This window comes from Bradyrhizobium sp. 179 (genome assembly GCF_023073535.1).
Lineage (GTDB): Bacteria > Pseudomonadota > Alphaproteobacteria > Rhizobiales > Xanthobacteraceae > Bradyrhizobium.
The window spans coordinates 1-57671 of record NZ_JADPJR010000116.1 but is presented as its reverse complement, the minus strand read 5'-3'; the positions used below and the strand labels follow the sequence as shown (position 1 = coordinate 57671).

The 57671-nt window shown below is 64.1% G+C and carries 46 protein-coding genes and 1 pseudogene (1 of these 47 running past the window's edge); 17 read left to right on the top strand and 30 right to left on the bottom strand.

Features of this window, described 5'->3' with window-relative positions; translation table 11 throughout:
• A protein-coding gene (locus IVB12_RS27040; RefSeq protein ID WP_247303645.1) for an NAD(P)/FAD-dependent oxidoreductase crosses the window boundary here: on the top strand, positions 1–984 show its 3' portion. It extends 519 nt beyond the left edge of the window; only the last 984 of its 1503 coding nucleotides appear in the window; its start codon lies off the left edge, out of view; the stop codon is at positions 982–984.
• A 276-nt stretch (positions 985–1260) separates the two neighbouring features.
• Here IVB12_RS27040 and IVB12_RS27035 read toward each other — a convergent pair whose 3' ends face one another.
• The 4 genes from IVB12_RS27035 to IVB12_RS27020 form a co-directional block, all read right to left on the bottom strand.
• Entirely contained in the window at positions 1261–2082 is an 822-nt protein-coding gene (locus tag IVB12_RS27035; protein ID WP_247303644.1) for an MlaD family protein, read from the bottom strand.
• Between the two features lie 109 nt (positions 2083–2191).
• Positions 2192–4411 (bottom strand): acetate--CoA ligase family protein, encoded by a 2220-nt coding sequence (locus tag IVB12_RS27030; protein ID WP_247303643.1) that lies wholly within the window; start codon positions 4409–4411, stop codon positions 2192–2194.
• A gap of 220 nt (positions 4412–4631) precedes the next feature.
• The gene (locus IVB12_RS27025) at positions 4632–5855 is read right to left on the bottom strand and encodes an ABC transporter substrate-binding protein (RefSeq protein WP_247303642.1); all 1224 of its coding nucleotides are present in this window, start codon (positions 5853–5855) and stop codon (positions 4632–4634) included.
• A 77-nt stretch (positions 5856–5932) separates the two neighbouring features.
• Positions 5933–7483, bottom strand: a complete 1551-nt coding sequence (locus tag IVB12_RS27020; RefSeq protein WP_247303641.1) for a long-chain fatty acid--CoA ligase — start codon at positions 7481–7483, stop codon at positions 5933–5935.
• Between the two features lie 262 nt (positions 7484–7745).
• Between IVB12_RS27020 and IVB12_RS27015 the strand changes: the two genes are divergently transcribed.
• The 7 genes from IVB12_RS27015 (at position 7746) to IVB12_RS26985 (ending at position 16623) form a co-directional block, all read left to right on the top strand.
• Positions 7746–8882 (top strand): acyl-CoA dehydrogenase family protein, encoded by a 1137-nt coding sequence (locus IVB12_RS27015; protein WP_247303640.1) that lies wholly within the window; start codon positions 7746–7748, stop codon positions 8880–8882.
• A 129-nt stretch (positions 8883–9011) separates the two neighbouring features.
• Positions 9012–10178: an acyl-CoA dehydrogenase family protein gene (locus tag IVB12_RS27010; RefSeq protein ID WP_247303639.1), complete on the top strand. Its 1167-nt coding sequence runs from the start codon at positions 9012–9014 to the stop codon at positions 10176–10178.
• Positions 10175–10831, top strand: a complete 657-nt coding sequence (locus IVB12_RS27005; RefSeq protein ID WP_247303638.1) for a glutathione S-transferase family protein — start codon at positions 10175–10177, stop codon at positions 10829–10831. Before IVB12_RS27010 ends, IVB12_RS27005 begins: the two co-directional genes overlap by 4 nt.
• A 214-nt stretch (positions 10832–11045) precedes the next feature.
• Positions 11046–11846: an AraC family transcriptional regulator gene (locus tag IVB12_RS27000; protein ID WP_247303636.1), complete on the top strand. Its 801-nt coding sequence runs from the start codon at positions 11046–11048 to the stop codon at positions 11844–11846.
• A 209-nt stretch (positions 11847–12055) separates the two neighbouring features.
• Complete coding sequence (locus IVB12_RS26995; protein ID WP_247303635.1) at positions 12056–12922, top strand: 3-keto-5-aminohexanoate cleavage protein; 867 nt, start codon at positions 12056–12058, stop codon at positions 12920–12922.
• A 111-nt stretch (positions 12923–13033) separates the two neighbouring features.
• A complete protein-coding gene (locus IVB12_RS26990) occupies positions 13034–14650 on the top strand; it encodes an acyl-CoA carboxylase subunit beta (protein WP_247303633.1) in 1617 nt (538 codons plus the stop codon).
• Positions 14647–16623: an acetyl-CoA carboxylase biotin carboxylase subunit gene (locus tag IVB12_RS26985; RefSeq protein WP_247303631.1), complete on the top strand. Its 1977-nt coding sequence runs from the start codon at positions 14647–14649 to the stop codon at positions 16621–16623. Before IVB12_RS26990 ends, IVB12_RS26985 begins: the two co-directional genes overlap by 4 nt.
• A gap of 46 nt (positions 16624–16669) precedes the next feature.
• On the opposite strand, the gene IVB12_RS26980 is transcribed toward IVB12_RS26985, so the two are convergent.
• The 7 genes from IVB12_RS26980 to IVB12_RS26950 all read right to left on the bottom strand — a co-directional run bounded on the left by IVB12_RS26980 (position 16670) and on the right by IVB12_RS26950 (position 25158).
• Positions 16670–17656: a dipeptide ABC transporter ATP-binding protein gene (locus IVB12_RS26980; protein ID WP_247303628.1), complete on the bottom strand. Its 987-nt coding sequence runs from the start codon at positions 17654–17656 to the stop codon at positions 16670–16672.
• A complete protein-coding gene (locus tag IVB12_RS26975; RefSeq protein WP_247303626.1) occupies positions 17653–18660 on the bottom strand; it encodes an ABC transporter ATP-binding protein in 1008 nt (335 codons plus the stop codon). Before IVB12_RS26975 ends, IVB12_RS26980 begins: the two co-directional genes overlap by 4 nt.
• A complete protein-coding gene (locus IVB12_RS26970) occupies positions 18660–19553 on the bottom strand; it encodes an ABC transporter permease (protein WP_247303624.1) in 894 nt (297 codons plus the stop codon). The genes IVB12_RS26975 and IVB12_RS26970 overlap by 1 nt, the downstream gene beginning before the upstream one ends.
• Positions 19554–19562: 9 nt before the next feature.
• Positions 19563–20510, bottom strand: a complete 948-nt coding sequence (locus IVB12_RS26965; protein ID WP_247303622.1) for an ABC transporter permease — start codon at positions 20508–20510, stop codon at positions 19563–19565.
• Between the two features lie 35 nt (positions 20511–20545).
• Positions 20546–22144, bottom strand: coding sequence for an ABC transporter substrate-binding protein (locus IVB12_RS26960; RefSeq protein ID WP_247303619.1), 1599 nt, complete (start codon positions 22142–22144; stop codon positions 20546–20548).
• 290 nt (positions 22145–22434) lie between these two features.
• Positions 22435–23985, bottom strand: a complete 1551-nt coding sequence (locus tag IVB12_RS26955; RefSeq protein WP_247303617.1) for an AMP-binding protein — start codon at positions 23983–23985, stop codon at positions 22435–22437.
• Between the two features lie 18 nt (positions 23986–24003).
• Positions 24004–25158 (bottom strand): iron-containing alcohol dehydrogenase, encoded by a 1155-nt coding sequence (locus IVB12_RS26950; RefSeq protein ID WP_247303616.1) that lies wholly within the window; start codon positions 25156–25158, stop codon positions 24004–24006.
• A 311-nt stretch (positions 25159–25469) separates the two neighbouring features.
• Between IVB12_RS26950 and IVB12_RS26945 the strand changes: the two genes are divergently transcribed.
• From IVB12_RS26945 to IVB12_RS26935, 3 genes are all read left to right on the top strand, one after another.
• Positions 25470–26669 (top strand): efflux RND transporter periplasmic adaptor subunit, encoded by a 1200-nt coding sequence (locus tag IVB12_RS26945; RefSeq protein WP_247303614.1) that lies wholly within the window; start codon positions 25470–25472, stop codon positions 26667–26669.
• Positions 26666–29824 (top strand): multidrug efflux RND transporter permease subunit, encoded by a 3159-nt coding sequence (locus tag IVB12_RS26940; protein WP_247303612.1) that lies wholly within the window; start codon positions 26666–26668, stop codon positions 29822–29824. Before IVB12_RS26945 ends, IVB12_RS26940 begins: the two co-directional genes overlap by 4 nt.
• Positions 29825–30064: 240 nt before the next feature.
• The gene (locus tag IVB12_RS26935; RefSeq protein WP_247303609.1) at positions 30065–31255 is read left to right on the top strand and encodes an ABC transporter substrate-binding protein; all 1191 of its coding nucleotides are present in this window, start codon (positions 30065–30067) and stop codon (positions 31253–31255) included.
• Positions 31256–31393: 138 nt separating this feature from the next.
• Here the strand turns inward: IVB12_RS26935 and IVB12_RS26930 are convergent, their stop codons facing one another.
• From IVB12_RS26930 to IVB12_RS26915, 4 genes are read right to left on the bottom strand one after another with little or no spacing between them, the layout of a single operon-like run.
• Positions 31394–31780: an MAPEG family protein gene (locus IVB12_RS26930; protein WP_247303607.1), complete on the bottom strand. Its 387-nt coding sequence runs from the start codon at positions 31778–31780 to the stop codon at positions 31394–31396.
• A 27-nt stretch (positions 31781–31807) separates the two neighbouring features.
• Positions 31808–32890: a lipocalin-like domain-containing protein gene (locus IVB12_RS26925; protein ID WP_247303604.1), complete on the bottom strand. Its 1083-nt coding sequence runs from the start codon at positions 32888–32890 to the stop codon at positions 31808–31810.
• The gene (locus IVB12_RS26920; protein ID WP_247303602.1) at positions 32880–35342 is read right to left on the bottom strand and encodes an FtsX-like permease family protein; all 2463 of its coding nucleotides are present in this window, start codon (positions 35340–35342) and stop codon (positions 32880–32882) included. The genes IVB12_RS26925 and IVB12_RS26920 overlap by 11 nt, the downstream gene beginning before the upstream one ends.
• The gene (locus tag IVB12_RS26915) at positions 35339–35992 is read right to left on the bottom strand and encodes an ABC transporter ATP-binding protein (protein ID WP_247303600.1); all 654 of its coding nucleotides are present in this window, start codon (positions 35990–35992) and stop codon (positions 35339–35341) included. Before IVB12_RS26915 ends, IVB12_RS26920 begins: the two co-directional genes overlap by 4 nt.
• Positions 35993–36141: 149 nt before the next feature.
• Here IVB12_RS26915 and IVB12_RS26910 point away from each other — a divergent pair, with 149 nt between their 5' ends.
• A complete protein-coding gene (locus tag IVB12_RS26910; RefSeq protein ID WP_247303598.1) occupies positions 36142–37467 on the top strand; it encodes an MFS transporter in 1326 nt (441 codons plus the stop codon).
• A gap of 112 nt (positions 37468–37579) precedes the next feature.
• Here IVB12_RS26910 and IVB12_RS26905 read toward each other — a convergent pair whose 3' ends face one another.
• The 10 genes and pseudogenes from IVB12_RS26905 to soxX form a co-directional block, all read right to left on the bottom strand.
• Positions 37580–38788 (bottom strand): MFS transporter, encoded by a 1209-nt coding sequence (locus IVB12_RS26905; protein ID WP_247303596.1) that lies wholly within the window; start codon positions 38786–38788, stop codon positions 37580–37582.
• Between the two features lie 184 nt (positions 38789–38972).
• Positions 38973–39161, bottom strand: a complete 189-nt coding sequence (locus tag IVB12_RS26900; protein ID WP_247281912.1) for a hypothetical protein — start codon at positions 39159–39161, stop codon at positions 38973–38975.
• A gap of 86 nt (positions 39162–39247) precedes the next feature.
• Positions 39248–40285 (bottom strand): MBL fold metallo-hydrolase, encoded by a 1038-nt coding sequence (locus IVB12_RS26895; protein WP_247303595.1) that lies wholly within the window; start codon positions 40283–40285, stop codon positions 39248–39250.
• A 269-nt stretch (positions 40286–40554) separates the two neighbouring features.
• A pseudogene (locus IVB12_RS26890) lies at positions 40555–41012 on the bottom strand (hypothetical protein).
• Complete coding sequence (soxB, locus tag IVB12_RS26885; RefSeq protein WP_247303593.1) at positions 41009–42760, bottom strand: thiosulfohydrolase SoxB; 1752 nt, start codon at positions 42758–42760, stop codon at positions 41009–41011. The pseudogene IVB12_RS26890 and the gene soxB overlap by 4 nt, the downstream one beginning before the upstream one ends.
• Before the next feature lie 155 nt (positions 42761–42915).
• Entirely contained in the window at positions 42916–43224 is a 309-nt protein-coding gene (locus tag IVB12_RS26880; protein ID WP_247303591.1) for a hypothetical protein, read from the bottom strand.
• A complete protein-coding gene (gene soxA, locus IVB12_RS26875) occupies positions 43221–44084 on the bottom strand; it encodes a sulfur oxidation c-type cytochrome SoxA (RefSeq protein ID WP_247303590.1) in 864 nt (287 codons plus the stop codon). Before soxA ends, IVB12_RS26880 begins: the two co-directional genes overlap by 4 nt.
• A complete protein-coding gene (gene soxZ, locus IVB12_RS26870) occupies positions 44084–44395 on the bottom strand; it encodes a thiosulfate oxidation carrier complex protein SoxZ (RefSeq protein WP_247303589.1) in 312 nt (103 codons plus the stop codon). The genes soxA and soxZ overlap by 1 nt, the downstream gene beginning before the upstream one ends.
• A 13-nt stretch (positions 44396–44408) precedes the next feature.
• The gene (soxY, locus tag IVB12_RS26865; RefSeq protein WP_247303588.1) at positions 44409–44900 is read right to left on the bottom strand and encodes a thiosulfate oxidation carrier protein SoxY; all 492 of its coding nucleotides are present in this window, start codon (positions 44898–44900) and stop codon (positions 44409–44411) included.
• A 26-nt stretch (positions 44901–44926) separates the two neighbouring features.
• A complete protein-coding gene (soxX, locus tag IVB12_RS26860; protein WP_247303587.1) occupies positions 44927–45280 on the bottom strand; it encodes a sulfur oxidation c-type cytochrome SoxX in 354 nt (117 codons plus the stop codon).
• Between the two features lie 271 nt (positions 45281–45551).
• Here soxX and IVB12_RS26855 point away from each other — a divergent pair, with 271 nt between their 5' ends.
• Positions 45552–46223: a DUF938 domain-containing protein gene (locus IVB12_RS26855; RefSeq protein WP_247303586.1), complete on the top strand. Its 672-nt coding sequence runs from the start codon at positions 45552–45554 to the stop codon at positions 46221–46223.
• A 323-nt stretch (positions 46224–46546) separates the two neighbouring features.
• On the opposite strand, the gene IVB12_RS26850 is transcribed toward IVB12_RS26855, so the two are convergent.
• Complete coding sequence (locus tag IVB12_RS26850; protein WP_247303585.1) at positions 46547–48619, bottom strand: prolyl oligopeptidase family serine peptidase; 2073 nt, start codon at positions 48617–48619, stop codon at positions 46547–46549.
• A 198-nt stretch (positions 48620–48817) separates the two neighbouring features.
• On the opposite strand from IVB12_RS26850, the gene IVB12_RS26845 reads away from it, so the two are divergent.
• Positions 48818–50065, top strand: coding sequence for an MFS transporter (locus tag IVB12_RS26845; protein WP_247303584.1), 1248 nt, complete (start codon positions 48818–48820; stop codon positions 50063–50065).
• Positions 50066–50254: 189 nt separating this feature from the next.
• Positions 50255–51487, top strand: a complete 1233-nt coding sequence (locus IVB12_RS26840) for an MFS transporter (protein WP_247303583.1) — start codon at positions 50255–50257, stop codon at positions 51485–51487.
• 166 nt (positions 51488–51653) lie between these two features.
• Here the strand turns inward: IVB12_RS26840 and IVB12_RS26835 are convergent, their stop codons facing one another.
• Both IVB12_RS26835 and IVB12_RS26830 read right to left on the bottom strand, forming a co-directional pair.
• On the bottom strand, positions 51654–52148 hold the full coding sequence (locus IVB12_RS26835; protein WP_247303581.1) for a VOC family protein: 495 nt from the start codon (positions 52146–52148) through the stop codon (positions 51654–51656).
• 90 nt (positions 52149–52238) lie between these two features.
• On the bottom strand, positions 52239–52784 hold the full coding sequence (locus IVB12_RS26830; RefSeq protein ID WP_247303579.1) for a carboxymuconolactone decarboxylase family protein: 546 nt from the start codon (positions 52782–52784) through the stop codon (positions 52239–52241).
• Between the two features lie 148 nt (positions 52785–52932).
• On the opposite strand from IVB12_RS26830, the gene IVB12_RS26825 reads away from it, so the two are divergent.
• Together IVB12_RS26825 and IVB12_RS26820 are read left to right on the top strand one after the other, a co-directional pair.
• On the top strand, positions 52933–54147 hold the full coding sequence (locus tag IVB12_RS26825; RefSeq protein ID WP_247303577.1) for an acyl-CoA dehydrogenase family protein: 1215 nt from the start codon (positions 52933–52935) through the stop codon (positions 54145–54147).
• A 146-nt stretch (positions 54148–54293) separates the two neighbouring features.
• Positions 54294–55433, top strand: coding sequence for an acyl-CoA dehydrogenase family protein (locus IVB12_RS26820; protein WP_247303575.1), 1140 nt, complete (start codon positions 54294–54296; stop codon positions 55431–55433).
• A 186-nt stretch (positions 55434–55619) separates the two neighbouring features.
• On the opposite strand, the gene IVB12_RS26815 is transcribed toward IVB12_RS26820, so the two are convergent.
• Together IVB12_RS26815 and IVB12_RS26810 are read right to left on the bottom strand one after the other, a co-directional pair.
• Positions 55620–56657 carry an amino acid ABC transporter substrate-binding protein gene (locus tag IVB12_RS26815; protein WP_247303951.1) on the bottom strand — a complete coding sequence of 346 codons (1038 nt, stop codon included), beginning with the start codon at positions 56655–56657 and terminating at the stop codon, positions 55620–55622.
• A 54-nt stretch (positions 56658–56711) separates the two neighbouring features.
• Positions 56712–57305 carry a L,D-transpeptidase gene (locus IVB12_RS26810; RefSeq protein ID WP_247303573.1) on the bottom strand — a complete coding sequence of 198 codons (594 nt, stop codon included), beginning with the start codon at positions 57303–57305 and terminating at the stop codon, positions 56712–56714.
• Between the last annotated feature and the right edge of the window lie 366 nt (positions 57306–57671).

Here is a 57671-nt window from a genome sequence, read left to right as displayed (position 1 = left end):
CGCATCGTCCATCCGCAGACATGGCCCGACGACGTCGATCTCACGGGCAAGAAGGTGATCGTGATCGGCTCCGGCGCGACCGCGGCAACACTCGTTCCGAACATCGCGGACAAGTGCGCGCATGTCACGATGCTGCAGCGCTCGCCGACCTATTTCCGGCTCGGTCGCAACGCCATCGAGATTGCGGAGGAGCTGCGCAGGCTTCAAGTCGACGAGGAGTGGATTCATGAGATCGTCCGGCGCAAGATCCTGTTCGAGCAGGATGCATTCACCAAGCTTTGCGTCTCCAAGCCGGAGCAGGTGAAGAAGGAGCTGATCGGTCAAATCAGCGCGGTCCTCGGCCCCGACTACGACGTCGAGACCCATTTCACGCCAAAGTACCGGCCGTGGCGGCAGCGCATCGCCTTCGTGCCGGATGCCGATCTGTTCAAGGGGATTGCCAGCGGCAAGGCCTCGGTCGTTACCGACGAGATCGAGTGCTTCGTCGAGAACGGCATCCAGCTCAAATCCGGCAAGCTGCTCGAAGCCGACGTCATCGTCACCGCGACCGGCTTCAACCTCGCCGCCCTGGGCGACATCGCCTTCGAGATCGACGGCAAGCCGCTCGCCTTCGGCGACACCGTCACCTATCGCGGCATGATGTTCACGGGCGTGCCGAACATGGTCTGGGTGTTCGGCTATTTCCGCGCGAGCTGGACGCTGCGCGTCGACCTGGTCGCCGATTTCGTCTGTCGGCTGCTCAGCCATATGAAGGGCAAGGGCGCAAAGAAGGTCGAGGTGAGATTGCGCCCCGAAGACCACAACATGCCGATCCTGCCCTGGATCGATCCGGAAAACTTCAACCCCGGATACATGATACGCAATATGGACCTGTTGCCGAAGCGCGGCGACAAGCCAGAATGGCAGCACAGTCAGGACTACTGGACCGAGAAGGACGAGATTCCGAAGACGGACCTGGACGATGCGGCGTTTGTGTATGGGTGAGGAGATTGCGGGAGCAACGGCAACGCCACAATCGTAAAGCCGTATAGGCGCGCCGGGCATCGGCGGTCACAGACGCACGTCACACGATCGGCCATGAATGTAAGCGGCCTTCCATCGGGCGTGCCGCGGCTAAGTGGAAGGGTCTGGCTTGGTGGCCAACGAGCGAGCCAGTTGCTCGCGCCGGAGCGTCACGGCAACTCGCCGGGCATTCTGGCCGAGATTAGTCTTAGTCGGAGCAGCCGCGGCGACCTTCCTTCAGGAAGGATAACGAAGAGATCACCGCTTCTGCTGCTCAGGCTTGCGCGGCGGTCGCGGCGCCACGGGCGTTCCCGCCATCTTGCTGGCGGTCTCGCTGACGTCGAGCAGCGAACGGCGGATGTCCTCGAGGTAGCTTGCCGACTTCTTCTTCATGGTGTCGGCCAGCTCGTGCAGTCCCTGTATCTTCTCGAACAGCTCGTCGGCCTTGCCGTCGACGAAGCCGGGCACCACGCCCTCGATCTTCGTGACCGCCTTGTCGAAGCCCGCGAAGGCGCTGTCGACCTTCGCCATGACGGAGTCGATCTCGCCGCCCTTGCCCCTGAGATCGGCGGTGTAGTTCTCGAATGTGCGCAGGCCCTCCTTGATCGCAGGGGCGTTGCTCACGATCGTACGGTCGACGCTGTGCAGGGCATCGACGATGGACTCGGCGTCACTGAGATCGGCGGTCAGTATGGGAATGCCGTCCACGTCCAGGGGCACCGGCGGCGCGGAGGGGGCACCCCCGATCAGCGAGATCGCGGCAACGCCCGTGAGACCCTGGAACTCGATGCCTGCGACGGTGTCCTTGCGGATCGGTGCGGTGTTGTCGAGCATCACCAGCGCCACGATCCTGCCGGGACTGTCCAGCTTGATCGACAGGATCTGGCCCGCAGGCACACCGTCGAAATTGACCGGCCCGCCGCGACGCAGTCCGCTGGCGGAGCCGCCTTCGAACACCACGCGCAACTGGCTGCGACTTTGGATGGTGCGCCATTTCTGCACGCCGAGCAGGCCGCCGAACGCCACGGCGATCGCCGCCAGCGTCGCCGTTCCGATCACGAGATTGCTCGCGCGTGCCATGCAGGGACGATTTTACGGCCAAAGCGGAGAAGTTGGAAGCAGCCCGGATGCACTTTGGCCGCATGTTACGTAGGGCAGGTTAGCGAAGCGTAACCCGCTCCACCTCATCTCAATGCCCGGCCGCGCGCTTTGCCGCAGCGTTGTTCAGGACGATCAGGGCATCGACGGCCACGCCCGTCTTGGTGTTGATCAGGAACGGGTTGATGTCGATCGAGGCGATTCGGTCGCCGGCGTCTGCGATCAGGTTGGATAGGCCGACGAGCGCCTTCACTGCGGAGGTCTCGTGCAGCGTCGGCCTGCCGCGATAACCGCGCATCTTGCTTCCGGCCTTGGTGCGACCGATCAGGAGCCGCGCCTCGGCCTCGTCCAGCGGCGCGCCGGCGAGTGCGACGTCCTTCATCAGCTCAATGTCGATGCCGCCAGTGCCGAACAGCACGACCGGCCCCATCTCGGCATCGAGCGAGGCGCCGACAACCAGTTCGAGTTCGGCCCTGACCTGCTGCGCGATCAGGATGCCGTCGAGCTTGGGCTTGCCCTTCAGCTTCTTCACCCGAGCCGTGATGTCGGCGAACGCCTTTTTCACCTCGGCGGCACTGTTGAGGTTCAGCACCACGCCACCGATGTCGGATTTGTGCAGGATCTCGGCGCTAACGACTTTAGCGACAACCGGGAAACCGATCTGCTTGGCGATCTTCACGGCTTCTGCCGCCGTCTGCGCAATTGCCTCCTTCGAGATCGGGATGCCGTATGCTTTCAGGAGCTTCTTGGAGGCAACCTCATCGAGCGCGGCGCCGCTCGCCGATTTCAGCATCTTCTCGAGCACGGCACGTGCGGCCGGCTTCGAGCGTGAGACGATGTCCGGCACTTCCTTGCGCAGCTTTGCGTAATCGAGCAGCGACTTGATCGCGGTCACCGCGCGGTCCATGCCCTGCATCACCGCCAGATGCGGCAGCGATTTGCGCAGCGCCTTGGTGAATTCGGTGAAGCCGATCGACATCGCGCTGATATAGATCACGGGCTTTGCGGCCCTGCTCGCCATCTCATTGACGATGCGAAGATTGCGCTCGCGCAGCTCGTGCGGCGCCTTCGGCAGCTCAGCGTCGATGATGACGACGTCGATATCGGGATCGTCGATCATCAGCTTAATCGACCTCATGTAGACGGAGGGATCGACCACGGCGGCAAACCCTGCATCGAGTGGATTGCCGACGATCGAGCCCGGGCCGAGCATCTTTGCCAGCTCCGAGCTGACATGGGGGCTCAGCGGCGCGAAATTCAAGCCCACGGCATAGAAAGCGTCGATCAACATACCGCGCTTGCCGCCGGACAAGGTGACAGCGGCGAGCCGGTCGCCTCTGGGCGCCACGGCGTGGACGAAGCACTCGGTGGTCTCGATCAACTCGTCGAGCCCACCGACCCGAATCACGCCTTCGCGGGTTGCAATGGCATCGAATGTCTCGATCGATCCGGCGAGTGCACCGGTATGCGCCATCGCCGCAGCGCGGCCACCCTCCGACGCGCCGAGCTTGAGCGCGATCACGGGCTTGCTCGCGGCGCGCGCCGCCTTGCAGGCGTCGCGGAACGCCTTGGTATTGCGCACGCCTTCGAGATAGACGACGATCACCTTGATGCTCGGGTCCTCGGCGAAATAGCGCATCAGATCCGGCGTCTCGAGCCCGGCCTCATTGCCGGTCGTCACCATGTAGCCGACGCCGACACCCCGGTCCTCCAGCGCCTGGCGGATCGCCATGACGATGGCGCCGGATTGTCCGGCGATCGCCACCGGCCCCTGCTCCATGGTGACGATACGATCGTCGATATTGGTGAAGAGCTTTTCGCCGGCACTCAAATTGCCGAGACAGTTTGGTCCCGTGACCGCAAGTCCCGTCTCGCGTACGGCTGCTTGCAATTCGGCGGCAAGCTTCTGACTCTCGTCGTCCTGCAACTCGCTGAAGCCTGAGGTGACGATGGTGGCCGAACGCGCGCCGGCCGCGGCGGCATCGCGGATCACCTGCACCGCAGAGCGTGCCGGCACCAGCACCAGGACGTGATCGGGCTGCTCGGGAAGACTGGCAAAGTCCTTGTAACAGGGGACATCCCAGATGGTGTCGCGCCTGGCGTTGACCGGATAGAGCCCGCCCTCGTAGCCGTACTTGACCAGATTGTTCCAGATGCGCTCGGCATAGTTGCCGGGCTTGTCGGTCGCGCCCACCAGCACGATGTTGCGCGGGTGCAGCATGGCATGGATGCCCTTGACCACGTCGCTGGCGTCGGGTGGGGGAGACCATCGACGGAGACAAACCGACGCAGCGGGCACCTGAGCTTCCATGGCGTGACCTCATCTGTTCTTGTTCTTGGTGGCGCGTCACGCTTTTCTATGGCGAGTTCGCCGCAGTGGCAACCATCAGAAAGGTATGCCGTATGACGGAATGGCAATCCGTCGCGGCATCGAACGGCCAACATGTGGTACCACGCTTTGAATGCATTCGCGCGAAAGATAGCGGCCCTTTCGGCCGCTATCTTGCTTGGGCATGTTGAGCTGATGCGGATTAGCCGCCCGTTTCCGCGCTGATGATATCCCCGAACAATTCCCACTGACCAGCCTTGAAGCGGATCATCTTGAGCTGCTCGATCGGCGCGAAATCGTTGGGGCCTGTGTTGACCTTGATACCCGGGATCAGCGTGTCCGGCGCAAAGCCCTTCAGGCTGGCAGCCTGCTTCATCACGTTCTCCCGGGTCAGCTCGTCCCCGCACTGCTTCAGCGTCTGGACCAGGGTCTGCGCGGCGGCGTAGCCGTAGACGAGATTGGTATCGGAGACGTTGGCGCCCGGCATGTACTTGTCGATAAAGGCCATGAACTTCTTCATGCCCTCGTCGTCCTTCCATTGCGGGTCGGACGCGTCCTTCAAATAGGTCGCAGACAGCACGCCTTCCGAAGCATCGAGGCCGGCGGGCTTCATCACCGCGCCGATCGAGATCGACACGTCCGTCATCACATGCATCGGTTTCCATTCAAGCTCGGCGATCTTCTTGATCGCCTGCGCTGCGAATTTCGGCGTCGAGATATTGACGAGGACATTGGCGCCGGTGCCCTTCAGCTTGACGATGTGGGAATCGATCGACGGCTCGGTGGTCTCGTAGCTCTCCTCCGCCACGATCAGCGAAGAGGCTTTCTCGCCGAAGATCTCCTTGATGCCGGCGACGTAGTCTTTGCCGAAATCGTCATTGGCATAGAAGATCGCGACCTTGGCATCTGGCTTCGCCTGCAAGATGTACTTAGCGAAGATCCGGGCCTCGACCCGGTAGCTCGGCTGAAAGCCCATGGTCCAGGGAAAACCCTTCGGGTCGTTCCATTTGCTGGCGCCCGTTGCAAGGAAGAGCTGCGGCACCTTCTTGGCGTTGTGATATTTCTGCACGGCGGTCTGGGTCGGGGTGCCCAGCGCGTTGAAGACCAGGAACACCTCATCGCTCTCGATCAGCTTGCGGACCTGTTCGACGGTCTTGGGCGGCGAGTAGCCGTCATCATAGGAGATCCAGTTGATCTTGCGGCCGTTGATGCCGCCCTGGTCGTTGATCATCTTGAAATAGGCTTCCTCGGTTTTGCCGATGACGCCGTAGGCGGAGGCCGGACCGGAATAGGCTTCGACATTGCCGATCTTGATCTCGGTGTCGCTGGCACCGGTGTCGTATTTCTTTTGCGCGTGGGCGCCATGTAGGGAGAGCAATGTCAGTGCCGCTGCCGCGGCGAACAGAGCGAGTTTCTTGTTTTTCATGAACAATTTCCTTGGGGTTTCTTGTGGGTTGAGCAGGCACTTCGAAAAGAAAAAAGCGCCCGCGAGGGGCGCTTCGGTCAGGCACTGGCGACTTTGTTGTCGACTTCGGAAGCCACCGAAAACTCCTTGCGCAAGGTCGGCTTGTGGATCTTGCCGGTGGCGTTGCGCGGCAGCGCATCGACGAAGCGGATCTGGCGCGGGCATTTGAAGCGCGCGAGGTTGGCCGCGCAATGTGCGAGAACCTCGGCCTCGGTCAGCTTCTGGCCCGGCTTGACCGCAACGATGGCAAGGCCCACTTCGCCCCATTGCGGATCGGGAATCCCGATCACTGCGGCCTCCGCGATGGCGTTGAGCTGATGCAGGACGTTCTCGACCTCGGCCGGATAGACGTTCTCGCCGCCGGAAATGTACATGTCCTTCCAGCGGTCGACGATGTAGTAGAAACCTTCCTCATCGACGCGTGTGGCATCGCCCGTATGCAGCCAGCCGTCCGTAAACGACGTCTTGTTTGCTTCCGGCCTGTTCCAGTAACCGGGCGTGACGTTCGGCCCCTTGACCCAGAGTTCGCCGAGCTCGCCGACATCGGCATCGCTGCCGTCGGGTCGCACGATCCGGACCTCGGTGTGCAGCACCGGCTTGCCAGCGGAGCCGGCCTTGCGCGCAGCATCCTCGCGGTCGAGCACCAGCACGGCCGGCGATGTCTCGGTCATGCCATAGCCCTGCTGAAGCGCGACGCCGCGCGCTTCCCATACTTTCAGCAGCGCCACCGGCATCGGCGCGCCGCCGACACCGCCGACGATCAGCCGGCTGAGATCGATGGCCGCGAAGGCGGGGTGTTGAGCCATGAACTGGTAGATCGCCGGCACGCCGAAGAAGACGTTGATGCCCTGCGCGGGATCATTGATGAGAGCGAGCGCAGTGCCGGGATCGAAGGCGCGCGTGATCATCACGGTGCCGCCGGCATGCAGCACCGGATTGGTGTAGCAATTGAGACCACCGGTGTGGAACAGCGGCAGCACGGTGAGCAGCACCGAGGACGGTCCGATGCAGGCCGGGCCGCCGAGATTGACGCAATTCCAGAAAGTCATGCCATGGGTGATGGTCGCGCCCTTCGGATGTCCCGTCGTGCCCGACGTGTACATGATGGTCGAGACGTCATCGAGCGTGACTTCTTCGCCGCGGTCGAGCGGTTTGGCGGCGGCGATGCCAGCTTCATAGGACCCGCCGGGGCCGAGCAGCAGGCGGGTCGCGACACCGCAGAGCTTGGCCACGCTCAGCGCCGTCTCGGCCAGGTCGGCGTCGTGGATCATCACCTTCGGCGCGCAGTCGCCCGTGATGAACTGGAGCTCGGGAACGGTGAGGCGGGTATTCAGCGGCACGAAGATGGCGCCGAGCCGCCCGCAGGCGAACTGCACCTCAAGCGTATCGGTGGTGTTCAGCGCCAGCACCGCGACGCGGTCACCGCGCGAGACGTTGAGCGTGTCGCGCAGGAATGAGGCGAGGCGCGAGACACGGGCATCGAGCTGCGAATAGGTGAAGCGGCGCTCACTCGCGAGATCGATGACCGCCACCTTGGCGGGCGTGCGCCGGCCATGATGAGCGATCCAGTCGTAGTAACGAACGGCCAAAAATCCCTCCCTCGGCGCTCTTGCGCCGCTATGTTATTTATTGCCATGCACCAGGCCCGGCGTGGCCTTGCTGGGCCAGCCGGAGTTGTGTGCACCATATTTTTGATCCGGAGTTGGCCTGCGAGGAGCGAAAATCGTCTTGCGTCAAGTTGCTGGCGCTTGAAGAGGACCGGCCCTCTCCGGCCAGCCACTTGGCGCAAGTGAAACCAACAAAGTTCCGGCCATGCTGGCCGAGGCGAATCCGTACGAGGCGAGAGGTGCCATGAAGAGCCCGTTCTACACTGCGGAGCATGACGCCTTTCGCGATGTCATGCGCCGCTTCGTCGAGAAGGAGATCACGCCCTTCGCCCATGAATGGGACGAAGCCGGCGAATTCCCGCGCGCGCTCTATCGCAAGGCGGCCGAGATCGGGCTGTTGGGGCTCGGATTCCCCGAGGAATATGGCGGGATCGCCGCCGACCAGTTCATGAAGATCGTGGCGAGCCAGGAGCTCGCGCAGGCTGGTGCCGGCGGTGTCAGTGCCAGCCTGATGAGCCACACCATCGGCTCGCCGCCGATCGCCCGCGCGGCGCGCCCCGAGATCAGGGCGCGTGTGCTGCCGCAAATCCTCGCTGGCGAGAAGATTTCAGCGCTCGCCATCACCGAGCCGGGCGGCGGCTCCGATGTCGCGAACCTGCGCACCCGGGCGCGGCGCGACGGCGATCACTACGTTGTGAGCGGGGAGAAGACCTTCATCACCTCAGGGATGCGTGCGGATTATCTGACCGTTGCGGTGCGTACCGGTGGCGAGGGCGCCGGCGGCGTCAGCCTGCTGCTGATCGAGGGCAACAGGCCCGGCCTATCGCGCACGAAGCTGCAGAAGATGGGCTGGTGGGCTTCCGACACCGCGACGTTGCATTTCGACGAATGCCGCGTGCCCGCCGAAAATCTGATCGGCGAGGAAGGTCAGGGCTTCAAGATCATCATGCAGAACTTCAACAGCGAACGCATGGGCATGGCCGCGAGCTGCACCGCCTTCGCCCGGGTCTGCCTGGATGAGGCGATTGCCTATGCCAAGGAGCGCAAGACCTTCGGCAAGCCGCTCGCCCAGCATCAGGTGATTCGCCACAAGATCGTCGACATGGCGCAGAAGGTCGCCGCCTCCCAGGCGATGCTGGAGATGCTGGCTTGGCGGCTCGAGCAGGGCGAAAGCCCGGTCGCCGAAATCTGCATGATGAAGAATCAGGCGACGCAAACCATGGCCTTCTGCGCTTCGGAAGCGGTGCAGATTTTCGGCGGCGCCGGCTTCATGCGCGGCATCAAGGCCGAGCGCATCTACCGCGAGGTCAAGGTCAATGCCATTGGCGGCGGCACCGAGGAGATCATGAAGGATCTGGCATCGAGGCAGATGGGGTTGTGATTGAGGCTGTCATTCCGGGGCGCAGAGTGCAGCGAAGCGAGCCCGGATTCCATCGGGCGCCGAATACCAGAGGGGAATGGATTCCGGCCTCATCGCTCCGCGATGTCCCGGAATGACGAAGGGAAAGACATGCTGTTCACTGCCGACCACGACGACATCCGCCGGTCCTTGCAGAAATTCATCGCCAATGAGATCAACCCTCATGTCGATGAATGGGAGAAGGCCGACATCTTTCCGGCGCATGAGCTGTTCAAGAAGATGGGCAGCCTCGGCTTTCTCGGATTGAACAAGCCCGTGGAGTTCGGCGGCTCAGGTCTCGATTACTCCTATGCGCTGATGATGGCAGAGGAGCTCGGGGCCATCACTTGCGGCGGCGTCCCGATGGCGATCGGCGTGCAGACCGACATGGCGACGCCGGCGCTGGCGCGGTTCGGCTCGGACGAGGTGCGGCGCGAGTTTCTGGCGCCGTCGATTTCGGGGGACTATGTCGCCTGCATCGGCGTCTCCGAGCCCGGCGCAGGATCGGACGTCGCCTCGATCAAGACCAATGCACGCTCGGATGGCGATGATTACGTCATCAATGGCGGCAAGATGTGGATTACCAACGGCACGCAAGCCGATTGGATCTGCCTGCTGGCCAATACGGGCGAGGGGCCCGTCCATCGCAACAAGTCGCTGATCTGCGTGCCCATGAAGAGCAAGGGCGTCACAATCGCGCGAAAACTCGACAAAATGGGCATGCGCTCGTCAGACACCGCGCAGATTTTCTTCGACGATGTCCGCGTGCCCAAGCGCAACCGGATCGGTGAGGAGGGCAAAGGCTTCACCTACCAAATGATCCAGTTTCAGGAGGAGCGGCTCTGGGGCGCGGCGGCCTGCCTGAAGGCGCATGAATACATCATCGATCAGACCATCGAATACACTCGCAACCGCAAGGCGTTCGGCAAGTCGATCCTCGACAATCAGGTCGTGCACTTCAAGCTCGCGGAGATGCAGACCGAGGTCGAGCTGCTGCGCGCGTTGATCTATCGGGCCGCCGAGCAGCTGGTCGCCGGCGAGGACGTCACCAGGCTCGCCACGATGGCCAAGCTGAAGGCCGGGCGACTCGGCCGTGAGCTCACCGATGCCTGCTTGCAATATTGGGGCGGAATGGGCTTTACCAACGAGACGCCGGTCAGCCGCGCCTATCGCGACAGCCGTCTGACCTCGATCGGCGGCGGTGCCGACGAGGTCATGCTGATGGTCCTCTGCAAGATGATGGGCACGTTGCCCGGCAGTAAAGGAAATGCGTCATGATCACGCTCTACCACTGCGAGGCCGCGCGCTCGTTCCGCCCGCTCTGGATGCTGGAGGAGATGGGGCTGCCCTATGAATTGAAGATGCTGCCGTTCCCGCCGCGGGTGTTCGCGAAGGATTATCTCGGCGTCAATCCGCTCGGCACGATCCCCTTCCTGATCGACGGCGAGACGCGGATGACCGAATCCTCCGGCATCTGCCACTATCTCGGCATGAAATATGGTCCGACGCCGCTGATGGTCGGCCCCGAAGATTCCGCCTATGGCGCGTTCCTGAATTGGATGTATTTCAGCGATGCCACGCTGACCTTCCCGCAAACGCTGGTGCTCCGATACACCCAGCTCGAGCCGGAGGAGCGCCGCAATCCGCAGGTCGCCGGAGATTATGCGAAATGGTTCCTGGGGCGCTTGCGCGCCGTTGAGGCAGCCACCGCAAATGCCGAAACCTTGTGCGCCGGCCGCTTCACAGCCGCTGACATTGTCATTGGTTATGCGCTCCGCCTTGCCGACAATATTGGGCTGGCCAGGGATTTCGGGCCAAATGTCGCAGCCTATTGGGCGCGCCTGCAGCAACGCGACGGCTTCAAGCGCGTAGTTGCTGCGGAACAGAGGGCAGGCGTCGAGCAGAACGTCGCACCGCGGGTGCGGGCGTAAGCTTCAGCCCGTCATTCCGTGGCGGTGCGCAGCATCGAGCTACGGCGCATCGTTGCGCATCTGACAATCTCGAGGTTCCGGGTTGGTCCTGCGGACGGCCCCGGAATGACCGGCTGTGTCTTTTGACAGCGCTATCCTATCGTGACAGCGCCCAAATTTCCGCTAAGGTGACCTCCGTCCGCAGCGGCCAGAGAGCCGCGCGAGGAGGACCCCAATGGAAGATACAGGTCGCGAATCCGACCATTTGATGCTGATCACGCCGGAACGGGTGTTCTATGCCGGCCTACTCGGCCGCCCCCGCAAGCGGACCCCGGGCTGCTGCCATGTCTATGTCGCGGTGAAGGGCAGCCTGCATCTGACCATCGATGACGTCCACACGTCCGACGAATTGATCGTGACCCTGCCCAACCAGCGGCACACCATCGCCAGCGATTATCGCAGCGTGATCAGCGTGACGTTGGAGCCGGAGAGCATGCCGGATGGCGTGATCGAGGCCTTGGCCGAGCGGCTGCGGGGACCGGACAAGACTGCCTATGCCCGGAAGATCCTCGCCGCCTACGCGCTACTTCGCCAGCGCCGCTACGGCGACATCACCACCGCCGAGTTCGACGAGATGTGTTTTGGCGAGGCGCTGCCGCGCCGCCTGCTCGATCCGCGCGTGATGCGCGCGGTCGCGCGCATCGAGCGCTTCTCCGGCGAGCCGGTCACGGCCGATACTTGCGCAGCCGAAGCGGGATTGTCCGCCTCGCGCTTCCTGCACCTGTTCAAGGAAGAGACCGGCATCTCGTTCCGGTCCTTCCGCGCCTGGAAGCGTGCGCGGCATCTCTTGCACTACGCCAACCAGGACCTCAACCTCGCCCATCTCGCGCAGGACATCGGCTATCCCGATTCCACCCACTTCAGCCACTCGATACGCCGCTTCTACGGCCTGAAGCCGCGCGCGATCTTCGTCGGCTCACGCGATCTTGCGATCTATCGCAGCACCGAGACGGTGCGGATGGCCGAGGCGAGTTAGCACCCCTCTCGTAGGGTGGGAAGGCGCAACGCGCCGTGCCCACCACTGTCCCGGATCGCGATGGAAGAGGTGGGCACGCTTCGTTTTGCCACCCTACGAAGCTCGTCGTTTTCCAGCTTCTCCGCGCAAGAAGCCGCATGCCGCGCGTCACATGATCGCAAGCGTTGAATTCTCAACGTGCGAGACATCCAAGTCATGAGCGTCAAGGCATGAGCGACAAGGCCGTCATCACCTGCGCGCTGAACGGCGTGCTGACCGACCCGAAGCAGCACAACGTGCCTGTGACGCCCGAAGAGATGGCGCGCGAGGCCAAGGCTGCGTTCGACGCCGGCGCGTCCATCATGCACATTCATCTGCGCCAGCAGGCGCCGAACAAGGGCCACTTGCCGTCCTGGGAGGTGAGCGTCAGCAAGGAGATCCAGCAAGCGATTCGCGAGGCCTGCCCCGGCGTGATCATCAACCACACCTCGGGCGTGTCAGGGCCGAACTACTCAGGCGCGCTCGATTGCATTCGTGAGACGAAGCCGGAGATCGCGGCCTGCAACGCCGGCTCGCTGAACTATCTGAAGGTCAAGGCCGACAACAGCTGGGCCTGGCCGCCGATGATGTTCGACAACGCGGTCGAGAAGGTGAAGGACTATCTCGATGTCATGAACGCGGTCGGCACCATCCCCGAGTTCGAATGCTTCGACGTCGGCATCGTCCGCTGCGTCGGCATGTACCACCAGGTTGGCATGTACAAGGGGCCGCTCGAATATAACTTCGTGATGGGCGTCGCCTCAGGCATGCCGTCTGATCCCGAGCTGTTGCCGATCCTGCTCAAGCTGAAGCGGCCCGAAGCGCATTGGCAGGTCACGGCCATCGGCCGCGAGGAGATCTGGCCGCTGCACCAGCGTTGCGCTGAGCTCGGCGGCCATCTACGCACCGGTCTCGAAGACACCTTTTATCTCGCTGACGGCAAGAAGGTGACGTCGAACGGTCAGCTGATCGAAGCCGTCGCTGCCTGTGCCCGGCGTGCCGGCCGCGAGATCGCAAGCCCCGCCGAGGCGCGGAAGATCTTTGGGACGAAGCGCTGAACGTCGGTCCGGGGCGCGCGAAGCGCGAACCATGGTGCCCGATTGCGCATCTGAGAACCTCGAGATTCCGGGTTCGATGCTTCGCATCGCCCCGGAATGACGGAGTAAACTGTGTCCATTCTCGAAAACACCATTTCCCCCGGTAGCGCAGCCTACCACGCCAACCGCCACGGCATGCTTGCGCTGATCGACCGCATGCGCGCGCTGGAAGAGCGTACGCGGGCGGCGTCGGCGGCAGCGAAAGATCGCTTCCACAAGCGCGGCCAGCTTCTGCCGCGCGAGCGCGTGGCGCTGGTACTCGATCCCGGCGCGCCGTTCATCGAGCTGTCGACGCTCGCCGGCTACAGGTTCGACGTGCCGGATCCGGACAAGAGCGTGCCCGGCGGAGGCGTCATTGCCGGGATCGGCTTTGTCTCGGGCGTCCGCTGCATGGTCAGTGCCAACGACGCCGGCATCGATGCCGGTGCGCTGCAACCTTACGGACTCGACAAGACGCTGCGGGTGCAGGAACTCGCGCTGGAGAACAAGCTGCCTTACGTCCAGCTCGTCGAAAGCGCCGGCGCCAATCTGTTGCGCTACCGCGTCGAGGATTTCGTGCGCGGCGGCAACATCTTTCGCAATCTCGCGCGGCTCTCGGCAGCGGGATTGCCCGTCGTCACCGTGACGCACGGCTCGTCCACCGCCGGCGGTGCCTATCAGACCGGCCTCTCCGACTACATCGTCATGGTCCGCGGTCGCACCCGCGCCTTTCTCGCCGGGCCGCCGCTATTGAAAGCCGCGACGGGCGAGATCGCGACCGAAGAGGAGCTTGGCGGCGCCGAGATGCACACGCAGGTGTCCGGCCTCGGTGACTATCTCGCCGAGGACGATCGCGACGCACTTCGCATCGCACGCGAAATCATGGCGGCGCTGCAATGGGACCGGCCGGGCAAAGCGGCTCTGCAGTTCAAGCCACCGCGCTACGACCAGGACGAGCTCCTCGGCATCATGCCGATGGACCACAAGCGCTCCGTGGACATGAAACAGGTGATCGCGCGCATCGTCGATGATTCCGATTTCACCGAGATGGCGCCGAATTATGGTCCGGCCACGGTCTGCGGCCATGCCCGCATCGAGGGTCAGGCCATCGGCATCATCACCAACAACGGTCCGCTCGATCCCGCCGGCGCCAACAAAGCGACGCATTTCATCCAAGCCTGCTGCCAGACTAGCACGCCGCTGCTCTATCTGAACAACACCACCGGCTACATGGTCGGCAAGGCTTACGAAGAGGCCGGCATGATCAAGCACGGCTCGAAGATGATCCAGGCCGTGACCTCGGCGACGGTGCCGCAGATCACCCTCTATTGTGGCGCCTCGTTCGGCGCCGGTAATTACGGCATGTGCGGCCGCGGTTTCCATCCGCGCTTCTGCTTCTCCTGGCCGAATGCCAAGACCGCCGTGATGGGCGGCGAGCAGGCTGCAGAAACCATGGCGATCGTGACCGAAGCGGCTGCCGCACGCCGCGGCAGACCGGTCGAGAAGGACAAGCTCGAGGCCATGAAGGCTGAGATCATCGGCGTGTTCGACGGTCAGATGGACGTGTTCTCGACCAGCGCGCGCGTCCTCGACGACGGCGTGATCGATCCGCGCGACACCCGCGCGGTGCTCTCCGAAGTGTTGGCCATCTGTGGCGAGGGTGATGCACGCACACCCCAGCGCATGCAATTCTCCGTGGCCCGCCCATGAGGAACGGATCAGTGCAGCACCGGCCGTTCTTCAAGGTCCTGATTGCCAACCGCGGCGAGATCGCGCTGCGCGTGATGCGCAGCGCGCGGCACCTCGGCCTTGGCGTCGTCGCGGTCTATTCGGATGCCGATAGCGACGCCCTCCATGTGCGCCAAGCCGATCAAGCCGTGCGCATCGGCGAGGCGCTGCCGGCGCAATCCTATCTCAACATCCCCGCGATCATCGCCGCCGCCAAGGCGAGCGGCGCGGACGCTGTCCATCCCGGTTACGGCTTCCTCGCCGAGAACGAGGCGTTTGCGCGCGCTTGCAAGGATGCCGGCCTCGTCTTCATCGGCCCGTCGCCGCAGGCGATCGAGGCGATGGGCAACAAGGCGGGCGCCAAGGACATCATGAAGAAGGCCGGCGTGCCCGTCGTGCCCGGCTATCAGGGGGCAGACCAGAGCGACGAGGTGATGCTGTCGGAAGCCACAAGGATCGGCTTTCCCGTGATGATCAAGGCGGTCGCCGGCGGCGGCGGACGTGGCATGCGGCTCGTGACCGATGCAGCATCCTTTCCCGATGCGCTGCGCAGCGCGCGATCGGAGGCCAAGGCGGCGTTCGGCGATCCCACGGTCATCCTCGAACGGGCCATCCAGAACCCCCGCCATATCGAAATCCAGGTGTTCGGCGACAGCCACGGCAACGCCATCCATCTCGGCGAGCGCGATTGCTCGGTGCAGCGGCGGCACCAAAAGCTGATAGAGGAGGCGCCGTCGCCCGCCGTGACGCCGGAGCTGCGCGCGAAAATGGGCGAGGTCGCCGTCGCTGCCGTGAAGGCGCTGCGCTACGAGGGCGCCGGCACGTTGGAATTTTTGCTCGATCAAAGCGGCGAGTTCTACTTCATGGAGATGAACACGCGGCTCCAGGTCGAGCATCCCGTGACCGAGGCGATCACCGGGTTCGATCTCGTCGAGCTGCAGCTGCGCGTTGCGCGCGGCGAGCCGTTGCCGGTGAAGCAGCAGGATATCCGCTTCGAAGGCCACGCCATCGAGGTGCGGCTGTGCTCGGAAGATGCCGCACACGATTTCATGCCGCAGTCTGGCCGCATGGCGCGCTGGCAGGTGCCGGAAGGTATCCGCGTCGAGCATGCGCTGCAATCAGGCACGGAGATCCCGCCGTTCTACGATTCCATGATCGCCAAGATGATCAGCCATGGCACGACGCGCGAGGAGGCGAGGGGCCGGTTGATCGTCGCCCTCGAGCAGCTCACGGCATTCGGCGTGACCACCAATCAGGCGTTCCTGATGTCCTGCCTGCGTCATCCTGGCTTTGCCCGGGGCGGGGCCACCACCGCCTTCATCGGCTCGCACCGCGATGAACTGTTTGCGCCACGGACGGCCGCCGCATTTGATACGGCGCTGGCCGGGCTGCTGCTCTACGTCACGAACCCGTGCGCGCCGTCATGGCGAACTGGACGGAGCCTTGCGGCAACGTTTCCGCTGCCGGCAAAAGTCGAGATCTCAGGCCAAACGCATGAGCTCGAAATCACGCGGGAGCGCGACGGGCGCTACGCCGTCGCAACGAATGGTCGGCAAGACCGATTCGAAATCGACCAGCTCGATCCCGACGCCATCCGCTTCCGCCACGACGGCGTGATTGACAGCGCCAAATTCCTGCGCGATGGCGACCGGCTCTACGTCCAGCGCCGCGGCATCCCTCTCGCGGTCGTCGATCTTACCCTGGCCGCGCCGAAGGCTGCCGCGAGCAATGGCGGTGACGGCAAGGTCCGCGCAGCCCTGAATGGCCGCGTCGTCGCCGTCCTCGTCAAGCCGGGCGATCGCGTCACCGCGGATCAGCCGGTGCTTATGCTGGAAGCGATGAAGATGGAGCACGTTCACAAGGCCGGCATCGACGGCGTCGTCGCAGCGATCGATGTCGCCGAGGGCGAGCAGGTGACAACTGGGAAGATCATGGCTGAGATCGGGCCGGGATAGCGGCGGCAAACTAACTTAACGCCCATGGGCCTTCACCGGGACGACGCTAGAGAGGCCGCCCCGTCCCGTCATTGAGCAAGCACGCGACCTGGTGCCCGCCGGCGGCATCCACCAGTGCCGGCCGTTCCACTCTGCACCGCTCCATCGCAAACCGGCAGCGCGTGTGAAACGCGCACCCCGAGGGCGGATTGACCGGGCTCGGCACATCGCCATCGACCAGCGGCGCAAGTTTCTTCGCAAGCGGATTAGGGACCGGCACCGAGGCGAGCAGCGCCTGCGTGTACGGATGGCGCGGATTGCGGAACAGCTCGTCCTTGTCGGCAATCTCGACGATTCGCCCGAGATACATCACTGCGACGCGGTGGCTGATATGCGCGACCACGGCGAGATCGTGCGCGATGAAGAGATAGGAGAAGCCGTGCTGCCGCTGTAGATCGATCAAGAGATTGATCACTTGCGCCTGGATCGAGACGTCGAGCGCGGAGACCGGCTCGTCGCAGACGATCAGCCGCGGCTCCAGTGCCAGCGCTCGCGCGATGCAGATGCGCTGACGCTGGCCGCCGGAGAATTGATGCGGGAAGTTGCGCATCTGGTCTGGCCGCAAGCCGACTTGTTCAAAGAGCTTGGCGACGCGCCCCTCCAGCGCCTTGCCAGTGGCGAGTCTATGCACGGCCAGCGGCTCGCCGACGATGTCGCCCGCGGTCATGCGCGGATTGAGCGAGGCAAAGGGGTCCTGAAACACGATCTGCATCGAGCGGCGGTGCGGCCGCAGCGCCGTCTTCGAGAGATGGGTGATGTCCTCGCCCTCGAGACGAATTTGCCCTGAGGTCGGCTCGACCAGCCGCAGCACGCTCCGCGCCACCGTGGACTTGCCGCAGCCGGATTCGCCGACGAGGCCGAGCGTCTCGCCGGTGCCAAGTGAAAACGACACGCCGTCGACCGCATGAACCGTGCCGACCTGCCGGCGCAGCACGCCGGCGCGGACCGGATAGTGCTTTTTGAGGTCGGTGACTTCGAGCAGCGCTTCGGTCATGCCACCTCCGCCACTTCCGCCGCGCGCCAGCACGCCGCGAGATGGCCGCCGCCCCAGTCCGCCAGCGGCGGATACTCGGCCTCGCAACGCTTGATCGCGAGCGGGCACCGTGGCGCGAAGGCGCAGCCTTTCGGCAGCCGCGCCAGCGACGGCACGGTGCCGGGAATTTCGTTCAGCCGCGGCGGCGCGGCGACGCCGGACGCCGGCACGGCTGGAATCGAAGCCATCAGCCCACGCGTATAGGGGTGCTTTGGCGACGCAAACAGCGCTTCGACGCCGGCTTCCTCGACCTTGCGGCCCGCATACATCACGATCACGCGCTGCGCGGTTTGCGCGACGACGCCGAGATCGTGCGTGATCAGCACCAGCCCGGTGCCGAGCTCCTTCTGAAGGTCGAGAATCAGCGCCAAAATCTGCGCCTGGATGGTGACGTCGAGTGCGGTGGTCGGCTCGTCCGCGATCAGCAGCGCGGGCCGGCACGCCAGCGCCATCGCGATCATCGCGCGCTGGCGCATGCCGCCGGAGAGCTGGTGCGGATATTCCCGTGCGCGCCGCGCCGGCTCGGGGATGCGCACCAGCCGCAGCATCTCGACTGCGATATTCCCGGCCTCCTTGGCCGACAAGTTCCGGTGCAGCCGCACCGCCTCGGCGATCTGGTCGCCGATCCGCATCACCGGATTGAGCGATGTCATCGGCTCCTGGAAGATCATGGAGATGCGGTTGCCCCTCTTGGCACGCATCTCCGCTTCATCCAGCGCTAGCAGATCGGTGCCTTCGAGCGTGACTGAGCCGCCGACAATGCGGCCCGGCGGATCTGGCACCAGCCGCATCAGTGACAGCGCCGTAACGCTCTTGCCGCAACCGGATTCGCCGACGATCGCCAGCGTGTCGCCGCGCCGCACTGTGAATGAGACGTCGTCAACCGCCTTGAAGAGGCCCGAATTGGTGAAGAACACCGTCTTCAGGTTCTTCACGTCGAGCACGACATCGAATTTGTCAGCCATCAGCCGCGCTGCCGGGGATCGAGGATGTCGCGGAGGGCGTCGCCGAACAGATTGGCGCCGAACACCGCGAGGCTGATGGCGATGCCCGGGAAGATCACCAGCCACGGCGCAGTGCGGACATATTCGGCAGCGGATTCCGAGAGCATACGCCCCCACGACGGATAAGGTTCGGGAATGCCGAGGCCGAGGAAGGACAGCGAAGCCTCGGTCAGGATGGTCGAGCCGAGCTGGGCGGTCGCCAGCACGATCAGCGGCGCCAGCGTGTTCGGCAGCACGTGGCGCAGCGCGATCCGCATCTCGCTCATACCGATCGATTTTGCCGCTTCCACGAAGGGCTGTTCGCGCAGTGCCAGCGTGTTGGCGCGGATGACGCGCGCGACCGTCGGGATCAGCGGAATGGCGATGGCGAGGATGACGTTCGGCAGTGACGGACCCAGCGCCGCCGTCATCACCAGCGCCAGCACCAGAAGCGGCAGCGCCTGGAGAACATCGGAGACGCGCTGGAACACGAGATCGACCCAGCCGGAGAGATAGCCGGAGGTAAGGCCAACGATCACGCCGATCGAGCCGCCGAGTGCCGTGGAGCCAAGCCCGACCGCCAGCGATATCCGCGCGCCGTGGATGATGCGGCTGAACACGTCGCGGCCGAAGGAATCGGTGCCCATCCAGTGCGCAAGGCTCGGGCGCGCCAGCGCTCGGGCGGAATCGACCGTCAGCGGATCGTAGCGCGCGATGAAATCGGCGAAGATCGCAGTCAACACGAACACCGTCATGATGACGAGCCCCGCCGCGCCCAACACGTGCCGCTGCGTCATGAACAGCACGCGCCGCCAGCCACCGGTCGCATGTGCGCCGGCGCGCCTTAATTCGAGATCATAGTCGATCGCGGTCAAGCTGATCTCCTAGTCCGTATACCTGATCCGCGGGTCGAACACCGCGTAAAGCATGTCGACGGTGAAATTCGCGAACACGACCACGACCGCAATGAACATCACGAGGTTCTGCACGATCGGGTAATCGCGCCAGCGGATCGCCTCGACCAGGAAGCGGGCGACGCCGGGGATGTTGAACACGGTTTCGGTGACGATCAGGCCGCCGATCAGGAACGCGGCCTCGATGCCGATCACGGTGATGACGGGCAGGATCGCGTTCTTCAGCGCGTGGTGATAGTTCACGGCAGCATCGGATGCGCCCTTGGCGCGGGCGGTGCGGATATAATCCTGCCGCAGCACCTCCAGCATCGAGGAGCGGGTGATGCGCATGGTCAGCGCGGCGCTGCGGAAGCCGACGGCGGCCGCGGGCACGGCATAGGTGGCAAACGCTTCGAGCCAGGTCTGCGGATTTGGATTGAAGATCGGCATCTGCCCGAACATCGCCACCGACGCGGTCAGGATCAAAAGGCCAAGCCAGAACGAGGGCAGCGACAATCCGCTGAGGCTGACGACACGCAGGGCATAGTCGAGTTTTGTGCCCTGCTTCACGGCGCTGATGACGCCGAGCGGGATGCCGATGGACGCCGAGAACAACAGCGCAAGGCCGGCAAGCCGCGCCGTGATAGGAATCCGCGGCAGGATCTCCTGCAGCGCCGGCTTCTCCGAGACGTAGGAATAACCAAAGTCGCCGCGCAGAAGACCGCCGATCCAGTGCCAATATTGCACGATCAGCGGTTGGTCGATGCCGAGCTCCTTCTCCAGATTGGCCTTGTCGGCGGGATCGACGTAGCCGGCCGCGGCGAACAGAATGTCGACGATGTTGCCGGGGACGATGCGCAGCAGGAAGAAGATGACGATCGAGATCCCGAACAGGGTCACGAGCATCAGGAAAAGGCGCCGCACCAGATAGGCAAACATGCACCGCCTCCTGTCGAACCCGTCAGCCGCCCGCGCTACTTGTCGATCCAGACGTCCTCGTAGCGAAAGCCGTTATAGGAGCTGTTCGACATGATCGTGATCCCCTTGACATAGGGCTGCCAGCAGGTGCCGGCCCGCGCATGGAAGATGATCGGCCGGGCGACGTCCTCCTGCAGCTTCTTGTCGATGTCCCAGACCAGTTGCTTGCGCTTGCCTATTTCGATCTCTTGAGACTGCACGTCGAACAGCTTCTCGATCTCCTTGTTGCAGTAATTGGTGTAGTTCCGCTCCGAACCACAGGAGTAGTTTTCGTAGAAAGACTGATCGGGATCGTCGACGGAATTGCCGGTCAAGTTCAGGCCGAGCATGTAATCCTTGCGTGCAACCTTCGGGAACCAGTTCGCCGTCTCCACGACGTCGAGCTCGCCGTCGATATAGATGCTCTTGAGCTGGTCGATCAGGATCACCGCGGGATCGCGATATTCCGCGAGATTGCGTGTCGAGACCTTCACCGCGAGGTGCTTGTCGGGGCCGTAGCCCGCCTTCTGCATCAACTTCTTGGCCTCCTCCCGGCTCGCGTTCACGTTCGGGCCATAGCCTGGAATGGTCTCCAGCTTGTCCTTGGGCATGCCCCAGATGCCCTGCGGCGGCGGGAGCATGGTGCCGCCGATATCGGCCTGGCCTTCGAACAGGATGTCGACGAAGGCTTTGCGGTCGAGCGCCATCGCCATCGCCCGGCGAATATCGATGTTGTCGAATGGCGGGGACGCCGAATTGACGATGATGTTGGTCGCAACGTTGGTCGGCTCGACGGCGCAGATCGCGGTCGGCGCCTGCGACTTGATGTCTTTGAGGAGCGGGATGGTAATGTGCGTCGGGAAGGTCATGTCGAACTTGCCGGCGACGAAGGCGAGGATGGCAGTCGAGCGGTTGGTGATGATCGTGTACTCGATGCCGTCGAGATAGGGCAGGCCCTTCTTCCAGTAGTCAGGGTTTCGCGTCAGCTTGATCGATTCATTGGCCTTGAACTCGACGAATTTGAACGGGCCGGTTCCGACCGGATGGGTGCGCATGTCGGCCGGCGAGACGTGACAGGGATAGATCGGCGTATAACCGGATGCGAGCATCGCCAGCAGCGACGGCTGTGGCCGCTTGAGGTCGAATGAGACCTCGAAATCGCCGTTCGGCGTGACGTCGTTGACCTCGTTGTACCAGGCCTTGCGCGGATTCTGCCGCAGCTTCTGCTGCGACTTGCCCATCAGGAGATCGAAGGTGCATTTGACGTCGGCCGACGTGAACGGCTTGCCGTCGTGCCACTTCACGCCCTGACGCAGCTTGAACGTCAGCTTTTTGTTGTCGCCGCTCCAGGACCAGCTCTCGGCGAGCTCTGGCCTGATGGTTTCAGGGCTGTTCTGCGCGATGTGCTGATCATAGATGACCAGATTGTTGAATACCCCCATGAACGGCACGTTGATCGAATAGGTCGCGCCCTCGAGGATGGACGCATTGGCCGGGCTATCGCGATGATACATCCGCAGAATACCGCCCTGCTTGGGCTCGCCGGCAAGCGCAATGGTCGAAAACGCCAGCAAAGATAGCGCCGCCGTCGCGGCGAGCGCCCGCACGGTCCGCATCCTCGTCCTCCCTGGACATCGGCCTTTGGCCTTTTGGCCTGTTTGAGGGGACGATAACGATGGGCGTGAAGAGAGGCAACCGGCAAGGCCGTCCACGCTCTCGACAATTCGGATGACGGATGCCGCGGCGCTGTTCTCTCATGAAGTCAGAGTGCAGTGCGAAGGGACGGTTCCTTTACCCTGGGGCAGCCAACAACCGCCGGTGTTGTCCCGGACAAGCGCGCCGAAGCGCGCGCCGGGTTTGCGACCTCGTCGCGCCCTGGGACAACAACGGAGTTTGTGGCTGCGCCTCACACGATACGCGACGCCTTGTTCCCCCAGTACCTATCCCGCAGCAGCCGCTTGTAGAGTTTCCCCGTCGGCAGCCGCGGCAATTCCTTTTCGAAATCGACCGAGCGCGGCACCTTCTGCCGCGATAGCGATTTTGCGCAGAACGCGATCAGCTCTTCCGCGAGCGCCGGGCCCGGCACCACGCCCGGCATCGGCTGCACCACCGCCTTCACCTCTTCGCCGAGATCGGCATTGGGCACGCCGAACACCGCGGCGTCGGCGACTTTCGGATGGGTGATCAGCAGATTCTCGCATTCCTGCGGGTAGATGTTCACGCCACCGGAGATGATCATGAAAGTCGCGCGATCGGTGAGGTAGAGGAAGCGGTCCTTGTCGACATAGCCAACGTCGCCGACCGTGCTCATGCTGCCGTCGGCAGAGCGCGCCTCCCGGGTCTTTTCGGGATCGTTGAAATATTCGAACGGCGAGGCCGTCTTGAACCAGATCTGCCCAGGCGTGCCGGTCGGGCACTCCCTCATGTTCTCGTCGAGAATGTGGAGGTCGCCGAGCAGCACCTTGCCAACCGTGCCGCGATGGGCGAGCCACTCCTCGCTGTTGCAGGCGGTGAAGCCGAGTCCTTCGGTGGCGCCGTAATATTCGTGGATAATCGGTCCCCACCATTTGATCATGTCGTCCTTGACCAGGGCCGGGCAGGGCGCCGCGGCATGGATCGCGATCTCCAGCGAGGATAGGTCATAGCGGGTGCGTACTTCCTCCGGCAGTTTCAGCATGCGCGAGAACATCGTCGGCACCAGCTGGGTGTGGGTGATGCCCCATCGTTCGACGAGCTGGAGGTAACGTTCCGGATCGAAACTCTCCATGATGACGACGGTCCCGCCCATGCGGATCGTGAGGTTCACGGCAGCTTGCGGCGCGGAGTGATACAGCGGTGCCGGCGATAGATAGACCATGCCCTCGCGGTAGTGCCAAAGTTTCGCCAGGAAATCGAATAGCGGCAGATTGTGCTTTGGCGGCTCCTCCGGCAGCGGTCGCAGGATGCCCTTGGGCCGTCCGGTCGTGCCCGACGAATACAGCATGGCGGTGCCGAGCCGCTCATCCGCGATCGGCGTTGTCGGCAGACCGGCGGTCACGTCGGCGAGGCCGACGATGCGCTCGCTCTCGCCAGGACCGTCGGCGACGACGCAGAGCCTGACGTCGGGGCAAGCCTGTATGGCTTCGCGCGCGATGTCGAGCTTCGCCATTGACGTGATCAGGATCTTGGACTGGCTGTTGACGAGGAGATAGGCGAGCTCGCCCGGCGTCAGGAAGGAGTTGATGCAGGTGTAGTAGAGGCCAGAGCGCTCGCCCGCGGCGCAGGCTTCGAGATAGCGCGAATTGTTCTCCATGAAGATCGAATAATGATCGAGCCGCTTCAGGCCGTGCCTACGAAACAGATGCGCGAGGCGGTTACTGCGCGCCTCCAGCTCGCGATAGGTGACAGTCTCGTCCGTCGCCGCCATGATGAAGGCAGGCTGAAGCGGGCGTAGGCGGGCATGCTGACCTGGATACATCAGTCCTCCGGCTTTGGATCATGCGGCAAGAAGCAGGATTTCGCGCACTTGCGCGGGGCTATCGATCTTGCGTGGATTGCGCGGGATCCAGTTCGTGCGCATCGCCTGTTCGGCGATGGCGTCGAAATGTTCCGGCGATACGCCCACCTCGGCGAGGCTGCGGGGCATGCCGAGCGAGCGGATGAAGGCATCGAGCACGTCGGCGGCATTTTGGCCGGGGAAGCCCATGGCGGCCGCGACGATCATCTGGCGCTCGGCATTGTCGGGCGCATTCCAGCGCATCACCGCCGGCAGCATCACGCAGGAGGTGTGGCCGTGCGGCACGTCGAAGGCTGCGCCCAGGACGTAACCGATGCCGTGGCTCGCGCCCATGGGAACGCCGGCCGAAAGCGCGCCCATCGACAGCCAGGTGCCGATCTGCGCATCCATCCGCGCGTCGAGATCGGCGGGATCGGCCTTTACCCGCGGCAGCGCATCGGCGAGCATGGCGAGCCCCTTCACCGATTGCGCATCGGCGTAAGGGTGCGTTTCGCGCGAGCAGATCGCCTCAACGCAATGGTCGACGGCGCGAATGCCGGTGGACAGAAACAGCCATTCCGGCGTGTGCACGGTGATAGCGGGATCGAGGATGGTTGCGCGCGGCACCGTGAGCGGATGCCGCAACATCTGTTTCACATGCGTGCTGCGGTCGGTCACGCCCGCGATGGCGCTGAACTCGCCGCCGGCAATCGTGGTCGGCACGCTGATCTGCCGTACGCTCGGGGCGGTCAGCTCGGGCGCAATGCCCTTGTGGACGCGGATGCGCTCGATGCCGCCGATATCATCGATGCCGTTGGCGAGGCAAAGCTGCACCGCCTTGGCGCCGTCGGTGATGGAGCCGCCGCCGACGGTGACGATCAGATCCGCGTTCACCTCGCGCGCCGCATGGGTGGCTGCGATCACAGCCTCGCGCGGCGTATGCGCCGGCATGGCGTCGAACAGGCCGGCGCAGCGCTCGCCGAGCGCCTGCCTAATCTTTTTGATTTCATCGGTCTGCCGGTTGAGCGTGCCCGAGACCATCAGGAAGGCGCGGCGCGTGCCCAGCCGGTCCATCTGCGCGACGATGGCTTCGGCCGCAGGATGACCGAACACGACCTCCTCGATCGCGCCGTAAACGACACGTCCCTGGTGCACGCCTGCCCTCCCTGGACAATTCGTCTTAGTTTTATGAGCATAATCTAGCCGAGCCGCTGGCGTCCGTCATGCGCGAAGACGCTGGCCGCTTGTCGCCGTCCAAGGGGAGGGTGGCGAGCATCGCTTTTCGTCACCCATTCGCACTGCGCGTGTGCGACCGTCTCGGTCTCTGTCAACCCACCATCCGGTCAGGGCCTCTTCCCCAGCCTTGCGTCCGCCGTCGTCTTGAAGAGTTCATCATCGCAACACATCTTGTGTCGCCCGCGGGTAGACGAGTACCCTGTCCTGCGGCTTTGATGCGAGGACCTGGGATGAGCGGACCGGACGGAAGCGAGCAGTTTGTCAAAAAGCACGATTTCGTTCAGCGCAGCGCAATCGCCGGGCTTCTCGCTGCGGCGTTCGCCCTTTCCGGCTGCGACAAGCCGGCGTCACAGGCCGCTGCCCCGCCGCCGGCGCCGGTGACAGTCGCTCAGCCGGTCAAGCGCACCGTCACCGATTGGGATGAGTTCACCGGTCGTTTCGAGGCGGTCGAGGAGGTGCAGGTGCGCCCCCGCGTCGGCGGCTTCGTCAACTCGGTCGAGTTCCAGGACGGCGCCATCGTGCGTCAGGGCGATCTGCTCTACGTGATCGATCCCCGTCCGTTCGAGGCGGTGGCCACGCAGGCGGAGGGGCAGCTGTCGGATGCGCGCGCCAGGGTGGAGCTTGCCAAGCGCGAGCTCGACCGTGGCCTCAATCTGGTGCAGACCAATGCGGTCTCGGAGCAGGTGGTCGATCAGCGTCGCCAAGCCCTGCAGGCCGCGCATGCGGCCGAGATGCAGGCCGAAGGCGCGCTGAAGGCCGCCAAGCTCAACATCGAGTTCACGCATGTGACGGCGCCGCTGACCGGTCGCGTCAGCCGCCATCTCGTCAGTCCCGGCAACCTCGTGCAGGGCAGCGACAACGGCGCTTCGACGCTGCTGACCTCGATCGTCACGCTGGATCCGATCTACATCTATTTCGACATGGATGAGGCGACCTTCATCAAATACAGCAAATTATGGTTCGAGGGGCGGCGCCCAAGCTCGCGCGACACTGCGAACCCGGTGCAGGTGACGCTGGCCGGTGAAACCAAGCCGTCGCATGAGGGCACCGTCAACTTCCTCGACAACCGCCTCGACGTCTCGACCGGTACGCTGCGCAGCCGCGCCGTGGTCAAGAACACCGACCTGTCGATCCTGCCCGGCCAGTTCGGGCGCGTCCGCCTGATTGGCAGTGCGCCCTATGATGCGCTGCTGATTCCGGACGTCGCTGTCGCAACCGACCAGTCCCGCAAGATCGTGTTCGTGGTGAAGCCCGATGACACGGTCGAGGCGCGTCCGGTGGTGCTCGGGCCGCTCGATGACGGCCTGCGCGTGATCCGCGAGGGGCTGAGGGCGGAGGATCGCGTCATCGTCAACGGCATCCAGCGCGCCCGGGTCGGCGCCAAGGTCGCCCCGCAGACGGCGCAAGCGCCGGCCGGTGGCAAGTCATGAATCTTGGCCGCCTCTCCATCAACCAGCCCATCCTGGCGATGGTGCTGTCGATCGTGCTGCTGATCGTCGGCGCGATCGCCTACACCACGTTGCCGGTCTCCGAATATCCGCAGGTGGTGCCGCCGACCGTGGTGGTCACCACGCAATATCCCGGCGCCTCCGCGCAAACCGTGTCCGACACGGTCGCAGCTCCCATCGAGCAGGAGATCAACGGCGTCGAGGACATGCTGTATCTCTACAGCCAGGCGACCTCGAACGGCCAGCTCACCATCACCGTCACCTTCAAGCTCGGCACCGATCTCGACAAGGCCCAGGTGCTGGTGCAGAACCGCGTCGCCATCGCGCAGCCGCGTCTGCCGGAGGAGGTCCAGCGCAACGGCGTCACCACGCGCAAGAACTCGCCCGACATCCTGATGGTCGTGTTCATGCTGTCGCCGGACGACACGTTCGACCAGCTCTACATCTCCAACTATGCCTTGCTCCAGGTCCGCGACCAGCTGCTGCGCCTCGACGGCGTCGGCGACATCCAGATCTTTGGCGCACGCGACTATTCGATGCGATTGTGGCTCGATCCCGACCGGATCGCCAATCTCGGCCTGACCTCGGCCGAGGTGCTGGCGGCGATCCGCGCCCAGAACGTTCAGATCGCCGGCGGCCAGATCGCCGAGCCGCCGATCGCCGACCGCGCTTTCCAGCCGAACCTCACCTTCACGGGGCGCCTGAAGGATCAGAAGCAGTTCGAGGACATCCTGATCAAGGCCGGCCCCGATGGCCGGATTGTCCGCCTGCGCGACGTCGCCCGCATCGAGCTGGGTGCCTTGTCCTACACCACCAACAGCTTCCTGCTGCGCAAATCCGCGGTCGCCATGCTGGTGACGCAGCGGCCCGGATCCAACGCGCTCGCGACGGCGAAAAACATTTCCGACACGATGACGAAGCTCAAGGAGAGCTTTCCGAGAGGTCTCGACTACAATATCGGCTACAACCCGACCGAGTTCATCGCGCAGTCCGTCCACGAGCTGATCAAGACCATCTACGAGGCGATGCTGCTCGTGGTCGTCGTGGTGCTGGTGTTCCTGCAAGGATGGCGGCCCGCGATCATTCCGATCATTGCTATTCCGGTGTCGCTGGTCGGCACTTTCGCGGTGATGGCGGCGCTGGGCTTCTCCATCAATAATCTCACGCTGTTCGGTCTCGTGCTCGCCGTCGGCATCGTGGTCGACGACGCCATCGTCGTGGTCGAGAATGTCGAGCGGCATCTCGAGCACGGCATGAGTCGGCGCGACGCCGCGCTGAAGACGATGGAAGAGGTCGGCGGCGCGCTGGTGTCGATCGCGCTGGTGCTTTGCGCGGTGTTCGTCCCGACCGCGTTCCTGGGCGGCATTTCTGGGCAATTTTTCCAGCAATTCGCCGTCACCATCGCGGTCGCGACCGCGATCTCCTGCTTCTGCTCGCTGACGCTATCGCCGGCGCTGGCTTCGCAGATCCTGGTGCCGCACGAGGAGAAGCGGCCGCCGGCCGCCTGGAACGTCATCGCGCGCGGCTGGAATGCTTTCACTGGCGTGTTCAACCGGGTGTTCGACCGGCTGGCGCACGGCTATGCGGGTCTTGCCAATTTCGTGATCCGGCATTCGGTCGTGATGCTTCTGGCGTACGTGGTGTTGATCGGCAGCGCCGGCTGGCTGATCGTGACGACGCCGCAGGGCTTCATTCCCGCGCAGGATCGCGGCTACGTCATCATATCCGTGCAATTGCCGGGCGCGGCGTCGCTGGCGCGCACCACGGAGGTCGTGCGTGAGATCGAGCGGATCTCGCTAGATACGCCGGGCATCGTCCGTGTTGCGGCATTCGCCGGCTTCTCCGGCGCCACGCGCACGCAGGCCGGCAACGCGGCGGCGCTCTTTCCGGTTTTCGATGAGCCCGAGGTGCGACTGAAAAAGGGGCTGTCCGCGAACGCCATCACGGCCGAGCTGCGCAAGCGCCTCACCGCAATTCAGGGTGCCTTCATTATCGTGATTCCGCCCCCGGCCGTGCCCGGCATCGGCACCGGCGGCGGTTTCACGATCCGCGTCCAGGATCGCCAGGGCCGCGGGCCCGAAATGCTCGCCGCTGCGACCGACGAGCTGGTCGCCGCCGCGCGCAAGGCACCCAGTCTCACCTCGGTGTTCTCGCCGTTCACGGCCAACACGCCGCAGCTCTTCGTGGACATCGACCGCACCAAGGCGCAGAAGCTCGGCGTTCCCATTTCCAACATCAACGACACGATCCAGTCCTATTTCGGCTCCACCTATGTCAACGACTTCAACCTGTTCGGCCGCACCTACCACGTCACCGCGCAGGCCGATTTCCCGTACCGCAAGGAGCCGAGCGACCTCGCGCGGCTGCGCACGCGCAACGCCTCCGGCGACATGGTGATGCTCGGCAGCGTCGTCGAGTTCAAGGATGTCTCGGGTCCCGATCGCGTCGCGCGCTATAATCTTTACGCAGCGTCCGAATTGCAGGGCGAGCCGGCGCCGGGCACCAGCTCGACCACCGCGCTCAACACCATCAAGCAGCTCGCCAACGATACCTTGCCGAGCGGCTTCACCTTCGAATGGACGGATCTGTCGTATCAGCAGGTCACAGGCGGCAATGCCGGCCTCTACGTGTTCCCGATCTGCGTGCTGTTCGTCTATCTCGTGCTCGCCGCGCAATATGGCAGCTGGACCTTGCCGTTTGCAGTGATCTTGATCGTGCCGATGTGCCTGCTCGCTGCCACCATCGGTGTGCGCATCATGGGCCAGGACGTCAACATCCTCACCCAGATCGGCTTCGTCGTGCTGGTGGGACTCGCAGCAAAGAACGCGATCCTGATCGTCGAGTTCGCGCGCGACATCGAGCTCGAGGGCAAGCCTCGGCTCGAGGCCGTCATCGAAGCCTGCCGCCTGCGCCTGCGCCCGATCCTGATGACCTCCTTCGCCTTCATCCTCGGCGTGCTGCCGCTGGTGATCTCGAGCGGCTCCGGCTCGGAGATGCGGCAGGCCGTCGGCGTTGCCGTGTTCTTCGGCATGATCGGCGTCACCCTGTTCGGCCTTCTGTTCACGCCGATCTTCTATGTGGTGGTGAGGAACCTGGCGGAGGGGCGGCGGGATAAGAAGCCAGGGGCCCCTGCGTAAGTCAGTGTCGCCACCGGCGTATCCACATCCGCGCCGTCGTCCCGGACAAGCCTAAGCGCAGATCCGGGACTCACCCCCAGTGACGCGCGCTGGCCCAAGGCGCGCTTGGTCCGGTGACGAAGCGGAGAATATAGCGCCCACCTCCATACTAACGGCCTACGCCGAAATGGATGGGCACGCGCGGGGTTCTTCACTACTATCCGCGCGATTTCACAACAGAAGACTGCTGGGAGTTAACATATGAAATCAGCATTTTTGGCCGCAGCGGCCTCGGCCGTATTGCTGGCGTCGCCGGCCGCCGCGCAGGGCGTCAAGATCGGCATCCTCAACGATCAGTCCGGCGTCTATGCCGATTACGGCGGCAAATGGTCGGTCGAAGCCGCGAAGATGGCGATCGAGGACTTTGGCGGCGAGGTGCTCGGCCAGAAGATCGAGCTCATCACGGCCGACCACCAGAACAAGCCGGATCTCGCCAGCTCGATCGCGCGGCGCTGGTATGACGTCGAGAATGTCGACATGATCACGGAGCTGACCACCTCCTCGGTCGCACTCGCGATCCACGAGCTCTCCAAGGAAAAGAAGAAGATCGACATCGTCGTCGGCGCCGCGACCTCGCGGCTGACCGGCGATGCCTGCCAGCCCTACGGCTTCCACTGGGCCTACGACACCCGCGCGCTCGCCGTCGGCACCGGCGGTGCGCTGACCAAGGCCGGCGGCGACACCTGGTTCTTCCTCACTGCCGACTACGCCTTCGGCTACGCGCTGGAGAAGGACACCAGCGAGATCGTCACCGCCAATGGCGGCAAGGTAGTCGGCTCGGTGCGCGTGCCGCTCAATTCCTCTGACTTCTCGTCCTTCCTGCTGCAGGCGCAGAGCTCCAAGGCGAAGATCGTCGGCCTCGCCAATGCCGGTCTTGACACCACCAACTCGATCAAGCAGGCGTCCGAGTTCGGCATCGTCTCCGGTGGCCAGAAGCTCGCAGGCCTTCTGATGACGCTCGCCGAGGTGAACGGCCTCGGCCTGCAGGCCGCGCAGGGCCTGGTGCTGACCGAAGGCTATTACTGGGATCTCAACGACAAGACGCGCCATCTCGGGGAACGCTTCTTCAAGCGGACGGGGCGGATGCCGAGCATGATCCACGCTGGCACCTATTCGGCGACGCTGAGCTATCTCAAGGCGGTCAAGGCCGCCGGCACCAAGGATCCGGACGCGGTTGCCAAGAAGCTGAAGGAGCTGCCGGTCGACGACGACTTCGCGCAAGGTGGCAAGGTGCTCGAGAACGGCCGCATGGTCCACGACATGTACCTGTTCGAGGTCAAGAAGCCCTCGGAATCGAAGAAGCCCTGGGATTATTACAAGCTGCTCGCTACCGTTCCCGGCGACAAGGCATTCTTCGCCGCCAAGGAAAGTGGCTGTCCGCTGACGAAGTGACGCGCAGCGTCATTCCGGGGCGATGCGAAGCATCGAACTATGGTGCGCAATTGCGCACCTGAGAATCTCGAGATTCCGGGTTCGGCGCCAATGCGCCGCCCCGGAATGACGGCGGAATTTGGAGCCGCAGATGGGCCCTCACACCAGCCGCAACGCCACCGCCCCTAACGCCCCCGCCCACAGCGCCACGGCGGCGAGGCTCTGGATCGCGAAACCCAGGCTGCGCTTTGCCGCCGCCTGGGAATAGCCGACGAAATAGAGGATGCGGCCGATGATCCAGACCACGCCGATGCTGGCTGCGATGGCGTCGCTGATATAGATGGCGAACAGCCAGAGCGCCGGCAGGAAGATCGGCATCCATTCCAGCGTGTTCATCTGGATGCGAAAGGCGCGCTCGAAATCCGGATGGCCGGACATCGCCGGCACCTTGACGCCGGTCTTGGTGCGCGAGCGCGAGACGTTGACGGCGGTGAAAAAGTAAAATGCGATCGCCAGCAGCGTGACGAGGGCGGTGAGATGATGCATCGTTATTTCCTTCGACGAGATCGCGCTTCAATAGCCCGTCAGCTCGAGATAGCCAACGCCATCATGCGTGCCGGCAAAGCTGATCGGCCCTTCCCAGTAGGAGAAGCCGGTCCCCATCCAGGCCCCTGGATTGAGCGGCTTGCACAGGATCGAGAACGATTGCGAGGGGATTGCGATCTGCCACTCCACCGGCAGCTTGCGTCCCGCAACATCCGCGGTCGCCTTCGGCATCATCTGGATGTCGCGACCTGCAATCATCCGCGTCTCGCCGGCGGCGCTGATCCAGTTGCCGAACGGATAGTTTTGGCCGTCCTTCTGCCGCAGCCGGTATAGCATCAGCTTGTCGCCGGATCCGAGATGCAGCGACAGCCAGTCCCAACCGGTCTGATCGGCATCCAGCGGCTGGCTGCTCCATTCGCGGTCCATCCAGGCCTGGCCCATCACCTCGGCCGGCTTATCGTCGATCGTGATGCTGCCGCGTGCGCGATAGAACGGCTGGCTGTAATAGTAAGATGCCTGCCCGCGCTCCGACTTGCGGCTGTAGCCGCGGTCGCCCTGCAATACCATCGGACGATCGGCCTCCAGCGTCAGTGTATAGCTGAAATCGGTCGCCGAGGCTTTGAGCGTCAGCGGCGCCAGCGTGCGATCGTCGGTGCGCTCAAGACCCTTCATTTCCCAATCGTCGATCCAGGCATCGAACGGCTTGGCCGTGACGCCGGCCTGCCCCACACCGCCGCGTGAAAACGTCTCGCTAAAGCGGTGGGTGTCGGCGCGCGTCACCGCCGCATGTCCCATCCATATCTGCTGATTGGCCCAGCCCTCGCGTTGCGGGCCTGGCTGCGCCGCCTGGCGGAACAGGGTCCATTGTAGGCCGCAAGCAGCGCCATTGGCATCGACGAGGTTGGCCGTGAGATACCACCACTCGATACGAAACTCCGGATGCGGCCCGTGATCGCCCGGAAAGGTGAAGACCTTGCCCGCCGTTACTTTGGCAAAGCCGTCCGCGGTTTCGCCGAGTCCGGCATAGCCCTGCGCCCCTGCGCGAGGTGTGAGTGCCAGCGCAGCAAAGCTGCCGACGACCGCGCGTCGTGAGATTTTCTCAGCGCTCATTGGCGAACACCTTGACGAGATTTGCCGGCTGCATGCGCGCCAGCCGTAGCATCGGCAGCAATGCGGCAAGCAGCGAGGCGAGCAGCGCGACCGCGACCAACTCGACCAATTGCAGCGGAAACACATGGAACGGCAGCCGCCAGCCGAATGCCTTCACATTGACGATCGCGATCAGGCACCACGCCACCAAGAGGCCGAGCGGCACGGCCAAGAGCGATGTGAACAGCGCCACCGATAGCGTCTTGGCCAGCTCGATCGCGGCAAGGCGCGGCCGGGTGAGGCCCATCGCCCACAGCGGCGCAAGCTGCGGCAGGCGTGAGTTGGCCAACGTCAGCAGGCTTGTGAGCAGCGCGATGCCGGCGACGCCAAGCGTAAAGGCATTCAGCGCGGACGTGACCGCAAAGGTGCGGTTGAAGATGCGGATCGATTCTGCTTTCACCGTCGCCTGGTCGGCGACGCTGCGATCGTCGAGCGCAAATTGCTTCTGCAACGCTGAGATCAGGCCGGGGATATCGTTCTTGTTGACGATCAGGCCGATCCGCGTCTGCGGCGTCTGTGGAAATTGCCGGATCAGCGCCGCGACATTGACCGCGAGCTGCCCCTTGGGATTGCCGTAATCAGCATAGATGCCGACAATGTCGAGCTCCCAGGTCCCGCCCGGCGCCGGCACCTCGACGACGTCGCCGACGCGGATGTTCAGCCGGCGGCTCAACTGCTCGCTGATGAAGGCAGCATTGCCGGGCACGAGCCGGGTCCAGGCGCGCGGCGCGGCTTCCAGCAGCGGCCAACGTTCGCGATAGAGCGCGTGGTCGGGAAGGCCGAGCAATTCCACCGGCTGGCCCTGAACTTGCGCCTCCGCGCGTGCGCCCGAGAGGATCGCCTGGACATCGCTGCGCTCGCGCAGCCAGTTCCGGATCGCAACACCTTGCGTGTTGTCGGACGCGCTGATGTAGACGTCGGCCGCCAGCCGTCCATTGAGCCAGCCGATGAAGGTGCGGCTGAAGGTCTCCACCATCGTGGACACCCCGACATTGACGGCGAGTGCAAGCAGCAGCGCCATCAGCGCCAGCGACAATCCGGAGAGTTGCTGCCGGCTGTCGGCCCAGAACCACAGCGCCAGCGGCCCTTTCGCCCAACGCTGGCCAACGAGCAGGATGAGTTCGAGAAATGCCGGAAGGATCAGGGCCGCACCGAACATCAGCGCGGCCAGCACGCCGAAGCCTGCGACCAGCGATTGCCCATAGTGAAGCAGCAGCAGCGCGACCATGAATACGGCGCAGGCGCCTGCACTTTGCAGGATCAGCCAGCGGCGCTGCGCCTGCTGCCAGGCGCGTGGTTGCGCGGTTGCCAGCACCGGCATCCTGATCGCCTTGATCAGGCTGGTTGCGGCCGCGACCAGCGCGCCGACAACGCTGATGCCGATACCGGCTAGCCACCATTCGGAACGCAGCGTGAGCTGCCCGGGGATCTGTGCGCCATAGAGCCCGCGCAGCGAGGCCGCGACGTCGGGCAACAGCGCTGCCGCGATGAAATAACCGCAGACGAGCCCGATCAGCCCGGCGATCAGCGCCAGCACCACCAGCTCCAGCACCAGCATCGTGTTGACCAGCCGCGCCGACGCGCCGCAGGCGCGCAACGTCCGCAGCATCGGCAGACGTTGCTCGAAGGCGAGGCCAACGGCTGAATTGACGATGAAGAGCCCGACGAAGAATGACAACAGCCCGAAGGCGGTGAGATTGAGATGAAAACTGTCGGTGAGACGTTCCAGCTCCGTCTCGGCATCCGGCTCGATCCGCTGCAGCTGATCGCCGACGACGCTTTGAAGCGGCGCGGGCTTGCCCTTCGCCTTGCCGATCAGCAACCGCGACACCTGGTCCGGCTTGTTGAGGAGCCGCTGCGCCACGCCGATATCGACCACCAGCACGCCGGGCACGAGCTGCGGCAGCACGCGCAGCGGCGGCAGTTTTGCGCCGCTGCTGATCGCCGGCACCGCACCCTCCTGCTCTTGCAAGTCACTCAGCGTCTCCCGCGCCACCAGCGTCTGGCCCGGCGGCGCGACGAAACTGCTGAGATCCGAGGCGCCAAGGCGCGGCGCATTGCCGACGTCGGTCGGCAGCGTCACCGGCTCGATGCCGAGCAGCCGCACCGAGCGTCCATTGATCTGGACGCGTCCCTCCAGTACCGGGGAGACCGGCCAGCCGGCGCGGCGCAATTTTATGAACAGCTCCTGGGAAAAGGTCGCGGAATCCAGCGCGACCAGCATCGCCGTACGTGCGCCGCCGAATGTCGCCGCGGCGCGGTCATAGGCGCTGCGGGCCTGCTGGTTGATCGCCTGCACGCCACTCCACAGCGCGGTCGCCGCGATCAGCCCGATCAGCAGCGTTGCGAACTGCATCTGGTGACGCCGCCAATGGCTGAGCAGCACGGCGAGGATCCACAGCGCGCGCCTCATGCGATGCGCCCGCCGTGCAAGGTAAGGTGGCGGTCGAGCGTCGCTGCCAGATGCAGGCTGTGCGTCGCCATCAGGAAGCCGCAGCCGGTGCGCGCCACGAGATCGCGCGTCAGCGCCAGCACGTCCTCGGCGGTGGCTTCGTCCAGATTGCCGGTCGGCTCATCCGCCAGCAGCAGCGAGGGCTTCGTCGCCAGCGCCCGGCCGATGGCGACCCGCTGCTGCTGTCCGCCCGACAATTGCTCGGGATAACGCTTGAGGAGAGTGCGGAGTCCGAGCCGTTCGATCAGCTCTTTGGTCCAGGCCGCATCATGCCGGCCGGCGATCCGGGCCTGGAAGGCGAGGTTGTCCGCGACCGACAGGCTCGGGATCAGATTGAACTGCTGAAAAACCAAGCCGACCCGGTCGCGTCGCAAGCTGGCGCGTCCCGCATCCGACAGCTTGGTGACCTCGATATCCGCCAGCCGGATCGAGCCGCTATCAGCCGCATCGAGCCCGGCGATCAGGTGCAGCAGCGTGCTCTTGCCGCTGCCGGATTCGCCCGTCAGCGCGACCCGCTCGCCGGCCGCGAGGTCGAGATCGACGCCGCGCAGCACGTGGACCGGCTCGCCGGCTGAGAAGAAGGTCTTCGAGAGATTTTTGATGTTCAGCACGATTAATGGCGCCGGACGGAATTAGCGGAATTGCTGCCTAGCACACTTGCTGCGGAAATGCCGGGGTTGCGTTGGCATCCACGCCGTTGTTAGCTCCAAGAAGGTCAAATCAAAAAAGTGCCAAAAAGATACATGGGGAAAATAGAAGCATGAGCGCTCAGGGAACGCCGTCCGCGGCGAGCAAGCCGACAGCGACGCCGAAGGGCGCCTGGACCATCACCTTTCTCCTGTTTCTGTTCATGCTGGTGAACTTCGCCGACAAGATCGTCGTCGGTCTTGCCGGCGTGCCGATCATGGCGGACCTCAAGCTCACGCCGGAGCAATTCGGCCTGCTCGGCTCGTCGTTCTTCTTCCTGTTCTCGATCTCGGCCATCGTGGTCGGCTTCATCGTCAACAAGGTGCCGACGCGCTGGGTGCTGCTGGCGCTCGCAGTGGTTTGGGCACTGGCGCAGTTTCCGATGGTCGGCACCGTCTCCTTCACCACGCTCCTGATCTGCCGCATCGTGCTGGGCGCCGGCGAAGGCCCGGCCTTCTCGGTCGCAGCGCACGCCATCTACAAATGGTTCCCTGACGAGAAGCGCACGCTGCCGACCGCGATCCTGTCGCAAGGCTCGGCCTTTGGCGTGATCATCGCGGTGCCGGCCTTGAACTGGATCATCGTCAACCATTCCTGGCACTATGCCTTCGGCGCGCTCGGCGTCGTCGGCCTGATCTGGGTCTGTGCCTGGCTCGCGCTCGGCAAGGAGGGGCCGTTGGAGGATGCGCAGGCCCTCGCCGCAACCGAGACGAAGATTCCCTATATTCAGCTTCTTACCTCGCGCACCTTTCTCGGCTGCGTCGCCGCGACCTTCGGCGCCTATTGGGCGCTGTCGCTCGGGCTGACTTGGTTCACGCCGTTCATCATCAAGGGCCTCGGTTTCTCGCAGAGCCAGGCCGGCTGGATTTCCACTCTGCCCTGGATCTTCGGCGCCACCGTCGTGATCCTGACGGGCTGGATCTCGCAAATGATGATGGCGCGCGGCTCGACCACGCGCATCGCCCGCGGCGTGCTCGGCTCGGTGCCGCTGGTCGTCGGCGGCCTGATTCTGGCGACGATGCCGCATGTCCAGGGCGCCGGCCTTCAGCTGGCTTTGCTGGTGGTCGGAACGGGCCTGTGCGGCGCGATCTATGTCGTGTGCCCGCCCATGCTCGGCGAGTTCACGCCGACATCGCAGCGCGGCGCCATCCTCGCGATCTACGGCGCGCTTTATACGCTTTCGGGCATCATCGCACCCGCCGTGATGGGCACCGTGATCCAGCGCGCCGGCAGCATGCTCGACGGCTACATGACCGGCTTCACCATCAATGCGGCGATCATGGTCGGCTCCGGCCTGCTCGGCTTGCTGCTGCTCTGGCCGAACACCGAACGCGCCAGGTTGACGGGCGGTGCCGCCCCGCAGGCGGGCGCGCTGAAGAGTGCGGTGTCGCCGACGTAGGGGTGGCGGCGCACGCCCCAAGCAACAACCGTCGTTCCGGACAAGCGCCCCCCAAGGGCGCGCCGACCCGGGGTCATAACCGCGGGGCGATGCTTGGCGCGGGAACGGACGATTAACTTTGTGGTCGCCGCTTCCGCTCCGTGAACGGTGACAGCACCACCGTCGCCGCCATGAAGATCACGGAGGCGCCGAACACCCAATGCGGCGCGCTCTGGTCCATGATCCAGCCGAACAGCAGCGGGCTGACGATGCCGCCGAGATTGAATCCGGTGGAGACGATGCCGAAGGCACGCCCCGCAGCGCCGGGAGGAGCCGCGTTGCGCACCAGCATGTCGCGCGAGGGTGCGATCACGCCGCTGAGGAAGCCTGCGGCCGTCATCGCGGCGGTGAGAGCCCAGCCCGGCAGTGTGGCGAGTGCGATCAGCAGCACGATCGCCGCATTCGCGGCAAAGCAGGCTGCGGCGACCTGGCCGTGGCGCTCGGTCCGGTCGGCGAGCAAGCCGCCTGCGAGCACGCCGATGGCGCTGGCGCCAAGGAATGCCGTCAGCGCGATGTTGGCGGCGGAGTAGGTGGCGCCGTAGCCGCTCATCAGTGCCACCACGCCGAAATTGTTGATGCCGGCAACCGAGAGGCTCAGCAGCATGAACAGCGCGGTCAGCGTGATCAGCGCCGGCGTGATGACGGCCTGTTTTGGCGCGTTCGCGCTGCCGGGTTTGGTCTTGTGCGCACCGGCGTCGGGAATGTTCATGGCGATCAGCAGCAGCGCCACCGCGACACCGATCGCGCCGGAGGCGATCAGCGCTCCAGTGCCACCGGACAATGTGACGAGCGCAGCGACGATGGCAGGAGCGAGGGCGCCGCCGAGAAAGCCGGCAAAAGTGTGAATCGAGAAGGCGCGGCCCATCCGCGCCTCGTCCATGTGCGCGGCCAGGATCGCGTAATCGGCGGGATGGTAGACGCTGTTGGCGAGGCCCAGCAGCACGGCGCAGGCGATTAGCGAGGCGTAGCTGAGGTGCAAGCCGAGCAGGATCAGCGCGAAGCCGCCGAGCGCGAGCCCGGCCAGCAGAATTCGTCGCGCGCCAAAATGGTCGACGAGATAGCCGGTCGGCGCCTGCGTCAATCCCGACACCACCGCAAACACGGTGAGTGCGAAGCCGAGCTCGATATAGCCGACGCCGAGCTGGCTCTTGAGGAACGGGAACAGCATCGGAAGCACGAGCAGATGGAAATGGCTCACCCAATGCGCGATCGAAATCCCCGTCAGCGTGCGCAGCGCGCTGTCCGCCTTGCTTTGCTGCGGTGCGGCGAGAACGTCGACCATTGTAGTTCCGTCTTGCGTGCTAAAGGAGGCGCAAACTATCGGGCAGAGCGGTTATTTGTCCATGAACGCGGGCGCATGGCAGGTAGCGCGGGCGGCGGCACGAGGTGTGTCGCTAGCCTGCACTTCGCCGGGACGACTTTGGAGGATGTTGCGCCAGCGTGCGCTCAACCCGCGAGCACCGTCCTCACAACGGCTCGTCGTCCGGGCCGTAGCGGTCGCGCTTCGGGGTCGCGATGTCGCCGTCTTCGTAATCGTCATGGTCGATCTCGCGCGGAGGCTTGGGCTTTTTCGCCTTGTCTTGCGCTTGCTTATCGTCCGCGATCTTGTTGTCCGCGATCTTGGGCGGCTCGCTCGGCTTGCCGATCTTGGCCATGGCGGCTCCCGGATGGTGATGCTGCATCCGTCCTAGCCCGACATATGGGAACTTCCTGATCTATCTCAAGCACGGCACTCGGCCGTTCAGTGCACCACCGGCCCGCCTGCCTTCTTCCAGGCATCCAGGCCGCCGGCGATGTGCGCGCTGTTGGAGAGCCCCGCCTCCTTGGCGGCGGCCACCGCCATCGCCGAGCGTTCGCCGAAGGCGCAGAAGAACACGACGCGGCGGCCGGTCGCGGCTGCGACCTCGCGCAGCATGCCGCCGGGCTTCAGGCTCTCCTCCACGGATTGATAGGGCGTGTGCAGTGCTCCTTCGAGCATGCCGTGCTTCATCCGCTCGTTGCTCTCGCGCAGGTCAACCAGCAGGATGTCGGGCCGGCCGAGAATGCGGATCGCCTCGGCGGCACTGAGCGCGCGGCCCTCTTTCTCGAGCTCCTCCTGATGCAGGCCGACATGCATGTTGGCGGGGACCGCAACATCCATCATCTTCGGATTGGGCAGCTTCAGATTGGCCATCAGCTCGATATATTCGTCGACCGAGCGGACCTGGAGCCGCGGATTGTAGCGCTTCTCCTCGCCGATGGTGGAGACGGTATCGCCCTTGTAGTCATGCGCCGGAAACACCATCGTCTCGTCCGGCAGCTTGAGCAGGCGGTTGAAAATCGAATCGTATTGCGCGCGCGATGAGCCGTTCTGGAAATCGGTGCGGCCGGTGCCGCGGATCAGAAGCGTATCGCCGGTGAAGATACGGTCACCCATCAGATACGAATAGGAATCGTCGGTGTGGCCCGGCGTGTACATCACGTCGAGCGACAGGCCCTCGATCGTCACTTTATCGCCGTCGGCGACCCGCATCGCCACCACGTCGGCCTTGGTCTGATCGCCCATCACGGTCATGCAATGGGTGCGGTCGCGCAACTCGCCGAGACCGGTGACGTGATCGGCATGCAGATGGGTGTCGATCGCCTTGACCAGCTTGAGGTCGAGCTCGCGCAGCAACTGGCAGTAGCGGTCGACCTTCTCCAACACGGGATCGAGGATCAGCGCCTCGCCGCCTGGGCGGCTCGCAAGCAGATAGCTGTAGGTGCCCGAAACACTGTCGAAGAGCTGGCGGAAGATCATGGCAGGACCCGGCGTGTGGTGATTTCGAGGATTCTACTAGGGGCGGGCCCTAGAGAGAAGCAAATCACTGTGTAGAGAATGAACTTTAGAAGATCTTTATTGCGCGGGTGGCCGTCCCCACCCACCCCTGTCATCGCCCGCGCAGGCGGGCGATCCAGTATTCCAGAGGCGCTGAACGGGATGGAGGGGCCGCGGCGCACTAGATTCCCCCCTTCGCGGGGAATGACACCGATTGTGTTGCGCGGACGTGCGACAAGCTCGGACAGCTCCTACGGCCGCACCACCGTGTAGCCGTTCTCCGCCAGGAACAGGATCTGCCCGACGCCCACCTGCACCGGCGTTGCCGCGGGAATGAACTCCGGCCGCTTGCCTGTCTCGCGCTCGATCGTGTCCACCGTATTGAGGCAGATGTCGAAGCGCACGCCCTGTGCGATCAGGCTCTCGACCTGCTTGCGACGCTCGCTGCCGGACAGCAATAGATCGATACCGGGACCGAACGCCACCACTTCGACCGCGATCTTGTCGGGGTCGTAAGCCTTCAGCAGGTTGTTGGCGACGCTGAGCACCAGTGCCTGTTTCTTCGCATCGCCGTCGGAGAGCTGAAGTACGACCTTGTGCTCGGCGAACGGCTTGTCCTGCAGCGGCACCTGCTGCGCAAAGCCGGCGGGATCGCTGCCCAGACGAGCAATGCCAGCAGCATCGCGGATGAGATTTGCGACCGCATCATCCTTGTCCTGCAATGCCTGGATTGCCCTCGACCCCTTTCAGGGTGACGCCGGAGCCGAGCCGCTCCTGAAACATTCGTCCCGAGCGCAGATATTTGCCAACGACGTCCCACACCGGCGCGCCTTGCTGGCGGTTGACGGAGGCCCAGCCTGCGACCTTGTAGCGGTGGCTGGCGCCGAGCGCCTTGCCGCCATTGAGCTTCAGCTCGGAGATGCGGCTGCCGATCGCGGCGTCCGGCGTGCAGGTGTAGCTGAACCCGCCGGCGCGCACCATGTCGCCACCCTGCTGGTAATAGGGATCTGCGTTGAAGAGGTTGTCGCAGATGTCCTCCAGCACGTCCTTGATCTGTGCGCCGGTCATCTCCTGCACATAGGTCTCGGGATAGGTGATCGCGGTTTCCGCGAGCACATCCTCCATCGTCAGCGCCTGGCCCGACAGCGCGGTGACGCCCCAGCGGAAGCCCGGCGACAGCGCGATCTCGGCATCGAGCTCGCTGCGCAGCGCCGTGCAGATCAACTCGTCGACGGGACCGGAAAAATTGCCCCGGCGGTAGAGCAGGCGATCGGGCGTTGTGATCTTCTCCGACCAGTCGCTCACATGCGGCGCGCGCAGCCGGCCGATCAGCTCGGCCATCCCCGCATCCGGCTTCAGCAGCTCGGAAAAAACCGGCAGCAGATGATAACGAATGTCGCTGACCTTGCCCTTGCCGATTGCGAGATCGAGCACGGCCAGGAATTTTCCGTTGGAGCCGGCATTGGTGACGAGCGTGGTGCCTCCAGCGTTCTTCACGGCAATCGGCTGCGGCACGGCGTCGTGGGTATGGCCGCCGAGGATAACGTCGATGCCGGTGACGCGGCTCGCGAGTTTCAGGTCCACGTCCATGCCGTTGTGCGACAGCAGGATGACGGCATCGACCTTGTCGGTGGCGCGCAGAGCATCGACATGCTTCTGCAACTCCTCTTCGCGGATGCCAAAGGTCCAGTCCGGCGTGAACCGCTTGGGATGCGCGATCGGCACGTAAGGGAACGCCTGGCCGACGATTGCGACACGATGGCCGCCAAGCTCCTTGATGACAGACGGTTTGAACACGCGCCCGCTGGCTTTGTCGAAGGCGGGAGCATCGTTGAAGGCGGCCTCTTCGGTCAGGAAGACGTTCTGCGCCAGAAACTCGCCCTTGAAGCGCTCGAGATTGTCGCGCAGCACCTGCTCGCCATAGGTGAATTCCCAATGCCCGGTCATCGCCTCGATGCCGAGCAGGTTGGCGACCTCGACCATGTCGCGGCCCTGCATGACATTGGCAAGCCCGGTGCCCTGCCAGAGGTCGCCGCCATCGACGAGCAGCGAATGCTTTTCGCCGACGTCGCCGCGCAAGCGGTCGATCAGCGTCTTCAGATGGGCAAAGCCGCCGAGCTTGCCGAAACGGCCCGCAGATTTCTCGAATTCGAGGCAGGTGAAGGCATAGGCATCCGCGCTGTCGGACCGGATGCCGAACCGCTCCAGGAAGGCGCGGCCAACCAGGTGCGGCGGTCGTCCCGCCATCTCGCCGATGCCGATATTGACGCTGGGCTCGCGGAAATAGACCGGATTGAGCTGCGCATGCGTGTCGGTGATGTGCAGGATGCGCGCATTGCCGAAACGCTCGATGTCATAGATGCTCGCGGTGTCGGCACCGCGCGCGAGCCGCGGCAGTCCGAGCGATGCGGCGGCTAGGCCCGCGCTCTTCAGGAAATCGCGGCGGCGGATGGCCATCTTAACTTCTCCGCGCCCTCAACGCTGTCGACTGTTCCACAAGCATGATCCGGATCCGAAGGGGCCGCGTCAGCGCAAGGTGTGGTGCGGCTTTCCGACAAGATCATGCTCAAAGAATGATCTGGAGCACGATGTTCTCGCGCGCCAGGCCCAGTCTAGCGGATTTCCATCGCCTTCCAGGCCTCTTTTTCGGAATTAGCCTGGAAGATCGACGCCTTCGCCAGCGCCTCGGCCTCTTTCGCTGCGGCAAATGCGCGGTCGAAATCGCCGCCATCGGCCGCCTTCTTCGCCGCCGCCAGCGTCGCGACGGTCGTGGTCCATTGGTGGCGCAGGCTGGCCGCCTCCTTGGCTGCGGCTTCGGCGGCGGCATAGGCCGCCTTGTACTCCGCTTCCGTTGCCGCGCGTGCCGACGGTAGCGCGATGGTCAATGCAACCAGTGTGGCCAGGAGACATGCCCGCTTCATGGCCGCGCTCCCGGTCCCGAGATCGGCAGGCCGTTGGCGACGTAGGAGAGGAAATATTCGACGTCGCGATATTCGTCCGATTGCGGCTCCAGCGGAACCGCCCGGGTCTGGCTGTTGCAGGTGACGAAGCGGCGGCTGGTCGTGCCCATGCCGCTCCATTCGGAGCGGTAGATCGGCATCGCATTCAAAATGCCGAGCGCCGGCGCCAGAGTCTCGGCGCGGATGCGCTCGCCCGGGCTCTGCACGTGGCAGCTCGCGCAGGAGAAGTTCATCTGGCCGCGGCGGGTGTAGAAATACCGCTTGCCGTTCTCGAACGCTTCGAGCGCACGGGGATCATCGGGAATCTTGATGTCCATCGGCTTGCCGCGCGAGGTGTAGGCCATGTAGGCGGTGAGCGAGGCCATCTCGTCCTTGACGTAGGAATAGGGCGCCTCGCCATTGGCCTCGCGGCAGCGGTTCAGCGCGAGCTCCAGCGTGATGACCTTGCCTTCCTTGCTGTCGAAATAGGGATAGTTCTGGCGGATGCCGATGCCGCCGTTCGGGAAGCAATCGGCGTAAGTCTTGCCGTTCTTAAACGGGGTCGAAAACATTTCCTTGCCGGCGTCGAGCGCGAACTCGTAAGGCGGGAATTCTTCCTTCTCCTGCCACTGCCGCTTCATGTCCTCGTTCATGGAATAAGGACCGTTGACGAAATCCTCGCGCTTCACGTTCGGAAATTTCTGGAAGAAGAAATTCTGGAACGCCTTCGCATCAGCAACGGGATCGACCTTATCAGCCGCGACGGCTCGCGGCGAGGTGAGGGCGCACGCAACGAGCGCGGCGCTCACCGAGCCAAGCAGGAGGGAGAAGCGGGTCTTCATCACGCGATCTTCGCGGTGGTCGTATCCGACGCACCCTTGTTGTCGGTCCAGGAGATCTTGAGCTCGTCGCCCTTCTTGGCGCCCTTGAAGCTGAATTTGACGTAGGGGTCCTTGGAGACCGCCGTGCCCCAATTGGCGACAAAGACGTCCTTGCCGTTACATTCGAACTTCAGCTCCTGGATGAAGTGGGCCGGGATCAGCTCGCCCTTGGAATCCTTGACCAGGCCGGTGTCCATGGGATGTTGGATCAGCGCCTGCACCTCGGTGATGTCGCCATTGGATGTTGCGCGCACGCGAATGCTTGATGCCATCGGACCGATCCTCCTAGCCGCCGCAGCCGCCGACGGTGACCTTCACTTCCTTGGTCGCGCTGTAGAGCTTGCCGTCAGCCTCGACGATGGCGACCAATTTGGTGGTCTTGGCCATCTTCAGCCGGTTGGCAACGCCCGGAATCGTGCCGTCGGCGATCTTGTAGGACGCGGCGAGCGCGTACGGGTTCTCGGCCACGAAGAACGAGATCGAGGTCACCTTGTCGAGCGTCGTCGTCACTGAGACCGGCACCACGCCGCCGTTCTCGGCGATCTCCGGCGCATCCAGCTTGACCTTGTCGGAGGGCTCGGCGGTCCTGCCATAGAGCGCCTTGAGCGCGTCGGCCTCGCTCTTCTGCTTGAAGGCCTCTTCCGGATATTTATCGTTCGCCGCGGCGCTCGCTGGGCTGGCCGCGAACGGCAGGTTGCCGAGCCCGATCAGCGCGACAGAGGCAGCGCCCAGAAGGATCAGGCGCCGCGTCGGATGTGGGCCCGTGGTCGTGGTCATCGGAGGTCTCCTGGCGTGCCGGCCGTTTACAGCGTTTGCAGGAAGTCAACGATCGCGTTGATCTCCTGTTCGGTCAAAATCCGGTTCCGGCCGAACGGCGGCATCATGGTCTGCGGATTGCGTTTGGTCTCGTCGAAGATGATCGCGGCCAGCTCGTTGCGGTCGGGGTATCTGGCCTTGATGTCCTTCAGTTCCGGCCCGATCGTCCCCGGCAGGTCGCCCCCCTGGATGACGTGGCAGGTCAGGCAATTGCCCTTGCTGCGGTCGATGGCGAGCTTCCGGCCCTCGTTTGCCGCGGATTGGGCCTGCGCCGGGCTGGCGAGGCCGGCAGCGACGGCCAGCAGGAGGAACAGGATGGGCGTCCGGGACAAAGCAGGCAAGGCGTCATTCCGAGGCGTTATGGCGATGGTCGCGATCGCTGAAATAAAGGCGTTCCAAAGCATAAAGGACATCGCCTGACAATCGAGACTATGCACGGAGCAAAATGGAGTTAATATCTTCCGCATTGCAATTAAAGGCATTATTGGTTCGGCCGATCTGGCCCCGACAATCCCCAACAATAAGGACAATGGGCGCCGGCCGGCTGTTTCCAGGGCGTTTTCGCGCCCATCCTGTTTTCATCGCGTTCTCGTGTTTTCAAGGGGACCTCACTTGGCTGAATATGTCGTCGAATTTGGCGGGGATGGCGGACGGGTCGCGCCGGATGGGCGGCTCGATGCGCCGGCCTTCCATCGCAATCACGAGCCGATCTGGGCGGCGCTGGAAAAGCATCTCGCCGGCACGACCGGTGACGTGGTCGAGCTCGGCAGCGGAACCGGACAGCACGTGGTCCATTTCGCCCGTCATACCCCCGGCCTGATCTGGTGGCCGAGCGACCTCAACCAGCGCCATCTCAAGAGCATCGAGGCCTGGCGCGTTCATTCAGGCCTGCAAAACGTCCGCCCGCCCTTACGGATCGATCTCACCGATCCCGACTGGTGTCCGGAAATGAAAAGCGGGCAGGGGCCGACCAACCTTGCCGCATTGTTCTGCGCCAATGTCATTCACATCGCGCCATGGAACGTGGCCGAGGGTCTGTTCGCCGGCGCCGGGCGCTATTTGCGGGCAGACGGCAAGCTGTTTCTCTACGGCCCGTTCAAGCGCGGCGGCAAGCACACCGCGCTCAGCAACGCCGTGTTCGACACGTCCTTGCGCGAGGGCAATCCCGAATGGGGCGTGCGCGACATCGGCGATGTCGAGGCGCTGGCGCAAGGCATTGGCCTCCGGCTGATCGATACGATCGAGATGCCAGCGAACAATCTCACGCTCGTGTTTTCGCGCTAAGCCGCATCGGCAGTGCGCTCCCTCCCCCGCTTGCGGGGGAGGGCTGGGGAGAGGGTGTCTCGACCACGGGACAATCCCCTAGAGGAGAGAGCCCTCACCCGCCGTGCTTCGCACGTCGACCTCTCCCGCAAGCGGGCTACCAGATTCACACATCTCGAAAATGGAATCATCTTCAATGAGTTAGCAAAAGCCAGGTTTTGGACGCTCACGCGCTGCAGAATCGAGACAAGTGACTCGGATGACTCACTTTTTGGGCTTAATCGGCGAATGGCTCTGACAGAGATGTGTGAATACGGTAGCGCAAGCGGGAGAGGTGCACGGCGTCACGCGGCGCCATCTCTCCACCCGATCTTCTCCTTCAAGAAGCGATAGCCCAGCACCTCGAAGCCAGCGCGCTCCTTGTTGTCCTTGCCGTAGCCGTGGCCGCCGGCTGCCGGTTCGTAGAACCAGGCCTCGTAGCCCATCGCCTGGAGCTTGGCGGCCATCTTGCGCGCGTGGCCGGGATGCACGCGGTCGTCGCGCCGTGTGGTGGCGATCAGGATCGGCGGATAGGGCTGAGCGGCCTTGACGTTGTGATAGGCCGAGTAGGTCTTCAGCCAGTCCCATTCCTCCGGCTTGTCCGGGTCGCCATATTCCGCGATCCAGCTCGCGCCCGCGAGCAGCTTGGTGTAGCGGCGCATGTCGATCAGGGGGATGGTGCAGAACAGCGCGCCGAAACGCTCGGGGTATCGCACCAGCATGTTGGTGATGAGGATGCCGCCGTTTGATCCACCCTGTGCGGCGATGCGCTTTGACGTGGTCACGCCGCGGCGGACGAGATCGGCGGCGACGGCCGCGAAATCGTCATGCGACAGCCTCTTGCCGGCGAGCCGCCCGGCATCGTGCCAGCGCGTACCGAACTCGCCGCCGCCGCGCAAATTCGCCTGCACAATCGTGCCGCCGCGCTCCAGCCACAGCTTGCCGAGCGCGGCATTGTAATACGGCTTCACCGAATGGGCGAAGCCGCCATAGGCGCTCAGATAGACCGGCGCATCGCCGGTCTCGCCTGCAGGGCCGCTCTGGACATAGGGAATTCGCTCGCCGTCGATCGAGACGGCCTCGTGCTGCTGCGTCACCACGAGACCATCGGCGGTGAACGTTTTCGGCGCCTGCTTCAGCACGGTCGGGCTGGCGACGCCGCGTTCGATCAGCAGCAGCGACGGCGGCGTGAGCGGATCCTGCACATTGGCGAGCAGATCGCCGTTGCTTTCGGACGGATGGCGATCGAGCGGCCAGATGTCGACAACGCCGATCTGCGGCAGGCCACCAAGCGTCTCGCGGCTCCAGCCCGCAGCGGATGGCGTGCAGATCTCGAAGCACGGACGCAGCTCGTCGAGGATCGACAGCATGAGCTTGCCCGCGGCCCAGAACAGACCTTGCAACGCGCGCCGCGGCGCTGGCTCGAACAGCACCGCGAAATTGCGGCTGCCGGCGAGGAACGCCGACAGCGCCATGCCGAGCACCGTGTCAGCGGTATAGGTCCGGCCTGCGATGGACCAGTCCTTGCGCAGCTTGATCGCGAACCAGTCGCCATGCGCCTGCATCCAGATGCCGGTCGGCAGGTCCAACTTCGTCATCGCGCCGGCCGCATCGCGCAGCCAGACGGCGTGATTGAAGAAGTCGATCTGGTCGACGATCCAGACACGCGGCGCCGCGCCGGTGTCGTCGGCCATGCCGTAGATCACCATGTGATCGGCGGTGGTCTCGATAATGATCTCTGCCTGATCGACAGGCTGGCCGCGCCGCCACAGCCGAACGGTACGTGCATATCCCGAGCTCGTGGCCATGCCCTCGCCATGCGCGCTCGACAGCAGCAATGTGTCGGCATCGAGCCAATCCACGCCGCCCTTCGCTTCCGGCAGCGTGAACCCGCCGGCCACGAAGCTCTTGGTGTTGAGGTCGAACTCCCGCAACGTGACAGCATCGCTGCCGCCGCGCGACAGGCTCAGAATCGCGCGCGAACTTCCGGGCATCGTGGCGATCTGGCTCAGCAGCCAGTCCTCGCCTTCGCTTGCGGCGAGCTGGTCGATGTCGAGCATGGTCTCCCACGCCGGGTTGGCTTTGCGAAACTCCGCCAGCGTCGTCCGCCGCCACAGGCCCCGCGGATTGGCGGCGTCTTTCCAGAGATTGTGCAGATCGCTGCCGCGCCGGCTGACATAGGGAATGTTGTCGGGCCGGTCGTAGATCGCGGCGAGCGTGTCGCGGTCGCGCACGAACGCTGGGCCGCCGAACGCGGCGAGCGTCAGTTGATTCTGCCGCTCGACGAAATCGAGTGCCTGCTTGCCCTCGATCTCCTCCAGCCAGAGCCACGGATCATCGTCGGGAGCGCTGAGCGTAGGCCTGTCGTCGACGGTCATGAGCGAAACTCCAGGAAGACGCGGCGGATAGGATTCAATCGAGCGCAAGGCGTCAAGGACGCGGCCAGCTATCATCCGTCCGATTGCGTCAGAGGCATGGCCCGCGCCCGTTTGCGCCGGTTGCCCGCCCTCTCGCGCCCCTCCATAGTGCCGGAAATCAACGAGAGCCCCTTGAGCCCCCTTGGGGCGGAAATGCCGATGTTAGACGTGATCTCTACCGCCGAAATCGCCGACGACGCGCGCGTGCGTGCCAATGTGGTGCGCCTTGCCGCCGCGCAGGCGCTGACCGGCGCCAATTCGGCGGTGATCTTCGCCACCGGCTCGATCGTCGGCGCGACGCTCGCACCGGACATGTCGCTCGCGACCGTGCCGCTGTCGATGTACGTGCTGGGGCTCGCCGCCGGCACCTTGCCGACCGGCGCGATCTCGCGCCGCTTCGGCCGCCGCGCCGCCTTCGTCATCGGCACCGGCCTCGGCACGCTCACTGGCCTCACCGGCTCGTTCGCGATCCTGCACGCCTCCTTCGCGCTGTTCTGCGTCGCGACCTTCCTCGGCGGCCTCTATGGCGCGGTCGCGCAATCCTACCGCTTCGCCGCCGCCGATGGCGCCAGCGCGGCCTATCGCCCCAAGGCTGTGTCCTGGGTGATGGCGGGCGGCGTGTTCGCCGGCGTGCTCGGTCCGCAGCTCGTGCAATGGACCATGGACCTCTGGCAGCCTTATCTGTTCGCCTTCAGCTTCCTGGTGCAGGCGGCGGTGGCACTGGTCGCGATGGGCATCCTCGCCGGCGTCGACATGCCAAAGCCCGCGCCGGCCGATCTGCATGGCGGCCGGCCGCTGCTCGACATCGTGATCCAGCCGCGCTTCATCGCGGCCGCTTTGTGCGGCGTCATCTCCTATCCCATGATGAACCTGGTGATGACCTCGGCGCCGCTCGCCATGAAGATGTGCGGCCTCAGCGTTTCCGATTCCAATTTCGGCATTCAATGGCACATCGTCGCCATGTACGGGCCAAGCTTCTTCACGGGTGCGCTGATCGCGCGCTTCGGTGCCCCGAAGGTCGTTGCGGCCGGCCTGCTGCTGGAGGCCGGCGCCGCCGGCATCGGCCTTTCCGGAATCAGCGCGATGCATTTCTGGGCGACGCTGATCGTGCTCGGGGTCGGCTGGAATTTCTCCTTCATCGGCGCCTCCGCGCTGGTGTTGGAGACGCACCGTCCGCAGGAGCGCAACAAGGTGCAGGCCTTCAACGATTTCCTGGTGTTCGGCATGATGGCGATCGGCTCGTTCTCCTCTGGCCAGCTGCTTGCCAATTACGGCTGGTCTGCGGTGAACATGGTGGTGTTCCCGCCGGTGGTTCTGGGTCTTGTCGTGCTCTCGCTGGTCTCCTGGGCCCGCCGCCGCAAGGCGCGGCTGGACGCGGCGATGGGCGAGCTCCCGGATGCGATTTGACGCATGATCCGGAAATGTGCGCAGCGGCTTTCCGGACCTTGCTCAATAGGTGGCAGGAGGGTGTCAGCAGCGTTGATGCTTCGATCGCCGTCGAAGTGATTTTCGGAGCTGATGTCGTTACATGATGCTCGTCATGAAGAGACGGGCGTGAAGCAAGGCGCTCGCGGGGGAAACAAAGGACAAGCGCAAATGCTCGACAATCCCCGGCCCGCTGCTCCAATCAACGAATCCTCCCTCCGCTACGAAGGCTGGCGCATCGTCGCGGTCTGCTTCCTGCTCGCGACCTTCGGCTGGGGGCTCGGCTTCTACGGCCAGAGCGTCTATGTCGCTGAGCTCCAGCGCGCGCATGGCTGGTCCGCGTCGCTGATCTCGTCGGGCACGACCTTCTTCTATCTGTTCGGTGCGCTGCTGGTCGTCTTCGTTGGCGAGGCCATCCAAAAGCATGGCGCGCGCCTCTGCCTGATCGCCGGCACGCTGGCGATGGCGGCGGCGGCAGTGGCGATCGGCGCGGTGCGCGAGCCCTGGCAGCTCTATCTCGCCAATGCCGTGCTCGCCTTCGGCTGGGCCGGAACCAGTCTCGCCATGATCACCAACACGATCAGCCTGTGGTTCGACCACAAGCGCGGTATGGCGATCAGTCTCGCGCTGAACGGCGCCAGCTTCGGCGGCATCGTCGGCGTTCCGCTGCTGGTGGCGCTGATCGGCCATGTCGGTTTTGCCAGCGCGATGTACGCCGCGGCCGGCGCCATGCTGGTGCTGCTCCTGCCGGTGATCCTCATTCTCGTCGGCCGGCCGCCCGATCACGGCTGGCATGCGACTGCGAAGCCGAAGCCGCAATCGTCGGCGCAGATCCGCGCGCAGGCCCTGCGCGACGTCGGCTTCCTCACCGTGACGATTGCGTTTGCATTGGTGCTGTTCGCCCAGGTCGGCTTCATCGTGCACCTGATCTCGTTCCTCGATCCCGTGATCGGGCGCGAGCGCGCCGCCGTCGCGGTCGCGGTGCTGACGGCGATGGCGGTGGTCGGCCGTGTGCTGTTCTCGCTGGTGATCGACCGCCTCGACCAGCGACTGGCGTCGGCGCTCTCGTTCCTGAGCCAGGCCGCCGCGCTCTTCGTCGTCATCAATTTGCACAATGATTACGCGCTGATCGCGGCCTGCGCGGTGTTCGGCTTCTCGGTCGGCAACCTCATCACGCTGCCGTCGCTGATCGTGCAGCAGGAGTTCGAGTCCGCCTCGTTCGGCGTGCTGATCAGCCTCAACACTGCGATCAACCAGGTCACCTACGCGTTCGGCCCCGGCGTCGTCGGCTTCCTCCGCGATCTCTCCGGCGGCTACTCGCTGCCGTTCTATCTCTGCATCGCGCTGGAGGTGATCGCCGCCGCACTGATCATGGTGCGCGGGAGGCGCGCGAACAAGTCATAGAGACGCGACGGCGTTTCCAAAAAATTCCGTCATTGCGAGGAGCACTTGCGACGAAGCAATCCAGAGCGTTTCCGCAGAGACAGCCTGGATTGCTTCGCGGAGCCTGTCATCGGGCCGCGCTGCGCGCGGACCCGTTGGCTCGCAACGACGAGGGGAGAGCGGGGGCTCACGCCTTGCGCTGCTTCAGCAAATCCTCGACATCCAACCGCTTCGTAAACATCGCCAGCTTTCCATCCGGCCCGAACGGCCATTGCTCCCTCGGCTTGTCCCAATAGAGCTCGACGCCATTCTGGTCGGGGTCGCGCAAGTAAAGCGCTTCGCTGACGCCATGGTCGCTGGCGCCGTCAAGCGCAATGCCCGCCGACAGCACCCGGTGCAGCGCGTCCGCCAGCGCCGGCCGCGTCGGATAGAGGATCGCGGTGTGATAGAGCCCGGTCGTGCCTGGCGGCGGCGGCGAGCCGCCCTTGCTTACCCAGGTGTTGAGGCCGATGTGATGATGATAGCCGCCGGCCGAAATGAAGGCCGCGCCGGAGCTCATCCGCTGCATCAGCTCGAAGCCGAGCACGCCGCAATAGAATCCGAGCGCACGATCGAGATCAGCGACCTTGAGATGGACGTGGCCGATCCGGGTGCCGGCGGCGACGGCTGAGCTTTGCGACATGTGAATGCTCCCTTGACGAACTCCACATAAGGCAGGCTTCGGGACAGTGCTATTGGCCCATCTCGAAACCCATCGTTTCCGAATGGGAAACTAGGCCAGCTCCGACACCTCGCCCTCCGGCAGGCCGAACTCGAACGTGTTCAGCGTCATCGACACCAGGGTGTAATAGCCGCACAGCCCGATCACCTCGACGACGCCGCGCTCACTGAGGAGCTTGACCGCCTCATCGTAGAGACCCTTCTCGACGCCGTGGCCTTCGTGCAGCGACTTCGCGAGGTCGTAGATCATCTTTCCCTTGGGATCGTCGAACTCAGGCGTGCGGCGGTCGCGGATCGCCTCGATGATCTCGAGCTTCATGCCGCCTGCGAGCGCGAGGCGCTTATGCGCATACCATTCGTAATGCGCGGTCCAGTGCCGTGCCGTCACCAGGATCGCGATCTCCGAAAGGCTTGCCGGAAATATGGTGTCGAAGCGGAGTACCTCGCCAAGTCGCGTGGCGTGGCGCGCCATCTCGGGGCTGCTCAGCCAGGCCATCATCGGCGCCGGCGGCTTGCCGCGCTTGCCGGCAATGGATTCATCATAGGTCTGGCGCTGGCTTTCGTTCATTTCGCCAGGCGAAAGAAGTTTCAGGCGCATCCTCGTTTCCTCTTTGTTTTCAAGCCGACATGCCCCGGATTATAGCCGAAGGCAGCGCGTCGTGCGCGGCACGGAAGTGGTTGAATTCCACGGTGCGATGGCTCAGAGTCGCGTCCAACAAGTCGATTTTGATTGATGGAAACGACCAATGGCTGAATCTAGGACCAGCGACGCTGAGAGCGCCGATCTCGAACAATTCCGCAACGAGACGCGCGCCTGGCTTGAAGCCAATTGCCCGCCGGAGATGCGCAAGCCGGTGACGTCGGATGCCGACGTGTTCTGGGGCGGGCGCAACGCAAAATTCTCGTCCGAGCCGCAGCGCATCTGGTTCGAGCGCATGCGCGACAAGGGCTGGACCGTGCCGGACTGGCCGAAGGAGTATGGCGGCGGCGGCTTGAGTGCTGCCGAACACAAGGTGCTGCGCGCCGAAATGGCAAAGATGGGCGCGCGCCCGCCGCTGTCGAGCTTCGGCATCTGGATGCTCGGGCCGGCACTGCTGAAATACGGCAACGACGCCCAGAAGAAGGAGCATCTGCCGAAGATCGCGGCGGGCGAGATTCGCTGGTGCCAAGGCTATTCCGAGCCGAACGCCGGCTCCGATCTCGCCTCGCTCCAGACCCGTGCCGAGAGCGACGGCGACGACTTCATCATCAACGGCCAGAAGATCTGGACGTCCTACGCCAACTACGCCGACTGGATCTTCTGCCTGGTCCGCACCGATCCGACCGCGAAGAAGCACGACGGCATCAGCTTCATCCTGTTCGACATGACCTCGAAGGGTGTCTCCACAAAGCCGATTCTCCTGATCTCCGGCTATTCGCCGTTCTGCGAGACCTTCTTCGACAACGTCCGCGTGCCGAAATCGAACGTGGTCGGCACCATCAACCGCGGCTGGGATGTCGCAAAGTATCTGCTTCAGCACGAGCGCGCGATGATCTCGGGGATGGGCGAGCGCGGCGTCGGCCGTCCGCTCGGCCAGATCGCCGCTGACACCGTCGGCACCGATGCGCTGGGGCGGCTCGATGATGCCATGCTGCGCGGCCAGATCGCGCGCTTCGACGTCGACGAAGCCGCGCTTGCCGCCTGTGCCGAGCGCGCGGTCGATCTCGCCAAGGCCGGGCAGGCGCATCCGGCGTTCTCGTCCGCGATGAAATATTACGGCACCGAGCTCAACAAGCGGCGCTACGAGATCCTGATGTCGGCCGGCGGCGTCGATGCGCTGGAATGGGAGAGCGAACGCTCGAAGCAGGGCGCCCGCCCGCGCGCCTGGCTGCGTACCAAGGCCAACTCGATCGAGGGCGGCACGTCCGAGGTCATGCTCGGCATCGTCGCCAAGCGCATCCTGGATCTGCCGGGGGCGTGAGGTTTTCCGTCATTCCGGGGCGCGCATAGCGCGAACCCGGAATCCGCTCATCCTCCAACTCTGCCGCCCGATGGATTCCGGGCCTGCGCCTGCGGCGCATCCCGGAATGACGAACCAAATCAGATTTTCGAATCGGAAACACGCCCATGGCCCTCGTCCTCACCGAAGAACAATCGATGCTCCGCGATTCCGCGCGCGGGCTGATCAGCGACAAGGCGCCGGTGTCGCACCTGCGCCATTTGCGCGACAGCAAGGACCCCACCGGCTTCTCCAAGGAGCTTTGGCATTCCTTCGCCGAGATGGGGTTTGCCGGCCTGCTGGTCCCTGAAGAGTTCGGCGGCTCTGGCCTCGGCTATGTCGAGGCCGGCGTCGTCATGGAGGAGATCGGCCGCACCTTGATGCCCTCGCCCTTCCTCGCCACCGGCGTGGTCGCGGCCTCGGCCCTAAATCGTGGCGGCAACGCCGCGCAGAAATCGGAATATTTGCCGAAAATCGCGAGCGGCTCTCTGCTTGCGGCGCTCGCCATCGATGAAGGCGCAAAGCATCGTCCGCTCCAGACCAGCCTCCGGGCCGTGCGCGCCGGTAACGGCTTCAAGCTCTCCGGCGCCAAGGCACTGGTCGTCGACGGGCACGTCGCCGACCTCCTCATCGTCGCCGCGCGCACCGCGGGTGCTGCCGGCGAGCGTGAAGGCCTGACGCTATTCCTGGTGGACCCCAAGGCGAAAGGGATCGCGGTCGAACGCACCATCATGGTCGATGCGCACAACGCGGCGCGGATCGAATTCGCCAATGTCGAGGTCAATGCCGACAGCATGCTCGGCGAGGTCGATCAGGCCGCCGGCCTGCTCGAGGGCGTGCTCGATATCGGCCGGGGCGCGGTCGCCTCCGAAATGGTGGGATTGAGCGAAGAGGTGTTCAATCGCACCGTCGAGTACCTGAAGAGCCGCAAGCAATTCGGCAAGCTGATCGGCGAATTCCAGGCGCTCCAGCACCGCGCCGCCGAACTCTATATCGACATCGAGATCACCCGCGCCGCCGTCATGAAGGCACTTCAAGCGCTGGATGTGGACGTCGCCAAGGCCGCATCGAGCGTCGCCGTGGCCAAGGCCCGCGCCGGCACCACCGCGACGCGCGCGGTGCAGGAAGGCGTGCAGATGCACGGCGGCATGGGCATGACCGACCAGTTCGACATCGGTTTCTTCATGAAGCGCGCAAGGGTGTGCGAGGAACTGTTCGGCGACGCCAACTACCACACTGAGCAACTGGCGCGGGCGCGGGGATATTAAGGCGCACCGTCATGTCACGCTCGGTGTCATCGCCCGCGAAGGCGGGCGACGACAGTTGAGAGTGTGGAGAGCGCTTGCCCAAAGCTCGTCATTGCGAGGGGCCCTTGCGACGAAGCAATCCAGACTGCGTCCGTGGAAAGAATCTGGATTGCTTCGCTTCGCTCGCAATGACGGCGGAGGGATCCCCTACCTCATCGGCGGTGCGTACTGCACGCCACCGGCATTCCACAGCTGGTTCATGCCGCGGGGGATCTTCAGCTTGGACTTCTCGCCGATGTTGCGGTCGTACATCTCGCCGTAATTGCCGACATGGCGGATGATGCGGGCGGCCCAGTCCTTGGTGAGGCCGAGCTGCTCGCCGTAATTGCCCTCGGTGCCGACGAGGCGCATCACTTCCGGCTTCTTCGACTTCAGGGCTTCGTCGATGTTCTCCGAGGTCACCCCCAACTCCTCGGCGTTGATCATCGCATAGAGCGTCCACTTCACGATCATCATCCAGTCGTCGTCGCGCTGGCGCACGACCGGGGCGAGCGGCTCCTTGGAGATCATGTCCGGCAGGATCATGTGGTCGCCGGGTTTTGAGAGGTTCAGCCTGAGTGCATAGAGCTGGGAGACATCGGCGCTCAGCGTGTCGCACTTACCGGTGTCATAGGCTTTCACGACGTCGTCGAGCTTGTCGAACTTCACCTCGTCATACTTCATGTTGTTGGCACGGAAGTAATCGACGACGTTGAGTGCCGTGGTGGTGCCGGACTGGACGCAGACCTTGCTGCCGGTCAGGTCGAGCGACGTCTCCTTGTTGCGCGAGCGCGGCAGCATGAAACCTGCGCCGTCATAATAGGCCACGGCCGGGAAATAGAGGTCGTAGTCGAGCTCGCGCGCCATGCTCCAGGTCGAGTTGCGGGAGAGGATGTCCACCTTCCGGCTCTGCAATTCCTTGAAGCGCTCGCTGGCATCGAGCGCGACGAACTTCGCCTTGCCCGGATCGTTGAAGATCGCCGCGGCCACCGCGCGGCAGAAATCGACGTCGAAGCCGGTCCAATTGCCCTTGTCGTCCGGGATTGAGAAGCCCGGCAGGCCCTTGTTGACGCCGCACAGCACCTCGCCACGGCGCACGGTCCGCTTCAGGGTGCGGGTGTCGTAGAATTCATAGATGATGGCCAGAACGGCGACCAGCACGGCGACCGCGAGCCCGATCAGCAGGCCGCCTCGAAAAGTGCGCATCATGTTGCTCTCTCGAAAAATCGGGAAAAGGAGTATTCGTTAAGGCGAGGAAGATCAGAGCTCAGGCTTCTGCCGGATGACAACCTTGGTCCCGACCGGGACGCGATCGTAGAGATCGGCGACGTCATTGTTGACCAGGCGGAAGCAACCCGAGGACACCTTGGTGCCGATCGTATCCGGACGGTTGGTGCCGTGGATGCGGTAGACCGTGGTGCCCAGATACATGGCGCGGGCGCCGAGCGGGTTGCCAGGGCCGCCAGCCATGAAGCGCGGCAGATAGGGCTGGCGCTGGATCATCTCTGGCGGCGGCGTCCAGTCCGGCCATTCCTTCTTGTTGGTGATGTTCACCAGCCCCTGCCACTGGAAACCGTCGCGGCCGACGCCGATGCCGTAGCGGATCGCGCGCCCGCCGGGCTGCACCAGATAAAGGTGCCGCTCGGCCGTCGAGATGATGATGGTGCCGGGCGCCTCGGTGGTGCGGAAGTAGACCACCTGCTTCTGCCATTCCGGGTCGAGCTGGTAGCCGTCATCGGCGATCAGGCCCGGCTCGTCGCCGCGATCAGGCTGCTGCGCGAAGACGTGGGGAGCCGACAGGATCAGGCCAATCGCAGCCACAAACATCCCGGTCAGGCGACGAAAATCCGTCATGTAAAAGCTCTCCCCGCTGCCACAGCGCAAATCATTTCAGAACCATCAAACCTGAGGGGCAGGTTCATGGCAAGTTGATGGCGCACCGCCCTGGTATGTCACGAGAATGCTTTGGTTTTTTGACGGACGGCGCAATCCCACAAACAGGGGATGGCGCGAAAAGCATAGGTTGTCGCCAAGGCCGCGCTGGGCTCCCTCCCCCGCTTGCGGGGCGCTTGCGGGGAGGGTTGGGGAGAGGGTGTCGCGCGATGGGACCCTCCCTCAGAGGCTATGGGATTCCCGGTTTTATGCTTTGGATTGCAAGCAGATAACCTTCGAGGATTGCGGCGAGGCGGTCCCAGCCGTCTCGCATTGTCTTTGGGCCTG

Bases quoted from the DNA above. Each gene is read 5' to 3' on its own strand.
- IVB12_RS27035 (WP_247303644.1), bottom strand. From the start codon at position 2,082: ATGGCACGCGCGAGCAATCTCGTGATCGGAACGGCGACGCTGGCGGCG.
- IVB12_RS27030 (WP_247303643.1), bottom strand. From the start codon at position 4,411: ATGGAAGCTCAGGTGCCCGCTGCGTCGGTTTGTCTCCGTCGATGGTCT.
- IVB12_RS27025 (WP_247303642.1), bottom strand. From the start codon at position 5,855: ATGAAAAACAAGAAACTCGCTCTGTTCGCCGCGGCAGCGGCACTGACA.
- IVB12_RS27015 (WP_247303640.1), top strand. From the start codon at position 7,746: ATGAAGAGCCCGTTCTACACTGCGGAGCATGACGCCTTTCGCGATGTC.
- IVB12_RS27010 (WP_247303639.1), top strand. From the start codon at position 9,012: ATGCTGTTCACTGCCGACCACGACGACATCCGCCGGTCCTTGCAGAAA.
- IVB12_RS27005 (WP_247303638.1), top strand. From the start codon at position 10,175: ATGATCACGCTCTACCACTGCGAGGCCGCGCGCTCGTTCCGCCCGCTC.
- IVB12_RS27000 (WP_247303636.1), top strand. From the start codon at position 11,046: ATGGAAGATACAGGTCGCGAATCCGACCATTTGATGCTGATCACGCCG.
- IVB12_RS26995 (WP_247303635.1), top strand. From the start codon at position 12,056: ATGAGCGACAAGGCCGTCATCACCTGCGCGCTGAACGGCGTGCTGACC.
- IVB12_RS26985 (WP_247303631.1), top strand. From the start codon at position 14,647: ATGAGGAACGGATCAGTGCAGCACCGGCCGTTCTTCAAGGTCCTGATT.
- IVB12_RS26980 (WP_247303628.1), bottom strand. From the start codon at position 17,656: ATGACCGAAGCGCTGCTCGAAGTCACCGACCTCAAAAAGCACTATCCG.
- IVB12_RS26975 (WP_247303626.1), bottom strand. From the start codon at position 18,660: ATGGCTGACAAATTCGATGTCGTGCTCGACGTGAAGAACCTGAAGACG.
- IVB12_RS26965 (WP_247303622.1), bottom strand. From the start codon at position 20,510: ATGTTTGCCTATCTGGTGCGGCGCCTTTTCCTGATGCTCGTGACCCTG.
- IVB12_RS26960 (WP_247303619.1), bottom strand. From the start codon at position 22,144: ATGCGGACCGTGCGGGCGCTCGCCGCGACGGCGGCGCTATCTTTGCTG.
- IVB12_RS26955 (WP_247303617.1), bottom strand. From the start codon at position 23,985: ATGTATCCAGGTCAGCATGCCCGCCTACGCCCGCTTCAGCCTGCCTTC.
- IVB12_RS26945 (WP_247303614.1), top strand. From the start codon at position 25,470: ATGAGCGGACCGGACGGAAGCGAGCAGTTTGTCAAAAAGCACGATTTC.
- IVB12_RS26940 (WP_247303612.1), top strand. From the start codon at position 26,666: ATGAATCTTGGCCGCCTCTCCATCAACCAGCCCATCCTGGCGATGGTG.
- IVB12_RS26935 (WP_247303609.1), top strand. From the start codon at position 30,065: ATGAAATCAGCATTTTTGGCCGCAGCGGCCTCGGCCGTATTGCTGGCG.
- IVB12_RS26930 (WP_247303607.1), bottom strand. From the start codon at position 31,780: ATGCATCATCTCACCGCCCTCGTCACGCTGCTGGCGATCGCATTTTAC.
- IVB12_RS26925 (WP_247303604.1), bottom strand. From the start codon at position 32,890: ATGAGCGCTGAGAAAATCTCACGACGCGCGGTCGTCGGCAGCTTTGCT.
- IVB12_RS26920 (WP_247303602.1), bottom strand. From the start codon at position 35,342: ATGAGGCGCGCGCTGTGGATCCTCGCCGTGCTGCTCAGCCATTGGCGG.
- IVB12_RS26910 (WP_247303598.1), top strand. From the start codon at position 36,142: ATGAGCGCTCAGGGAACGCCGTCCGCGGCGAGCAAGCCGACAGCGACG.
- IVB12_RS26905 (WP_247303596.1), bottom strand. From the start codon at position 38,788: ATGGTCGACGTTCTCGCCGCACCGCAGCAAAGCAAGGCGGACAGCGCG.
- IVB12_RS26900 (WP_247281912.1), bottom strand. From the start codon at position 39,161: ATGGCCAAGATCGGCAAGCCGAGCGAGCCGCCCAAGATCGCGGACAAC.
- IVB12_RS26895 (WP_247303595.1), bottom strand. From the start codon at position 40,285: ATGATCTTCCGCCAGCTCTTCGACAGTGTTTCGGGCACCTACAGCTAT.
- soxB (WP_247303593.1), bottom strand. From the start codon at position 42,760: ATGGCCATCCGCCGCCGCGATTTCCTGAAGAGCGCGGGCCTAGCCGCC.
- IVB12_RS26880 (WP_247303591.1), bottom strand. From the start codon at position 43,224: ATGAAGCGGGCATGTCTCCTGGCCACACTGGTTGCATTGACCATCGCG.
- soxA (WP_247303590.1), bottom strand. From the start codon at position 44,084: ATGAAGACCCGCTTCTCCCTCCTGCTTGGCTCGGTGAGCGCCGCGCTC.
- soxZ (WP_247303589.1), bottom strand. From the start codon at position 44,395: ATGGCATCAAGCATTCGCGTGCGCGCAACATCCAATGGCGACATCACC.
- soxY (WP_247303588.1), bottom strand. From the start codon at position 44,900: ATGACCACGACCACGGGCCCACATCCGACGCGGCGCCTGATCCTTCTG.
- IVB12_RS26850 (WP_247303585.1), bottom strand. From the start codon at position 48,619: ATGACCGTCGACGACAGGCCTACGCTCAGCGCTCCCGACGATGATCCG.
- IVB12_RS26845 (WP_247303584.1), top strand. From the start codon at position 48,818: ATGTTAGACGTGATCTCTACCGCCGAAATCGCCGACGACGCGCGCGTG.
- IVB12_RS26840 (WP_247303583.1), top strand. From the start codon at position 50,255: ATGCTCGACAATCCCCGGCCCGCTGCTCCAATCAACGAATCCTCCCTC.
- IVB12_RS26835 (WP_247303581.1), bottom strand. From the start codon at position 52,148: ATGTCGCAAAGCTCAGCCGTCGCCGCCGGCACCCGGATCGGCCACGTC.
- IVB12_RS26830 (WP_247303579.1), bottom strand. From the start codon at position 52,784: ATGCGCCTGAAACTTCTTTCGCCTGGCGAAATGAACGAAAGCCAGCGC.
- IVB12_RS26825 (WP_247303577.1), top strand. From the start codon at position 52,933: ATGGCTGAATCTAGGACCAGCGACGCTGAGAGCGCCGATCTCGAACAA.
- IVB12_RS26820 (WP_247303575.1), top strand. From the start codon at position 54,294: ATGGCCCTCGTCCTCACCGAAGAACAATCGATGCTCCGCGATTCCGCG.
- IVB12_RS26815 (WP_247303951.1), bottom strand. From the start codon at position 56,657: ATGCGCACTTTTCGAGGCGGCCTGCTGATCGGGCTCGCGGTCGCCGTG.
- IVB12_RS26810 (WP_247303573.1), bottom strand. From the start codon at position 57,305: ATGACGGATTTTCGTCGCCTGACCGGGATGTTTGTGGCTGCGATTGGC.